This is a genomic window from Arenibacter aquaticus (assembly GCF_003957295.1).
GTDB lineage: Bacteria > Bacteroidota > Bacteroidia > Flavobacteriales > Flavobacteriaceae > Arenibacter > Arenibacter aquaticus.
Genome location: NZ_RQPJ01000008.1, coordinates 57,672 through 115,342, shown reverse-complemented (window position 1 = coordinate 115,342; position 57,671 = coordinate 57,672). Strand labels below are relative to the sequence as shown.

Sequence of the window (57,671 nt, the reverse complement as noted above, 5' to 3'; positions counted from 1 at the left end):
GATTTAAAAACGATACTCAAGAACTGTGGGGTCAACATAGTAGAAATGAAAGTACCTAAAGAGATACATGATCTATTTAATAGCGATTATGATCTTTTAAGAGGAACAAGGATTCAATAAACTAAAAAGCTATCAACAATGAAAACGGCAACACAGACAACAGTAGACCCTTCAAAGATCATGGAGGTTGGCACGGGATTTTTTGCCACAAAAACCTTGCTCACAGCCACCAATATGGAACTTTTCACCATTTTGGCCAAAAGGCAATTATCTGGAAAGGAAATCCAGTCTAGGTTAGGCTTGCACACCCGAAGTCTGTACGATTTTTTGGACGCATTGGTAGCCATGGGTTTTTTAAAACGAAAGGGAATTAAGGAAAAGGCCATATATAGCAATTCTGAGGATACCGATTTCTTCCTGGATAAGAACAAACCTAGTTATATGGGCGGTATGTTGGAAATGTGCAACAACCGATTATACCCATTTTGGAATAATTTGGAGGTTGCCCTGAAGACGGGATTGCCGCAAAACGAAACAAAAAATGGTGGGAAGCCAATTTTTGAGGCCGTTTATGCAGATCCAAATAAACTTAGGGAATTTGTAGGCGCCATGGCCGGGATACAAATGGGCAATTTCATTGCCTTTGCAAAAGAGTTCGATTTTTCCAGTTATACAACCTTATGTGACATTGGTGGAGCGGGCGGATTTTTGGCCGCCCAGGTAGCCTTAAACAATGTAAATATGCATTGTACCTCATTGGATTTACCAGAGGTAGAACCCATTGCCAAAGAAAACATCCGTAATATGGGACTAGGGAACAAAGTGGACATTAAATCCGGAGATTTTTTTACCGATGATTTCCCAAAATCGGATGTAATCACCATGGGCAACATTTTACATGATTGGGGAGCCAAGGATAAAAAATTACTTATCAAAAAAGCCTATAATTCCCTGCCTACAGGAGGTGCTTTGGTCGTCATCGAAAATATTATTGACAACGATCGACGCAAGAATGCATTTGGGCTTCTGATGTCCTTGAATATGCTCATTGAAACCACCGAGGGGTATGATTTCTCTTTTTTGGATTTTGATAATATGGTGAAGGAAATCGGATTTAAATCAACATCCTTGATCCCTTTAAAAGGCTATACCAGTGCAGCAATTGCCTTTAAATAATATATCGGAACATTGGTAATGTTTTGCGAAAGACACCCCATTATAACTATCTTTCAAAAACTTACATAAATATAAATCTATGCAACCTAAAACCAACCGAATAGAATCCATTGACATTTTAAGGGGCCTGGTCATGGTCATCATGGCCCTGGACCATGTTAGGGATTACTTTAACTATGGCTCCTTTTTTATTGACCCAACCGATGTGGCGACCACAACGCCCATATTGTTTTTTACACGCTTTATTACTCACTATTGTGCCCCTGTATTTGTTTTTCTTGCTGGTACTTCTGCCTTCCTTTACGGAAGGAAAAAATCAAAATCACAACTCTCCAAGTTTTTGCTTACAAGAGGTATTTGGTTGATTTTTATGGAAGTTGTGGTCAACAACCTAATATGGACCTTTGACCTAAACTATAGTTTTCCAATACTCCAAGTTATCTGGGCCATAGGATTTAGTATGATTTGTTTGTCGTTTCTAATCTATCTGCCCGATAAATTGATTCTAGCCTTGGGCTTTATTATAATTGCCGGGCACAACCTTCTGGACGGAACGGTAATGCAAGGAAATAGTCCTGAAGCCATTGTCTGGTACCTATTACATCAGAATCAAGTCGTGGTTCTGGGTCCCAATAAAATGATATTGTTCCACTATCCTGTTATCCCTTGGATAGGACTAATGGCCTTGGGTTATTGTTTGGGGCAGCTATATGTAAAAGACATTGACGCAAAATTAAGAAGAACATGGTTGTTGCGTATGGGATTGGGAGCCTTGGTGCTATTCTTGGTAGTCAGGGGGTTAAATGTCTATGGGGATTTGGTGCCCTGGGCTGTTCAGCAAACCAATACCAAAACAATTATTTCCTTCTTTAACGTTACCAAGTACCCTCCTTCCTTGGCTTTTGTTCTTATTACTATTGGGCCGGCCCTACTTTTCCTTTATACCATTGAAAATATAAAAAATGGGATTACCGATTTCTTTTTGATTTTTGGCAGAGTTCCCTTTTTCTATTATTTCCTCCACGTATTGGTAATCCATATAGCTGCAATTATTGGAATCCTAATTTTTGGGGGGAACTGGAAAGATATGATATTGACCGCCGATGTATTTATGAACGAAAAATTGGCCACTTATGGATATCCCCTTTGGATCACCTATATGGTTTGGATAGGGATAGTAGCTGCGCTATACCCTTTGTGCAGGAAGTATATGATCTACAAGCTTAATAATAAAGATAAATGGTGGTTGAGTTATTTATAATAATAATGTATCCACTATTTTATATTAATCAAAGATCTATTTTCTCCTCAAACCTCAACAATTACTTTTTTCTTTTGGGTTGTATAGATCCAAAACATTATGGTGGCCCCTAAAATAATTTGTGCACACTCCGGATAAGAGATCCCTTGCGGCAAGTTAAAGACGTCCAGGGAGAAAAGCATATAAGCACTGCCTACAATAGTAATAAAAATTGCTCGAAATAGATTTACCCAATACCAATGCTGCTATAGATAACAAGAAGGAAATCATTTAATTCATTTAAATTTAATATTATCAGTTTAATAGTGTATAAAGTGCAACCACTTATTCCAAATCTTCTAAAAATTCCTCTACGATATAAGCGTATGTATTGCTCTTTGAATGGGCAAAGCTATCTAGTTCCTTAGCGAGCAAGGAATTTTCTTTAACCAAATCCTCGACCCCCATGAGATAGGTTTTTAATTGATTCTTGGTCATTAGCCCCATATTGGCACTCAATGACAACAATACTTCCTTGGGAGCGGTTTCAAGGTGATTTAGTAACAAACTTCGATTATTGATGTCTATAGCATCAAAACTTTCCCAAAATGGAATTTGTAGGCTGTCGGAACGCCAAAATAGTTCTGGCAGGTTTTGTACTATATACGTCCGTATTAAGGGGATACTTTCCCTGAACATTTCTACAATCCGCTCTTTAAAGGCTATAAAATCGCCTTCCTCAAAAGACTTCAAGGCATACATTTGATAATCCACATCATTACTGTTTAGCATATAATGCTTCATCTCCAAGTTGAACAATCCGGCGGTATTATCCAACAGTTCTCGCTTAACTTCACCATGTGCAATATTCCAAGCCACAAAGCAGGAATAAAGAGCCCCATCTACTACGGACTCCTTAACCTCTGCAATGGTAGCTCCAGATGTGGCATCCACACCATCCGCTTCCGAAGTTGCTGGTCTTTCTACTAGCTCATCAATTTTTTTTCGTTTTAAGATAGAGTTGTCGTCCAACAACAATTGGTGCAATTTTTCGTAATCCGGATCAGTAAATTCCTCGTGATCATGCTTTGTAAGCTCTTGTCCCTCTACCTTGTCAAATCCTACATAGCCCCCTAACAAATTCCAATATAGGGTTAGGTACATTAATCTACATTCGCCATCCGCACAGACCGGTGTAACTATATCAGCGGTATAAAGCCTTGGCCTATTATTTTCATCCGTAAGCAGGCTTATGCTTTGATTTCCCATGGTCTCCACTTCAATAAAGAAAGGCGTTTGCTTTTTGGTCAATAGTGTTCCCTCTTCCCATTCCATCGCAAAATAATCAGGCCTTTTATCCAAGGTTTCGTCCTGGGAATTTACTACCCTTGGCAAGATCCCAATTTCTGACCACCAAAGGCCCAATCCAACAAATAGCATTATGACAATTTTCATTTTTATCATGCTTCAGCTCTAAATTTGAATAATTGGGCCATAAAATAGATGTTGGGTATAGCTTATTATTGTTTGGAATCAGGGATAGGGGTATACTTTTGATTTTCAATAAGTGTCAAATACTCGTCCAAATACCCGGTGTAGATATCCCTAGGATCTACCTCGTACTTCTTACATAGCGAGGCTGCAAAACCTACTGCCGCACCCATTTGTCCAGTGGTTCGCATTACCCTAGGCCCTCCTAGACCTACATGGGAGGTGCTAAAATTTCTACCGGCCATAAACAAATTACTAATATTTTTAGAGTATAGGCTCCTGTAAGGAATGTAGTATTTAGGTGTCTTATAAAAAAGGGCTTCGGAAATAAAATCAGGATTTTTCTCATCCTCTAAAACTGTTTGGTAATGAACATCTACTTCTCTGGTTTCCATCACAACGGCATCGTGAAATTTCTCTCCGGATTTGGCATCGTTCAAGGTAAAAATGTAGTCCCCTACCAATCTGCGGGATTCGCGTTTACCTACCAAATAAGATACCCACTCTAATTTTCGATTGGCGTTTTCAGCTTGTTTTTTGGCATTCGCAAAAGAGCCATAAATGGCCCGGAGCATATGATCGCGAATTTCCTCTGCATCATCTATTTGATTTAGGTCATTTCTACTAAATTCCCATTGCCATTCCCCTTTGACCTTTGCATAATCCCTTGCCACTGGCATGGCCCATGGTACTTCTGGAAAGTTTTCGTTTCCTTCTGCCTCGTAGGACCGCCAAAGTACCGATGATCCCATTACGGCATTATCTGGTTGTTTAGGGCTCCATAACTCCCCGTGTTCCTCCCAATGCTCTCCGTATTTGTCCACACTTTCCCTCCCATAGGTAAATTCGGCACCTGCCCAATATCCTATCCATCCATCTCCCGTTGAATCGATAAACAAGGGGGCTTCAAAGCGTATTCTTTCCCCACTTGCAGTTTGGCGCGCATCTACATAATTTATTCTATTCTCTATGGCTTTTGCATCATACGCCCTCCAATTAAGAAAAAGCGAAATATTTTTATAACTTTTCACATTATTATCCCTTTTCTCTTGATCCTTATATGCCTCAGGCGATCCATTAGGGTAATGTTCCGTGTCCAGTTTCTTTAGAATCCTTTCAAAATGGCCATATATTCCCAAGGTATGCACCCTAATTTCACTACTGGCATTACCTCCCAAAACGGGGCGATCGTGTATCAGGGCTACATTGAGACCTTGTTCGGCCGCGGCAATGGATGCTGCACATCCGGCTATACCACCTCCAACTACTACTAGATCAAATTTCTTGGTAATATTAGGAGCCAAAGGCTCTTGGGTAACTGTTTTCCTCCAAGTAGCCAACTTTTTCATGGATGAAGGCGGCTCTGCATCTGAGGTAGTAAAATAAATTGCATCTATCCGCCCGTTAAAACCTGTTAGATCCACTAGTTCTACGCTATTTTTTTTCTTTCTGATTGAAACCGTTCCTGCCAATTCCCATCCCCATCCAGAGCGCTGACCAAGGATACTCTGCAATACCTTATTATTTATTTTTAATTGAAATTTCCCAGGTGGCTCCCAATTTCCGGGCACCCAATTTTTGGTACGCACCCAAACCTTATATTCTCCATCTTTGTTAAAAATGACCCGGGTTTTTGCGTTTTCTACAGGAACTCCCATTCCATGGGCCAACAAATAGGGAGATCCCATTTGCTCAACAAATTGAGGGTCTACTACCCAACCTCCTTTATCCTCAAAACCTTCCGCTTCAATCAACATGTCTTGGGATACCGCTAAATTGATACAAAGCAAACTAAATGTCAATACTATTAATTTCATATTAATTATTTTTAAAATTCCATTGGAACCTTCATTAAATTAAACACTATTTTAATTACTATTTACTAACCCTTATCTTATTTATACTCCAACCAGGCCGTGGCTTTAGTGTTTTTATTGGCCACCAACCGAATCCATCTCGACTGAAAATTATGGGGGAAATTATATATCAAATCCTCTCCTCCTTTTATTTCAAATTCCTTATAGGTCATCCAAGGACCATGACCAATAGGCTCTACTTCTATTTTATAGGTAACCGTTTCTTTTGAATGATTGGAAATTTTGATACTCTTTTCATCATAAAATCCTATTAAATAAGGGTCTGAAGGTTGATTAGCCTTTACTTGGGTATTTTTCCAAGGACCCCCTACACCTACTGGTTTGCCCAACTTCCATAGGTCATCTATTGTTCCGGCCCAAAGCTTGGCTTTTCCATCAGTAGATTGAATAATGTGCTCTGAATCCCCAGAGTAATCAGATTGTATCCCTGTTAGTACAAACAGTCCTCTATAGGAAGCGTAGTCATGAATTTGCATATTATGGGAGGATACCGGTCTAATTTTGGCAAAGCCATCGGCATTCTCTGCTGGCAATTCATAAAATGTTCCTGAGCAATTGAATAGATCACGTTCTGTGGCTACCTCACGACAAATGCGCATGGCGCTATTTTCTGTTTTTTCCCTGAAATCTTCAACACCCATGGGCAGTCTCCAGCGCCTGCCTTTATCATCTACAACCAGCACTGAGGCCGCATCTACCGTCACCACATTTTTAGGTATAGACACCTTATCCCTCATAAAACTTATAGTTTTTTCATCCTCTTTTTTAACGAGGTTCAATAAGGAGTCCAGCTCATAGTACCCTGTCTCATTAAATTTAGTTCCCGAAATATTACCGGCCAACACCCCTAGGGTACGTCTATTATCCCCAAGAGCCCATAACAAGCCCCCATTACTCCCATTTTCCGAAATATTAGCTATACCTTTAAATATGGAACTGGGCGCATTGTTTCTAATTTCAGTATCCCCGTAAAAAAAATGTACCGTTGTTTTTGTTGCCCTATTGGGCTTAACGCGTACCCATTCCCCTATTTCATTATCTGTAAACATAATATGATTGGACTCGCCGGGACCCACATCTACCGATTTAATGGGGCCACATTCTCCCCTTCTTCAAGAACCAACACCACCTCATCTGCTTCCATCTTATTACTATGTGTGGAGCTCTTAGCAAAATCAGAAATAGATTGGGTAGCATTTCCCTCAAAAAATAGCCACAACCCCACGATAAGGGCTATTGACGCAGCCATGGAAATACCTATGGAATATTTCGTCCTCCGTCTTCTTGCCTTCAAGGAACGGACGGAACCCAGGAGCCTGGATTTTAAATGCTCCTTTTCCCTATTCGTTAATTTTACATTTCCCTCTGATTGTCCGTTATCCTCTCTCAAACTATACGATTTTATATGGAGCAACCACAATTAATGTGGCCCCTCTATTTACTAAAAGCAAAATTTTTCCATTATATAGACAATCAGAACAAGAAAAATAAAAAATCGCGATTTAAACAATCTCTATGCAGGCCTTATTATTTTAAACCCGATTCTGATTTCCTTGACTTTCTCGAATCCAATTAGTCTTCTATAAAAGGAATGGAAAGCACGTGTACCACTAGGCGGCATAACATACTTCAATGTGCTCCAATCATAAATCACCATGTCCATATTCGACCATTAACTTCCACAAAGCACAGGGACAAGAATTATATTTTTGGTAATTCCCATCCGTTGTGGTAGTGGGCATTTATCAAAGCGTTAGAGGCCTCATCCGAAAATTGTCCTGAATAATTATCCCAGTTTATCCTATTGCCCGTTTTAAAGGCTATATTCCCCATATGGCAAACCATGGCAGCATCATACCCTACCTTCAATGGCGCTTTTAATCTAGAGGCATCCCTGGATTTCACAGCTTCAATAAAATTCGCCGTGTGTTTATCAAGTCCGCTACCTTGGTTTTTTTGTAAAGGCATTCCTTGCATTTTATTTTTTTCGGCGATTACCTCCCAACCCTTCCTATCCAAAACAAGTGTTCCGTTGTTACCTATAAAGGCTATACCATGATTACGTCCGTAATTACCATTATCTATACCTGTAGCGTGTTCCCACAAAATTGAAAAACCATCATACTCATAAACGGTCTGCAAGGTATCCGGTGTCTCTGAAGCATCATCGGGATACGCAAACTTTCCTCCTAGGGCCATAACCGATTTTGGGGTGTTCGCCTTCATCCCAAACAGGGCATAATCCATTAGATGTACCCCCCAATCTGTCATTAGTCCACCAGCATAATCCCAATACCATCTAAAATTAAAATGAAACCTATTGGCGTTAAATGGTCTTTTGGGTGCAGGCCCCAACCACATATCATAATCCACACCAGCAGGAGCAGCCGTATCTGGTAAAACAGGGATAGAACCCATCCAGCCTTGATAGGCCCATGCTTTCGCCAACCGTATTTCTCCCAATTTTCCAGAATGTACAAAATTGATGGCGTCTACAAAATGGGGTTGACTCCTTTGCCATTGCCCAATTTGAACCATCCGATCACTGTTCTGAACCAAACTAAACATAAGATTACATTCCTCTATGGAATTGGCCAATGGTTTTTCGCAATACACATCCTTTCCAGCTTGCACCGCATGGGCAAGCTGTAAACAGTGCCAATGATCCGGAGTCCCTATTATTACGACGTCTATATCCTTATCGTCCAATAATTTTCTATAGTCCTTGTACCATCTAGGCTTTTTTATCCCTGCTTTTTGCAAGTCGGCAGTTCTATCATTTAAGACCCTATCATCCACATCGCAAAGGGCCACAACCTCCATCTCACTTATTTTTAACATAGACGTTAAATCATTAAATCCCATCCCCTTACACCCTATTAACCCCACACCAATTCTATCATTCGGACTAATATGCTTCCTAATAGAAGCCAATAGGTCCATAGGAAACAATAGGGATGCCCCGGTACCCATGGCCAAAAGGGAACTCTTTTTTAGAAATTTTCTTCGATTATTGATCATGACGTTTTAATTTTAATTGCATGAATATACAATTTATTCCAACGAAAAAAGCACCAACTTTCGGTTGGTGCTTTTAATAATGTGGTAGAAAAAAAATTACTTTTTTTCCGGCTCGCTCAGCTTTTTGCTCATTTCCATTGAAATGGCAGAACGATCAAATTTTATCTTACCGGCCATGGTCTCTATCACACATGAAAAATCCTTGTCGTTTAAGTCGGCAATTTTTCCGTGCATACCACTTTTGGTAACTACTTTATCTCCCCTTTTTAATTCTTCTGCAAATTTCTTCTCCTGTTTTTGACGTTTTCTCTGGGGTGCGATCATAAAGAAATACACCACCACAAACATTAAAATAAGCGGAAGATATGGATATTGTTCTAACATAATTTATTTTACTTATTTAACAGGACCAACCGGACCTGCTCCTTTAGGAGTTACAAATGCTTTTATTCTAAGGGTTTCGGTTCCTTTGCTCGTATTGGCGGTAACAGTTATAGTTTTGGTTACCTGGTTTTGCCCAGAACCATTAAACTTAACCACCATTTCTCCTTTCTCACCAGGAGCTATAGGAGTATTCTTTGGATATTCGGGAATAGTACAGCCACAGCTACTTTTGGCGTCTGTAATAATCAAAGGGGCTTCACCTGTGTTGGTAAAGGTAAAAACCGTCTCTTGGGCTGCGTTCTGCTCTATAGTCCCAAAATCATGCTCTACTTTATCAAATTCCATTACAGGAAGACTTTTGGCGGCTTCATCCCTTTCTGCTGCAACTTCTACATTGGAAGCATTGATTTTACTGGAAGCGTTCTCCTTACAGGAAAAAAGTGCCAATACAGAAATAACACTTAGGCTTAAGAATATTCTTTTCATCTGTTTATTTTTTTTATTTGGGCAAAATTAACGATTATTTGCTTACATCAAACCCCTACCTACTTTTTTTAGCTTTCCATCCTGTTTGTACTCCTTTACCAACTTATCTAAAATTCCATTGATAAAAATACTGCTTTTGGGAGTTGAATACTCTTTAGCTATCTCCAAAAACTCATTTATGGTCACCCTTTCCGGAATGGAGGGGAAGTTTAAAAGTTCGCAAATGGCCATCTTTAAGAGTATGGCATCAATATCGGCTATCCTATCTTTATCCCAATTGGGGGTTTTCCCTTCAATTTCCTGCTCCAACTTGGCATTGTTCAAAAGCGTTTTTGTCAAAAGCCTTTTGGCATATACCAAGTCTTCCTCGTCCTTGTAAAGTTCTGGCAAGAAATAAGAAGGCAGACTGCTTTCCTTAACTTTCTTGAAATGCTTTAACAAATACGTATTTACAATAGGTATATCATCTACCCATGTTAATTTATCATCCTCAAAATAGTCGTAAATCTTTTCATTGGGTGCAATGATTTCCCGAAATAAATCTATGATAAGCTTTTTGTCCTCTTCATAACTATTCTGGGTACTGGACATATAAGTGGCATAAATATCACTTTCCATTACCTCTTGGTAGATAATCCGAACATACTCCTCATTAAGATACCAATTGTTTAATTTTCTATTGGCCAGTTCCTCTTTTAAGGATTTATTGCCCGAAATTTGAATAAGTAATTTGTTTTTCAAGAATTTTTCCTTGTCCGGATAATTGTCAGAGGTATTCTTTAAATATTTTTTGGAGGATAAGTTTAGCTGTTCCTCTGCCCTCTCGTGCAACTCTATAAAAAGACTCAGCATTAAGAGGTATAAGGAATACATGTTTTCCATGCTTACTTTTAAAAATTTCTCCTGTTTTGCAAGGGAATCATCCTTTGATTGTGTCAATGCGTAAATACATTGCATAACTTTAACCCTAATGTGCCTTCTTGTAAGCATTTTTTAAAGAACTTTAGTAATAAATATAAATCTTTCGGGTACAAAAGTAGGATTATATTTTTTAATCCCTACTACGTTTTCAGGTATTATCTTATGTGTTTTATAACATTTCGTTTAGATCTGATGAACTATATTTGCCACATTGTAATTATAAACTTGCAATTCCTGTTTCCAATCGGATGAAAGAACTAAAACATCTAAATAAATATTTTAAAAAATACCGACTAAAACTCCTCGTTGGCATTGTCATAACCATAATTGCAAGGGTTTTTCAATTAGTAATGCCTTCTTATGTAAAAAAATCCATAGAGGTCGTGGAAGGTTTTGTGGGCAATAATATCATTAAGGCAGAGGCCAAGGAAATGCTTTTGGAATATATCTTGATTATAGTTGGAGCGGCCCTACTTTCTGGTTTCTTTACATTTTTGATGAGGCAGACCATTATCAATGTATCCAGATATATAGAATACGATCTAAAAAATGAAGTTTTTGATCACTATCAGTTATTAAGTCTCAACTTTTACAAAAAGAATAGGACAGGCGATCTAATGAACAGAATTAGTGAAGATATAAATCAGGTGAGATTGTATGGCGGACCGGCCATTATGTACGGTATACAAACCTTAACGCTTTTTGTTTGCCTTGTTCCGCTTATGTTCATTAAGGCACCGGTACTCGCCCTATATGCCCTGTTACCCCTTCCTATATTATCTGTATTGATATACCAGATTAGTAAGATAATCCATAGACGAAGTACAATAGTGCAGGAGTTTCTATCTACCCTCTCTACTTTTACCCAAGAATCATTCTCTGGCATTTCGGTTATAAAAGCCTATGCCTTGGAACCTAAGGTGAATACAGAATTAAAGTCCTTGGCACTGGAAGGCAAGGACAAAAGTATGGACCTGGCCAAGGTTAACGCCTGGTTCTTCCCACTAATGATCCTATTAATAGGTATCAGTAATATTTTTGTCATTTATATTGGTGGAAAACAATATATAGATGGGGAAATAGCTTCAATTGGGATTATTGCCGAATTTATTTTGTACGTAAACATGCTTACTTGGCCGGTTGCCGTGGTAGGATGGGTTACCTCTATCGTCCAAAGGGCGGAGGCCTCTCAAAAAAGAATTAATCAATTTCTACAGGAAAAGCCCAGCATAACCAACACCGTGGACAAAGAAACCCCAATAAGTGGAAAAATAGAGTTTAAAGACGTCACCTTTACCTATGAGGATACCAATATCACGGCTTTAAAGAATATATCCTTTACTATTGAGGAGGGAAAAACTGTAGCCATACTAGGGAAAACGGGGTCCGGAAAATCGACTATATTGGATTTAATTGCCCGATTATACGATATTGATTCTGGCGAAATCCTAATAGACAATACCCCCATAGAACAGTTAAACCTCAATTGCCTGCGTCAATCCATTGGAGCGGTACCTCAGGACGCATTTCTATTCTCGGACTCCATCAAAAACAATATTAAATTTGGAAAAGAAAATTCTACCGATGAGGAAATTATTGCCGTAGCCAAAAAGGCAGTTGTACATGAAAATATCATAGGCTTTAGTAAACAATACGAGACAGTTTTAGGTGAAAGGGGCATCACCTTGAGCGGGGGACAAAAACAAAGGGTGTCCATTGCACGGGCCCTACTAAAAGACCCTAAAATCTATCTTTTTGACGATTGCCTATCTGCCGTAGACACTGAAACTGAGGAGGAAATCCTAAATCAGCTTAAAAAGGAATCCGAAAACAAAACCACCCTAATCGTTAGCCACAGGGTTTCATCGGCTAAGAACGCAGATAAAATATTGGTTTTGGAAGACGGGGAATTGATTCAGGAAGGAACACATGAAGAATTAAATTCCGTAGACGGATATTATAAGGAGCTGTATATGCACCAACTTTCTGAGAAAGAAAAATAGAAAAATGTTGTTATATTAGGTTTTTTTTTCCACTTTTGACAGATAAATACCTATGTAAATTAACTATACACTAAACGAAATGAGCGATAAAGATTTAATGGACCAAGAAGAAATTTATTCAAAAGTTTTACGAGCAGGTAGAAGAACTTATTTTTTCGATGTAAGAAGTACTAAAGCTGGAGATTACTATTTAACGGTCACCGAAAGCAAGAAATTCACCCATGATGATGGTTCTTTTCATTATAAAAAACACAAGATATATCTATATAAAGAAGACTTTGCCGCTTTTAGGGATAATTTGGATGAGATGATGAATTATATTATCGACGAAAAAGGTACAGAGGTAATTTCTGAACGTCACCAAAAAGATTTTAAAAAGGAAGACGTAAGCCAAAATGGATCTAGCAGTGCTACAGATAGCTTCACCGATGTAAGCTTTGATGATATTTAAGCCTACCCGCTTACTGCAAAATGAATAATACGGTCCTTAATTTTAAGGGCCGTATTATTTTTAAGTCTATTTAATTATGGTTTTCTTAATTGGGAACTATAAGATTTATTTTATACAAATTTAGTCCCTTATTAGCAGTTTCTACCTTAGGTAAAACAAGCGAAGCATTAAGCTAACACCTTTTACTTTCCTATTTTCCTATTAAAACATTATTGACCATGCCTAAGATACTTTTAGGCCGTTGTGCACTTTAGCCTCTGGTTGCAACAATATGACGTCCGAACCGTCTACGGCACCAAGGATAAGACATTCACTCATAAAATTGGCAATTTGCTTTTTTGGAAAATTTATTACCGCAATTATTTGCTTCCCCAAAAGATCCTCTTTGGTGTACCTACGGGTTATTTGTGCCGATGATTTCCTTACCCCTACTCCATCACCGAAATCGATAATCAATTTGTAAGAGGGATTCCTAGCTTCAGGAAAACTCTGTACTTCTATAATAGTACCTACCCTCATATCCACTTTGGAAAAATCGGGCCAAGTTATTTGTTCGCTCATTTATCTAGATACGGTTTATTAATTATATCCATTGGAATATTAACAGTTCAAATCTATACTTTTTTTTATTACAATGAATCCCAGTACAACCTATAAACGTTAAATTTTTTCTCCCATTATCACCAAGCATCAACCATTTCGTTTACCAATTACAGCAACAAACTAAACTAGCCAATATTTCTCATAATCCATCAATTTAATAGGACGGAATTAAAGTAATGTTTTATTGGCATACAACTAATTTAGATTTCTTATAACTTTGTATATATACCTGTTTAAAACTATTAAAGTCATGGCCAACACACCCAGTAATATGTTGCCTTTGGGCACAGTAGCTCCCAATTTTTCCTTAATTGACACTACAACTGAAAATCTTAAAAATCTAGAAGAGCTAAAGGGTGCCAAGGGCACGGTAATAATGTTCATATGTAACCATTGCCCTTTTGTGAAGCACCTTAATGCCGCTATTGTCCAAACTGCCATGGACTACCAACCCAAGGGGATTTCCTTTATTGCCATTTCTAGCAATGATGTAGAAAATTACCCCCAAGATGCCCCCCACTTAATGAAATTGGTAAGTGAGGAAGAGAAGTATTCCTTCCCTTATCTATACGATGAAACACAGGAGGTTGCCAAGGCTTATGATGCAGCCTGCACTCCAGATTTCTATTTATTTGATGATTCTTTAAAATTGGTTTATCGAGGTCAATTTGACAGTTCCCGTCCTGGTAATGGAATAGATGTGACGGGAGAGGACTTAAAAGAGGCTATGAATGCCCTACTCACTGGCAACGAAATTGACAAGAACCAAAAACCCAGTATTGGCTGTAATATAAAATGGAAAAAAACGTGATTTCTATTATTAGTAACGGGTAATTCCCTGCTATCTACTCAGGGACCTAACCCTTAATTTAGGGCTAGGCTTTTACAGTACGCACTAATTAATATTTGTTCCATTAAATTACTTGCTTCCAGCCCTCACGCTTAACCAATTGCTCAATATGGGCCAAATGGTGATTGCCATGCCACGCGTATTTTCCAATATTTTCCAAAATGCTTACCTCTGCCTCGCTTTCCGGATGAATATAAACCCTGTCCAATTGTTCCCGGGTCAAGTTTTTTAAAAGATATACCAGTTTTGCATGCAGTGCCTTTAAGTAATCCAATGAAAGCGAAATAGGCGCATTATTGGCATCAAACAATTTACTCCACTCTTTCTCATAATAGGCTTTTATAACAGGCCTTTCTTCTGTTAAGGCCCATTTAAACCTGATGTAACTGTGATGGTGGCTATCGGCAATATGGTGCACTAACTGCCTTACGGTCCAACCTCCAGGTCTATACGGAGTATTTAGTTGCTGCTCGTTTAGCGGGGTCACTAAACTTTCCAAACGGGCAGGGAGTGCCTCCAATTGGGAGATCCAATCTGATAAAACCATATCACTGACTTCCGGACTAAAAACAAAATGTCCGATAGGATACCTTAACTGTTCTAATGTACTGTCTTTCATAGCTTAAATTTAAGCAAGTTTTCTTATACCGCATAAACATAGGGTTATACAATTTTTGTTAAATTTTAATAGATTTTTAACCTTTAAAAAAAGTCGGTTCCATAATAATCTACTAATTTTATAGAGTATAATTTTAATCAAAACTATAAGAAATGGCAATAATACGATTGGGCGACATCGCTCCTGATTTCACAGCTGATAGCTCTATGGGCATGATCAACTTTTATGATTATTTAGGTGACGGATGGGGAATACTATTCTCCCACCCAGCAGATTTCACCCCTGTTTGTACTACAGAATTGGGGACTGCTGCGAAGTTTAAGGATGAATTTGATAAGAGAAACGTAAAAATGATGGCCTTGAGTGTAGACGGTACGGCCTCCCATAACGAATGGATCAAGGACATTAATGAAACACAAGAAACCACGGTAAATTTTCCGATTATTGCGGATGAAGACAAAAAGGTATCTACTCTTTACGATATGATCCACCCAAATGCGGATAATAACTTAACGGTACGATCTGTGTATATTATAGCCCCAGACAAAACCGTTAAGCTAATAATCACTTATCCTGCTTCTACGGGCCGTAATTTTCATGAATTGCTGAGGGTTATTGACTCCCTACAATTAACTGCCTACCATCAAGTTGCTACACCGGCGAACTGGGAACATGGAGAAAAAGTAGTGGTAAGTCCGGCCATCAACACCGAGGATGCCAAAAAGATATTTACAAAAGGAGTGGAGGAAATAAAGCCATATTTAAGGATGACACCACAGCCCAATATTTAGTATAAATAAGTATACAACATTACGAGATGTAATAAAGGTCTTCTCCAAATTGGGGAAGACCTTTTTCTTTCACCCTAAAATTTTCATAAACTTTTCTGCTATACTTCCTGCATAAAAATCTATTTATTCCTATAGCCTTCCAATTATACTATATTCCAAATTCGTTGTTCAAGAACAGGGGTCCAGTCATCCATGCCAAAAGTGCAAACTATAATCCCAATACCAGCGGAAATAAGAAAAAACTGTCTTTCATCGCGAAAAAATAATGCAGCAAGGACATTAGCAGACAATGGTTTAGCTCCACAAAATAGCAAAAAAAGGGAAGCCACATACTAGGAGAACAAAAATATAACTGTCGAAAAATCATATAGTTAAATAATTATACCCTATATTCGCACCTAATATAATTTTTTTAATTTTTTATAATGAATAAAGGAACAGTAAAATTCTTCAATGATTCTAAAGGTTTTGGATTTATCACTGAGGAAGGCTCAAGCGAAGATCACTTTGTACACATTTCTGGTTTAATCGACGAAATTCGCGAAGGTGATGTTGTAGAATTTGAACTACAACAAGGTAAAAAAGGATTGAACGCGGTAAACGTAAAAGTGATTTAATATAATTACGAAACAATTTTTTTTAGAAAATAGAGCCCATCCAATAGGATGGGTTTTTTATTTGCCCCATTCTATCTTAGGAATATCCAATACAATGTCAATTTAATATTCTTGTAATATTTATATTTTCTACGCAACCATTCCATTCTTTTCCCATCTAGCTTACAAACACTGAATATAAACCATTAAATAGCTGTATCATGACCACCTTTTTCACCATACTCTTATCTTTATTGGTAATTAACATTGCACTTTTTGTTCTTAGTTTAAACAGAACCAAGCGATAAACAAGCAATTAAGGGAATTGCCATCTTTAACGGAGCATTGCGCCTACTCAATTGTTGGCACACCTGATACAAAATTTACCGGCCTGCGACAGCACAAAAAAAAGGCTCTAATTTCTTAGAACCTTTCACTATAATTGTGGAGAGTAGGAGGAATTAACCCACCCCCATTAATTCTACATCAAATATTAGGGTAGCATTAGGAGGAATAACTCCTCCCGCACCTGCGCTTCCATAGCCAAGGTGTGATGGAATAACAAACCTGGCCTTGTCCCCAACTTTAAGCAGTCCTATACCTTCATCCCATCCTGGGATTACCTGTCCTACCCCTAACTGAAAACTTATAGGTTCCTTTCTTTTGTAAGAAGAATCAAATACCTGACCATCTAATAAAGCCCCTTCATAGTGTACGGATACGTTCTTTCCACTTTCAGATTTAGGTCCGGTTCCCTCTTGAACAATCTTATATCTAAGCCCGCTTTCTGTTTCATTAAAGCCAGCTGCTACCTTATCCAGTTCGGCGGCCATTCTTGCCTTTTCTTCCGCCAATCTTTTTTCCCTAGACCCTTCAAAAGTTCTGAAAGCCTCAATGGCGTTCCATTTTTGGGCCTCGTCTCCAATTCTCTCTATGGTTAATTGCTCTATTTTATCACCTTGTTTAATAGCATCAACTACCTCCTGCCCTTCTACAACATGTCCAAAAACAGAGTGCTTATTATCCAACCATGGTGTAGCCACGTGGGTAATAAAAAATTGGGTACCATTGGTTCCTGGCCCCGCATTGGCCATTGATAGTACTCCAGGACCGTCATGGGTCAATTCTGGATGAAACTCATCGTCAAATTTATATCCTCCATCTCCAGTACCTGTACCAAGTGGACAACCACCTTGGATCATAAAATCTGGAATAACCCTATGGAATTTCAAACCGTCATAATACGGTTTCCCCTGTGGTCTAACACTATTTTCCAAATTTCCTTCTGCCAAAGCCACAAAATTACCCACTGTTCCAGGGGTTTTATCATGTGTGAGTTTTACTACTATATCTCCTTTCGAAGTATTGAATTTTGCATAAATTCCGTCTTGCATATCGCTAATTTTTATAAGCTGCAAAGGTAACATTTTGTTTTTGGTTTTAAAACTGTTACTCCTTGTATTATAGCTAGCTGCATTCAAAGACACTAAATAAGCATATATGACTTAGGCGGAGATTCTTTCTGCTTCTATTAGGTACTATAGATAATAAGTCCACTACCTCACCTAGCAGCCCTTTGTTTTTTTTAAAAAACCAAGAACCAAAGAATATACGCTTATGTATTGGATTGCCCCCTGAACCTTTCAGCAGCTCTTTTACTTTTCCATTTTTGGAAGTGATGGCTTTATTATGGTATTAGTTGCTCGACGGAACAACGCCATAGGTGTCAAATAAATAGATTAGACTGGTCATTGTGGCCGCTCCCAGTTCCAATTCACGTTTATTTACATGTTCAAAGGTATCGTTTGCAGCATGGTGATGATCAAAATAACGTTGCGAATCCGGTCGCAATCCTGCCAAAACAATATTATCGTTCTTAAGAGGGCCTATGTCCGCTCCACTGCCGCCTTTATTGAACAAGTGAATCAGATAAGGCTCAAACAAACTCTTCCAGCCCAGCACCTGATTAAAATTTGCCTGGTCACAGTCAAAGGAAAAACCTCGCGGAGTAAAACCTCCGGCATCACTTTCAAGGGCAAAGATATGCCTTTCCCCTTTCTTGGCTGCCTGTTCCGCATAGGTAACCCCACCTCTAAGTCCGTTTTCCTCATTCATAAAAAGCACCACTCTAATAGTTCGTTTAGGCTTATAGCCCGTTGCCTTTAACAACCTCAACACTTCCATACTTTGCACGCAACCTGCACCATCGTCATGGGAACCATCTCCCAGGTCCCAAGAATCCAAATGCCCCCCAACCACCATAATCTCGTTGGGGTAGGTACTTCCTTTTATTTCCCCTATAACATTAAATGAATCGGCATCTGGTAGTACTTTACAATTTTGCCTAAAGAAAAAATTAATATTGGGGTTTAGTTTTAAGGTGGTGCTAAGTAGTTCGGCACCATTGGTACTTATGGCCGCCGCAGGGATTCTTTCTTCCACAGGGGTATCACCATAACTCATGGCTCCAGTATGTGGATAATCGTCCAACCTTAGGTTCAAGGACCTCACAATAACGCCTACGGCACCATATTTGGCCGCTTCCGCCGCACCGGAATAGCGCTGATCTGCACAGCCTTTATAAGATTGAAATGTATTAATGTTGGTTGGGTCCATTGGCTTGTTGAAAAATACGATCTTACCTTCAATTTTTTCCCGGCCCAAGGCTTCAAGCCCCTCTATGCCGTTTACCTCGACCACTTTGGCCTTTAACCCTCCAAAAGGAGTTGCTACCGACCCTCCCAAAGCACATATTGGCACATTATTGGTAATACCGGGGTTACTTTCCAGATAAGCAAATTCTGGGGTGCCCCTTACCCATTTTGGTACTTTAACCGGTTGTAACCACACCCGGTCCAATCCCAGAGAGTCCATAACCTCCTTGGTATACTCTACGGCTTGTTGTGCTTGCACGGAACCGGAGAGTCTACCTCCTATTTGATTGGAAAGGTAATTTAACCACCCGTACCCCTTGCCATTGACAAGGGCTTCATTATAAATATTTTTTATTTGGGTCTCATCACTTTGTTGTGCTTTAAGCTGTGTTGCCAAGAGTAGTAATACTAGCAATAAATACCTCATTCTTCTTCTAATTGTTTTTTATATTCCTCTAAATTAGCCTTTATTTTATCATCTAACTCCGGCTCCTTAATATCTTTGTATTTTTTTAACTCTTCCAACAACACAGACGCCACTATTACCCTGGCTGCTTTTTTATTGTCCGATGGAATTACATACCACGGAGCATGGGACTTGGAGGTTTTGTTTATCGCCTCTTCATAACATTTTTGGTACTCATTCCAGAGAAGTCTTTCTTTTAAATCTCCTGGTGAAAACTTCCAATTTTTCTTTTTTAAGGCCAACCTTCTCAGTAATCGCTGTCGCTGTTCCTCTTTTGACAAATGCAGAAAAAATTTAAAAATTACAGTGCCATTCTCGGCAATATGACGTTCAAAGTTATTTATCTGCTCAAAACGTTTATCCCAAAAACCTTGATCTATATCTGATACACTTTTTATTCCCGGGATATTTTCTCCCATAATATATTCTGGATGTACCCGGGTCACCAATACGTTTTCATAATGGGTGCGATTAAAAACCCCAAACTTTCCTTTTTCAGGTAGGGCTATATAATGCCTCCACAAATAATCATGCTTCAGTTCCAACTCCGTTGGGACCTTAAAACTGTGTACCACCACTCCCCTAGCATTAAAATCCTTGAAAACCTCCCTAATTAAGCTATCTTTTCCAGCGGTGTCCATTCCCTGTATACAAATAAGAACACTGTATTTTGAATGGGCATATAAGGTGTCCTGAAACTCTCCCAATTCTACCCTTATATTTTCCAAGGCTTTTCTTAACCTTTTATCCGAAGATTCAAAATCTTCCCTTGTATCCAAATCGGCCAATCTGGTTTTACTCGTCGCCTTATAAGTAGATGCTTCTATATTCTTCATGGAATGTGCTTAGTGCTGCAAATTGCAGCATTTTAAAACTAAAAAATATATGAATTAATTGAATATACCTAACACTTAAACTATAAATTAAGCTTGGGAGGTAATTGCGACATTGCAGAGGGGTTCTACCTAAGTAATAGTACTGAGCTAAGATTCCTACTATTATCAAATAAGGATCAAAGTGCCTCATTGCACCACCCATGATACAGCCTTAACCTTTTTAACACATTGGCAAATATTTTCCTACGACCAGTTAAAACACCCTTCTTGCCCCAAAAAACTGAAAATCAGCGTACTTTATCGAAAAAATCCTACAAAAACGAGTGATAACCTTATCTTTACTGCGTTATATTTCCCAGTATAACCCAATACTAAAACCTACTTTATGAAACTATCCGTAATCACTGCATGCGCTTTGGCGACCGTTATTTTCCCTTCATTTAAAAACAGTAAAGCCTGTGAATATGCCGGGTCCAATATTGGCTATATTCAAACTCAGACCGAAAAGGCTATAGCTACAGAAGACATAAATATGTCCAAATATTTTGCTTACAAAGCCTTGAACGCCATTGTTAAATCAAAGTCCCAATTAGAGGACTGTGGTTGTGAGCATGCTACCGATCTTATTCTGGACAGCTCCCAAAACTTAAAAAATGCAACCAAGGCCTCGACTGTACAAAGTGCCAGGATACTACTAAAAAGAGCTTTGGACAATGCATTGGGAAGCTTGGAAGCTTTGGAGCAACACGACTCTCACAACAGCAGATATGGGAACGATATTCTGGCGATGAATACAAAGTCGTCCATAGCCCAAAAGAATTCTTACAAAATAATGGATAACAAAACCCTGGAAAACAAAATTGACGTTTCCTTGGCCAGGTTCAAGGAATCCCTGGATAAGGTGGTTTCGTCCGTAGAATGTAAGGAAGCTTTGGCATTTACCCAAAACATTTACAATATTAGCGAACAGCAATTGTTAAAACCTAACCTTAGCGAGGGTAAAAAATATTACAATCTAAAGACAAAAGAAATTGCCGCCAAAGCACTGGAGCGTTTACAGGATTGTCAAAAATAACTATAAAGTATAGGTAACTATTGGTTACTACCAAGAGCTATTAACCAACCCTATGTCCTTAGGGACCAGTTAGGTATTATCTATAGGCTACTTAGATGAAGTAAACAGCTCTCTATTTGCTGGCAAATAGTTTTACATCCTCTTCGGTCACCTCTTTACCTCCTAGTATTATTAGTCGCTCCACAACATTGCGCAGTTCCCTTATATTTCCTGTCCAATCAAAGCCCTTAAGAAGCCCTATGGCTTTTTCAGAGAATTTTTTTGGGGCGCTACCCTGTTCGGAAGCTATTTTATTGGCAAAATGCTGAATAAGCAATGGTATATCATCCCTTCTATCGTTTAAGGATGGTACTTTTATAAGAATTACGGCCAACCTATGATATAGATCTTCCCTAAATCTTCCTTCCTCTATTTCCTTTTTTAGATTTTTGTTGGTAGCTGCCACCACCCTAACGTTCACTTTAATATCTTTATCCGATCCTACCCTGGATACCTTGTTCTCCTGAAGGGCCCGTAATACCTTGGCTTGGGCAGATAGGCTCATATCCCCTATTTCATCCAGGAATATAGTGCCTTTATTAGCAGCTTCAAATTTGCCTGCACGGTCTTTCACTGCAGAGGTAAACGCTCCTTTTACATGTCCAAACAACTCGCTCTCTATTAATTCGGAAGGTATGGCCGCACAATTTACTTCTATAAAAGGAAAGCTACTGCGTTCGCTTTTTTCATGGATCCAATGTGCCACTAGTTCTTTACCGGTTCCATTGGATCCTGTAATAAGAACACGGGCATCTGTAGGGGCCACCTTTTCTATCATTTCCTTAATTACGGAGATTTCTTTACTCTCCCCGACCATTTCATAATTCTTACTGACCTTTTTCTTTAATTTTTTGTTCTCTACTACCAACTCCTTTCTGTCCAAGGCATTTCGTACCGTGGTAAGCAAGCGGTTTAAATCTGGTGGCTTAGAGATATAATCAAAGGCACCCAGGCGCATGGTATTGACAGCTGTATCCAAATCCCCATGTCCCGAAATCATTATAAAAGGAATTTCCGGTTTTATCTTCATTACAGATTCCAATACTTCTACCCCATCCATTTTAGGCATCTTAATATCGCATAATACAAGGTCAAAATCGTCCTTTTTTATTGCCTCCAATCCCAATAAACCATCTTCGGCCTCCACCACCGTATAGCTATCATTTTCTTCAGCCAAAATTTTAACCAAGACCCTTCTAATGGCCGATTCGTCTTCTATAACCAGTATTTTTGACATAGTAATATAATTTTAAATTCCTATTCGAAAACCAGCCCTGAAATAAAAACTGGGTTCATCGTTCAATGTAAAAATGTTATTTCTGTCATCGTCGCGTAGCACTCCGGCCTGAAACAGGGTGTGCCCGGCATAACCATAAAAGAAAATATTATTTGCAACTGCATATTGATAACCAAAGGTAAAAAGTGCCACAGAGGTAGAAATGGAGGATGCCACTCCAGAATCCGAACTAATTACGGCGTTCTGAAGATTTACGTAGTATCCATCCAAAATAAACTCCGTTTGAAGCATATGCCTATCATTAATAAAATATTTCATTCCGCTTTTTGGGGCCCCTACCACATAAGCCCAATTAGGATGAAATCGTTTTTCAAAATAAACAACGGGCAAGGGAACCCGTACCGCAACGGTTGAATTATATGCCAAGCCCAAAACCAAGCGTGTTGGCTTTTCCAGGTCTGGCATGTCCCTTATGGCCCCTACAGTTGCATTGAGAGATACATCGCCCTCACCAATATCATTGGTCAAAGTAGAGGATAATCTAGGAGTAAGCACCCCTACAAAGCGCCAATCCTGATTATACTGCAATATATAGGCCATATTCAAATCTGCCACATGGAAGGTTCTTGTAACAACGTCATTGTACGGCTCGTTACGCCTAAGGTCAAACGCCATTCTATTGTACTCCCCTCCAAATATAATATTATCGTTTTTCCCAATCTTAATGGGCACATTGGCCACCAATTTAATTCGGGATAGCTTTGCCTCATCCGAATTTCTCGGCATCAACATATACTCAAACCTAAATACATCAGGGGTTTGGGAATAACTATTATTTACCAACAAACAAAATCCCAATAAGACCCCTATTCCCCTTAAATGAATTCGCTTTTGTACTTTCATCTTATAAGACCTGAATATTTTTAAATAGTGGGAACCAAAAAACATATACCTCTCTTAGCGGATATGGAATACTAATACCAAATTTCCCAAATCTAACCGTTTCCCTCTTCCAGATTCTGAGTCCCAAAATACTCCTGATCACCTTTACTGCTCCTTTTGCTGGCTCCATTCTAATATTTTAGCCATTTAATTAAATCCCTATAGGATGGCTTTTTTCCGTACATCAAAATTCCTACTCTATATATTTTAGCTGCTAGCCATACAATACCCATAAAAGTAATGATCAACAGAAGTATAGACACCGTTAGCTCCCAATAAGGGACTCCTCCCTCGCCTATACCTCCAGGCAAACGCATTAACATTACAATGGGGGAGGTAAGGGGAAATAATGAAAACCCAACAGCAATTGGACCATGAGGGTTATTAAAAACAGAAAAGAACCCTACGTATATAGCCAGCATTAATGGTAATATAATTGGAAATATAAACTGCTGGGTATCCGTTTCATTATCTACCGCTGCACCTATGGCCGCATATATTGAACTATAAATTAGGTACCCCAATACAAAATAGACCATAAAAAAGCAGATGAGCATAATCCAAGGAATCTTAAACAGTTCGTTGGCATACAACTGTATGGCAGAATCCGAAGCCGCCATATATGCTGCGCCACCAACAAGACCAGGGGTATTTTCAGTTCCGGCATTAAATGCAGACGGGTCAATATCAAAAATCATGATAACCAGTCCAAATAGCAGTACGCCAGAAACAATCCAAATTACAAATTGGGTAACACCGGCCAAGGAGGTTCCAATAATTTTGCCTAGCATAAGCTGAAATGGCTTTACGGAAGAGATAATGACCTCTATTATTCTACTGGTTTTTTCCTCTATGACACTCCGCATAACAAATCCCCCATATATAATAATAAACATCATAATAAGGTATCCGAATGCCCCGCCTATAAAGGCCTTTATTTCATTTATCCCCTTTAGGTTGCGCTCTCCGCTAAAAGTAGACGTAGTCATTTCAAAGTGGTGGTCTATCCTTTCAAAATCGGATACCGAAACCCCTAAATCCTGTAAACGCTGTAGTCGCAGACGATCTTCAAAAACATTTTCCAAATTGTCAAGCAGTGTGGAACCTGGGGCGTCTTTGGAATAAAATACAGCCTTGTTGGCCACTATTTCCAAATTGTCCCCTTCCGGTATATAAAGCAATCCATAATATCCCATTCCCATAATAGAATCCTTGGCTGCCTCTACATCAATATCCTTAAATTTCAAAAAAGAAGTACTTTCTGTGGACTGAAAATCCGTGGAAAAATAATCGCTATCATTTAATACACCTATAACCTTTGATTGATTATCATTTATCTTGGTCAAATAAACTATTAGAACAACCATACCTACCATTAAGATAGGGCTCAAAAAGGTCATTACAACAAAGGATTTATTTCGAACTTTTGCTAAATACTCACGTTTAATGATGAGAGATAACTTATTCATAAATGCTATTGGTTTGAACAGTTCTAATAAATATATCGTTTGCCGATGGTATGGTCTCCGTGAAATTATTAACATTTGCCTTGCCAGACAGATGGGACAGAAATGCACCTGTATCGGCCGATGGCAATTGAACGGTGAAATTTAATTGCAATCCATGATCAACATATTCCGAGGACAAAATCTTAAATTTTTCCTTTAGGTCTTCCAATAAGCCATTGGCGCCTTGAACCCCCAATCCTACCTTGTATATATTGTTCTTATATGCCCTTTTTATTTCACTTAGCTTACCATCCAACAATTTTTCCGATTTGTGAATCAAGGCTATATACTCACAAAGTTCCTCAACCGATTCCATTCTATGGGTAGAAAAAATTATAGAAGTCCCTTTTTCCCTTAATTGAAGTATTTCGTCCTTGATAATATTGGCATTTATGGGGTCAAAGCCACTAAAGGGTTCATCAAAGATCAATAGTTTTGGCTCGTGTAGCACCGTAACGATAAACTGAATTTTTTGGGCCATCCCTTTGGATAGTTCCTGTATCTTTTTATTCCACCAATCCCCAATATCCAAACGTTCAAACCAATACTTTAATCTCATTTTGGCATCTGCCTTGGACAAGCCCTTCAACTGGGCAAGATATAATGCCTGCTCCCCCACTTTCATACTTTTATAGAGCCCACGTTCCTCCGGCAAATAGCCTATCATTGCAATGTGCTTTGCTTCCAACGGCTTCCCTTCAAAAAAAATCATCCCTTTATCAGGATAGGTAATTTGATTTATTATCCTGATCAAAGTAGTTTTTCCAGCTCCATTTGGACCAAGCAAACCATATATACTGTTTTTAGGAATTTCCAGTGAAACTTGGTTAAGAGCGATATGGCTCCCAAACTGCTTGGAAACCTTGTCAGCGACCAATATATTGTTCATGTAAGCAATTTCTCCAAAGATATAGAATTGCTGTTGAAGTGACAGACAGGATTATTATAAATTATACTTTTTCACATTATTTAACTAGGAGAATATTAGGAACCGCGGACCGTGTAAAATTCTGAAAATAAGAAACAGCGGAACACCCAATACTATAAATAAAAAATTTTGGCAAAATATGGTTTCAATAACAAAATACACTCATCAAAATGTAAAGATCCCGCCAAGGGGCGGGATTAGTTCAACCGACCCTGTTCATTGCACACCTTCGGTGCTTATAAAAACGGGGTTTCAATAACAAAATACACCCGTATTACGCGAAGATCCCACCAAAGGGCGGGATTAGTTCAACCGACCCTGTTCATTGCTCACCTTCGGTGCTTATAAAAACGGGGTTTCACTAAAAAAATACACCCGTATTACGTGAAGATCCCGCCAAGGGGCGGGATTAGTTCAACCGACCCTGTTTATTGCACACCTTCGGGGTTCATAAAAACGGGGTTTCACTAAAAAAATACACCCGTATTACGTGAAGATCCCGCCAAAGGGCGGGATTAGTTCAACCGACCGTGTTTTTGTACACCTTCGGGGTTCATAAAAACGGGGTTTCACTAAAAAACAAAACCCACCCTTAACGAATCAAGGATGGGAAAAAAATTGCTATGAAAAAGAAAATAATACTGGTTTCCCAATATTATCTCAAATATACGTTTTTTATTTCACACTCAAATCCACCTAATTAGGAGAACATATCCTTTACTTTTTCAAAAAAGGACTTGTCCGATTTCTCTGGTCTGGGAGCAAAATTATCATTGTTCTGCATACGTTCAAAAAAGTCCTTTTGCTCCTTGTTCAACTCCTTAGGGGTCCAAACATTCACATGCACCAACAAATCGCCACTGCCATACCCATTAAGACTACTTATTCCCTTGCCTCTTAACCTAAGGATCTTACCAGACTGTATTCCTGGCTCCAGTTTAATCCTAACCTTTCCGCCAACGGCATCAATTTCTTTGGAGGTACCTAATACCGCTTCGGAAAAACTAATATATAAATCAAAATGAAGGTTATCCCCTTCTCGTTTTAAGGTATCATGTTCTTCGGTCTCTATAGCCACCAACAAATCGCCCGGCACTCCATTGCCCGGAGCATCGTTCCCTTTGTTTGGCACCTTCAACTGCATACCATCCTCTACACCTGCCGGAATATTTATACTTACGGTTTCCTCCGAAACTTTAAGTCCTTGAGCATCTGCATCACTTGGCTTCTTATCTATAACCTGACCACTTCCTCCACAGGAACTACATGTAGCAGCAGTCTGCATTCTACCTAGAATGGTATTGGTTATTTTAGATACCTGACCTCTACCACCACATGTGCCACAGGTTTGATATGTTACACCCTCTGCCTGGATTTTTCGTTTTACCTTAATTTTCTTTTCAACACCGTTGGCAATTTCCTCTAGTGTCAATTTCACCCTAATTCTCAGGTTACTACCTTTGACACGGCGTTGACCGCCACCGCCAAATCCAGAAAAACCACTAAAACCTCCTCCACCGAAAGCACCACCAAAAATATCACCGAACTGACTGAAGATATCATCCATATTCATACCTCCGCCGCCAAATCCACCGCCGCCTTCAAAGGCCGCATGCCCATATTGGTCATATCGGGCCTTCTTATTGGGATCGCTCAAAACCTCATAGGCTTCTGCTGCTTTTTTAAACATCTCTTCTGCCTTGGCATCTCCCGGGTTCTTGTCCGGATGATACTCAATGGCCTTTTTCCGATATGCTTTCTTTATTTCGGCTGTGGAAGCATTTTTTCCAATGCCCAAAATATCATAATAATCCTCCTTCATATACTAATTTTAGTTTCCTACTACTACTTTAGGGTGGCGTATAATTTTGTCTCCTAATTTAAATCCCTTTTCCACTACGTCAATAATCTTGCCCTTTAGTTTCTTTTCCGGAGCAGGGATTTGGGTAATGGCATCATGGATTTCAGCATCAAAACTATCGCCTTGTTTTACCTCAACCTCCTGAAGCCCTTTGTTTTTAAGGGTTTCCTTAAATTTATTATTAATTAGCTCTACCCCTTTGAACATTTCCTGATCTTCAGATTTTGAAAGCTCCTTTAGGGCACGGTCAAAATCGTCCATTACCGGCAATAATGACACAATAACTTCCTGCCCTGCCGTTTTAAACAAGTCCATTCTCTCTTTGGAGGTTCTTCTTTTATAGTTTTCGAATTCGGCAAAAAGTCGTAAAAACTTATCTTTTTCCTTATCTAAATCTGCTTGCAATTGCTCCTCCAAACTAATTTCTTCCTCCATATTCGCATTGTCTTCAGCAGATGATGAATTGTCCTGTTCTGTGGCCTGCTCTTCAATATTGTTCAGAACATCATCTTCCATCTCGTCTGTTTTATTTTCGTTGCTCATTTAAAATACATTTATATACTTCCGATTTGAGACGGCAAAAGTACTGCCAATTCTTTAAAAATGTCATAATGTCATAAAACTTTATAAAAAAAACATCCGCCAAAGGCGAATGTTACTACTTTTAAAAGTAATTTTCCTACTCCTTAAGAGCAGTATTCTTTATGATAAAGGGTATCAGAAGGGTTATAATTTTCCTTGTCCCGAAAAATATTTTCCAAGGCACGACAGATGTTGGGATACATAAAATCAAATCCTGTCTCCACAATTTTTTTACTACTTACTCTCTGACTTGCAAATAAGATATATGACATATCACCCAATACCATTTGCAGTATTGCTCTAGGCACATTTGGCAGCAATAAAGGTCGGCCTAAAACTTTTGCAATTTCCTTGGTCAGTTTTTCATTGGTTACCGGATTTGGTGCCACTGCATTATATACACCGTGAAGTTCCTTTGTGGCAACATGCAAAAATATCCTAGCAAGATCTTGGATATGTATCCAGGATTGCCATTGGTTACCTGCTCCAAGTGAAGCCCCAACATAATACTTTACAGGCTTCGCCATTTGAGGGAGAGCACCGCCCTTATCGGACATAACCAGTCCTATCCTTATTTTGGCAACCTGCATATTTATTTCCCTAAACTTATCTACTTCCTGCTCCCAAATAGACACCACCTTACCCAAAAAACTGTCATCAACACCTGTTTCTGCCTCTCTGTAGTAATTGGATAATGAATTGGGATAAACACCAATTGCGGATGCTGATACAATAGTGTTTATATTATGATTTTTGAGTTTTGAGATACCCAAGCGTAGCGTCTTCAAGGATTTCACCCTACTATCTACTATCTTCTTTTTATTGCTCCTCGTCCATCTTTTTGAAATACTTGCACCTGCAAGATTGACTACGGTGGTAACCCCGTGAAAGCAAGCCATATCTATTTCATTGTGATCAGGATTCCAATAAAAACCCCTGTATCCTTCCTGGGATTGTATTTTACCCTTTCTGGTAGTTAAATAATGGACTGTAATATTGTTCTGCTTACATAAATTAACAATTTCACTTCCCACCAAACCCGTCGCTCCTGTTATTAAAACCTTCATACCCTTTCAATCTACACTTATATATAAATATATGGGTTTTCCATGTCAATCCGGTTGAATTTAGATTAGGTTTAACAATCCCAACCCAAGTATGTTAAGGAACACCAAAAAACACCCTTACAATCAGGACTGCTTTAAGGCCCGCAACATTTCTCTTTTCCCCGGAGGGCCAGGTAATCGCTCCACAATAAACCCCACTTGCTGCATAGCCCTTCTTACACTTCCTTTGGCCGAATAGGTTACTAAAACCCCTCCTTTCTTCATTGCCTTGAACATAATTTCAAAAATCTCCGCTGTCCAAAGCTCTGGTTGTACTCTGGCTCCAAAGGCATCAAAATATACAAGATCAAAAACATTGGTATCGCTTATCTCCCTAAAGTCGGTTTGCTGCTTCTCCAAAATGAAATTTTGGGTTATGTCATGCGATTGCCCCCAGGAGGTTTGATGCATTTTAAGAAAATACTCCTCATTTTCAGGCTGGCCAAGCGCAGTGGAATAATCTAGTTCCCTTAACTCCTTTGGAAGTACCGGATACGCCTCCACCCCCTTGTAAGCCACAGTAAGCCCCTTCTTTTTCGCTTCCATAAGGGTTATAAAGGCATTTAAACCCGTTCCAAAACCAATCTCGAGTATAGACAACTGCCTATCCTGGAACAAAGAAAGTCCGTTCTTAATAAAGACATGATAGGCTTCTTGGACGGCACCATGTACAGAATGATACTGCTCGTTCCAATCTTCTATCTGAATGGTCTTGGAACCATCGGCCGTTGTTATTATTTTTCTCTTCAAACTATTTTTTTATAAGTACCCCATCTGCTTCAAAAGCAAAGACTCTCTTTACCTCTTTTATCTGTGCTATTTCACTTGCCGACTTCCCGGCATCCTTTGCAAAATGTCTTTGATCTTCTACACTCATCTCCTCTACATAGGCCTTACCATTCACAATAACACTCTTCCCAATAGCTTCCTTAGGAACAAAAAAACCATAATCCTTAAATTTCACCATTGTCTCCCTTGTGGCATCCAACTCTAGTTTCATCCAACAGCCTTTTACCTTACATACATCGGAAACCTTGGCAGAGAATTTAACGGCAAGGGTATCATTTTTAGACATATTTTCATACTGCGACAGCACAGACCCACTCTTTAAAGCCTCTGAATCATCAATTTTAAGACCATAATTATCGTATTCGTTTATAACATGGTCCTCCTGCTGCCCTTTTGGGGCCATTTTCTGTTGCGCATTGGCCGAAAACAGCACAAAAAACACAATCAAAATGTTAAATACCCTCATTTTTGATAGATTTTTTATCACTTTACAAAACTGGGCTTTTTTCAACGAAAAAAGAAGTAGTAGTGACGATATTTGCTTAATTTTATTGCTTTAAATTTAATTGCTATGCAAACTGTTTCAAATTCGATTATAGTTGAGAAAGTAAAAACCTCTAAAATTGACAAAGTAGATTTTAAAAACTTATCTTTTGGAAAGTATTTTACAGATCATATGATGGTCTGTGATTATAAGAACGGAGCCTGGGAAATCCCTAAAATAGTTCCTTATCAACCAATAACCCTTGACCCATCGGCCAAAATTTTTCATTATGGCCAATCGGTGTTTGAAGGTATGAAAGCCTATAAAGATGCCGATAAAAACGTATGGCTTTTCCGCCCATTGGAAAATCAGAAGCGCATTAATATTTCATCAAAGCGACTTGCCATGCCGGAATTACCGGAACATTATTTTATGGACGGATTAAAGGCGCTTTTAAAGTTGGATCACAAATGGATACCAGAATCTGAAGGCAGCTCACTTTATATAAGGCCATTTGTCTTTGCTTCCGGAAACGGCTTCCACGCCTCCCCTTCGGACGAGTATAAGTTTATCATAGCTTGCTCTCCGTCCGATTCCTATTTTGCTGGTAAGGTAAGAGTATTGATAGAGGAAAAATATTCCCGATCGGCCGATGGCGGTGTAGGTTTTGCCAAAGCTGGCGGGAACTATGCCGGACAATTTTACCCCACTCAATTAGCCGTGGAAAAAGGTTATAACCAGGTGATTTGGACAGACGATCACCATCACGAATATATAGAAGAGGCCGGAGCCATGAACATTTTTGTGAGAATAAACGACACCTTGATTACGAGTCCTACTAGCGACCGAATATTGGACGGGATAACCCGAAAAAGTATCTTGGATATTGCAAAAGACGAGAATATAGATATTGAAGTTAGAAAAATAACCGTTAAAGAGGTTGTAGAAGCTTCCAATAACGGTAGCTTAAAAGAGATGTTCGGAGCCGGTACAGCTGCGGTGGTTTCTCCAATTGCCACATTTGGGTACCAGAACAAAGATTACGATCTTCCCGAGTTGGACAACAGCTACGCATCACGTCTTAAAAAACGAATTACCGACATTCAGTACAACAGGGCAGAAGATAAATTTGGATGGAGATATGCAGTAGATGTTAATTAAAATAATATAAATGAATTGATTAGGTTTGTACAGACCCGTCTATTTCAGGAGACAGAAGCATCTAGTTTAACCAATTCACAATCAGATTTTAGCTTATATACTTAAAAAGCCCCTAGTCTATATTTACTAGGGGCTTTTATTTTATATAAGCCGCTTGGAACAGCAAAAAGAACTACTACTTTTTGTCCAAGATTTCCACAATATTGGGTTTAAAATAGTTTGGCCCCTTTAGTACCTTCCCATCTTCCCTATAAATTGGCTTTCCATCTTTTCCCAATTTACTCATATTGCTTCGCTGAATCTCATCAAAAACTTCCTCTATCTTATATTGCATTCCATGCTCCAATATGGTACCGCAAAGTATATACAGCATATCACCCAAGGCATCAGCCACTTCTACCAAATCGTTATTATTGGCAGCTTCCAAGTATTCCCTATTCTCCTCATCCATTAAATTGAAACGCAGTAAATTTTTGGCCTCGCCCAAATCTGCCTTAAGTTCTTTAGATACACCCAACCCAAAAGATTTATGGAACAATTCTACAGCACTTAGTTTATTTTTCATTCTTGTAATTATTTACATTAGCTTTGTGTAAAAATAGAAATATGTTCAGCACGGGACAATTAATTTTTGCCGGTCTTTTTTTCGCATTTTTCGTAGGAATAACCATCATTTCCTATAAAAAAGACAAAAAACTTCACGCTAAAAACTATAAAGGCGCAAAGTGGGTAGGAATTTTCTTCTCTTTATTCTTGTTAATCCTATTTATTATTAAATACTTTCTTAAAAATTAACAGATTAAATTACAACATCATAAAAAGAGCCTCAACACACAACATTCCAAACTTTATGAGCGTTTGATATACGAAAAGTCTTAATTTTGCGTTAAGAAACTAAATCACTTAGTTGTATGGTAACTTTTTTCAGTATTTTATTTGTCCTTATTGTTATAAACGCCCTATTATTTATAGTAAGTTTTAGCAGTAATTCCATAAAGAAGGAAAAGTCCGTCAAAAATATTTCAGAATCTACAACAGTAATCTTCCCCCTAGATTTAATTAACTCGAAATATAAAAAGGCAGTTTAATTCTGGTCTAATTGGAAATATGTGCATATTTGCATTACTACTACGCATTGTATAGTGTAGGGCACAATCTATGCATAATTTTAAGACACCCATAATGATGGTAATTTTTTTTTACCCTGATCAAGGAACAGAAATCCAGGACCTATGAAACAGCTTCTATTGGTCTTCTTAGGAGGCGGTGCCGGTAGTGCCCTGCGTTTCTTGATCAGCAAAACGCTAAACAACACTTTTCAGAATTTTTTTCTTGGTACTTTTTTAGCGAACATTATTGGTTGTTTACTAATAGGTATTATTGTGGGGCTTTCCGTAAAAAACAACCTTATTACCACAAACCACTCCTTATTACTAATAACTGGATTCTGTGGTGGCTTCACTACTTTTTCCACATTCACCCTAGAGCAACACTCTCTTTTAAGGACAGGCGACCTTTTAAATTTCACTATTTACACCCTAACCAGTCTTATTATAGGAATAGGTGCTGTAGCAGTGGGCTTCTGGTTCTCCAAATTATAACCCCCTTTTTTTCTCCCAGACCTATATCCTTATAGCAAGATAGCCCATTTCCAATTATCCAAGTCTACTTATACATATATGTAGTGGCTTCACTACTTTTTCCACATTCGCCCTAGAGCAACACTCTCTTTTAAAGCCAGGCGACCTTTTAAATTTCACTAATTACACCCTAACCAGCCTTATTTTAGGAATAGGCACTGTAGCAGTGGGCTTCTGGTTCTCCAAATTATAACCCCCTTTTTTTCCCCATACCTATTTCCTTATAACAAGATATCCCATTTCCAATTATCCAAGTCTACTTTTACATATATTAGGTATAGATTACCACGTCCTTATAGCACTCTTCTCTATGTTCACCCCAATCCTTAGAAAGAAAACTACCAAGGAATTAATTACCACCTCTTCTACACAAACTGACATATCCTCCGATTTTTAGGCATATTCCTGAATAAAATGTTGAAAAAGACAACATTACTGCTGTTTTAAGCATTTATTGGTGTTAAAAATTTTAACATATAAATTTAATATTCATATTAAAAAACAGATACCCCTAAAATAATAGGGTCTTTTTTACCTAAAATGTAATTCTTACATCTAATACCCCTAAAAAATAGGGGGGTATGTATTTAATCTTTATTTTTGTTCACATCAATAATAAATCAATTATGAAAAAAATCGAGGCAATTATTAGAAAGTCAAAGTTTGATGACGTCAAAAAAGCGTTACATCAAATTGAAGTTAACTTTTTTAGTTACTGGGATGTAACTGGAGTAGGCAATGAAAAAGAGGGTCATGTTTATAGAGGCATTTCCTATAGTACCTCCGACATACAGAGGAGGTATCTTTCCATTGTTATATCGGATGAGTTTTTGGACAAAACCATACAAACTCTTTTAGAGACCGCATACACTGGCAATGTAGGTGATGGTAAAATCTTCGTTTCCGAGATTACGGAAGCATACCGGATCCGAACAAAAGAGAGCGGAAAAGCAGGGATCAACTAAAAAAATTAAAAATCAACAAACAATTTAAAATATGGACGTAGGATTATTTACAGCAAATAATGTATGGATGATGATATGTACGGCACTCGTATTCTTCATGCATTTAGGATTTTCACTTTTGGAAATCGGACTAACCAGACAAAAAAACACAATTAATATTCTCTTTAAAAATGTATTTATCATTTGCGTAGGGTTGCTCATTTATTACATTGGCGGGTTTAACCTAATGTATCCTGGCGATTTCAACGGTTATATAGGATTCGCAGGTTTTGGCTTGGAAGCCCCCATACTTCCCGACGGAAGCCTAGACCTTAGCTATAGTGAAGGCTACACCTATTGGACCGACTTCCTTTTCCAAGGGATGTTCGCTGCAACGGCAGCTACCATTGTATCTGGAGCTGTAGCAGAACGTATTAAACTTGGAGGATTTATGATCTTCACCCTTATCTATGTAGGATTGGTATATCCTATTGTAGGATCATGGCAATGGGGAGGTGGTTTCCTATCTACCCTAGGTGGTGATGATGCCGGTTTCCACGATTTTGCAGGTTCTACTTTGGTACACTCAGTAGGTGGATGGGCTGCATTGATAGCCATATACATCTTAGGCCCACGAATTGGTAAATTTAGTGAAGACGGAACCCCTAATGCGATCCCTGGTCACAACATCCCGTTGGCTGCTGCCGGAGTACTTATCCTTTGGTTAGGCTGGTTCGGATTTAACGGTGGATCTGTATTATCTGCAGATCCAGCAGGAACCTCTATCGTTTTGGTTACAACCTGTCTTGCTGCAGCTGCTGGTGGAATTGGCGCTTTTGTTGTCTCCACCATACTTTACAAAAACTATGACCTGACCATGATGCTTAACGGAGTACTTGGTGGCCTAGTAGGGATTACAGCAGGTGCCGATCTAATGTCCCCATTTGAATCCATTGTTATTGGACTTATAGCCGGAGCTATTATTGTATTTGGTGTAGCCTTGATAGACAGACTTAAATTGGATGATCCTGTAGGTGCCGTTGCCGTGCATTTGATCTGCGGTATATGGGGAACACTGGCCGTTGGAATATTTGGAGTTAAGGCCGGTATGTCACAGTTCTTATACCAGTTGTCAGGTGTTGCCGCTACTGGAGTATTCTGCTGCCTAACTGCCTTTATCATCCTATTCGCCATCAAAAAGGTATCAGGAATTAGAGTATCCAAAGAGGAAGAACTGGAAGGTCTTGATCTCCATGAGCATGGAATGGACGCTTACGCCGACTTCCGAATGAACCAACATTAAACATACTCAAAAAAAAGGAAACGGAGCGTTGTGCATAACGCTCCGTTAATAACCTTTTCAAATTACCAACTCAGTCTAATTTTTAACATCCTAAATAAATAGGATAAAAATCATTGAATTATGAAATCGATTATTTCTACAAAATACGTAAAAAATTTATTTTTCCTAGCTGTGGCACTAGCTTCAACCATGACTTATGCCCAGGAAGAGGAAGACAAAAAATTCACAATTAGTGGAAGTGTTGACGCCTACTACAGAACAAACCTCAATGGCAACAACGATTTTGATACCACCTCAGGTATGCCCAATGCCGCGCCAGGTTCTTCTTTTGCCAATTTACCCGGTTTCGCTCTAGGTATGGCCAATGTTATTGCCGGTTATGAAGGAGAAGATGTAGGTTTTGTTGCCGATTTGGTTTTTGGACCTAGGGGGACAGATGCCATCTTTGCCTCTCCTTTATATTCCGCTACTGGAAACATTGTTAATCAATTATACGTATACTGGAATGTAAGCGAATCTGTGAAATTCACCTTTGGTAACTTTAATACCTTTTTAGGGTACGAGGTAATTTCGCCGGTAGCCAATTTCAACTATAGTACATCATACCTATTTTCCTATGGTCCTTTTTCACATACTGGAATAAAGGTAGACTTTGCACTATCCGATGATTTCAGTCTTATGTTGGCCGCTATGAACCCAACGGACCTAACCGAATTGAACCCAACTGGAAAATACGCCTTCGGAGCACAATTGGGCTATAGCGGACAGTACTTAAACTTCCTCACTGATGACGGAGCCTTTGAAGTTGATTTTACAGGAGGATTTGATCTTTCCGATGAATTCTTTTTAGGTATCAATGCCGCGATATATGATAACGATGATTTAGGTTTTGCCGGAGTTGCCCTTTATCCACAATACGCTACCTCTGAAAATTTCACTTTGGGATTAAGGGGTGAGTATTTCACCGAAACTGGAGATTTTGGTGCAATTGGAACAGGAGTTGAAGACTCCAGTGTTTTTGCCGTAACCCTTACAGGAAGCGCCACAATTGGAGACCTAATTATAAAACCGGAATTGCGTTTGGATAGCGCGTCAGACGATTCCTTTAACTTTCTTGACAGTGACCTAGCTCCACAAAAAAGTTTGTCCTCATTTGTTCTTGCAGCGGTATACTCGTTCTAAGAAAAAATTGAACCTTATTATTTATACAAGCCCAGCATTCATTTGCTGGGCTATTTTTTTACTTTTTAAATGTCTTTACCCCTGCTTTAATAGCTATATCCAATCTGTTCTGTTTGGGCACCAAAGGACAGGAATATTTAGGATTGTAGGCACAATAAGGATTGTACGCCTTATTAAAATCTATTAATAGAGAATCTCCTTCTGGTATACTCAAATCCAAATACCGCCCACCACCATAGGTTTCCTCCCCATTGGTGAGATCTGCGAAAGGCAAAAATAAATAATCCCTATATTGATCTTGCTGTTTTAATTCCTGATTCTGGTATACCTCCAACTTATGGGAGCGCCCATTAAGCCTAAACTGCAACACCCCATATACCACCTCTTCACTTTGCCTCCCGGTTGTTGTAGGCATTAAGAACGGTAAGGCTTCCGGGGTCCTTGTAAATTTTGCCATTACCCGGTATGTTGTATCCGGTCCAAAAAAATCCAACCCATTAAAATCCTTTCTGTACCTATCTGGCAATGGTGAGGTTTCAGGATCTTTAAACTCTCCATTCATCTTTTGTTGAAATTTTATTATATCCTCCAAGGCTTCAGTGCTTGCCTGCAGCTGGTTTTGGTCCAGCTCGTCGTGATACCGTTTTTCCTTGCACCCCAATGACATTACCATAACAATCAAAAACCAATATTTCATATTTCCACTTTTTGCGTAAAAATACAACATCCCTTTTCTTATAATAAATTAAAAATAAATTTAGATCAACTCATAAAGCACCCTAAAAACAGAGAAGTATTTATCAAGGTCATACCGTTAAGCAGCAAAAGAAGATTGCTTTCATATTATACATAAATTACAATTGGAAGTGTCTATTCCTCCATAATATCATAACGTGCCTCCTGTAGATATTTGGCGACAATTTCATTAAACTCGGGCGTTATCCGCAATAAAGCAGTATTTTCCAAACTATACAATTCCGTTTTGTCCGTATAGCCATTTTTTAACAACTCCTCCAAATAGAACAAAGCAGTTCCATAATCCCCCGTACTGGCACTATGTGAAATTATTTTTAAATAATATCTATACTCTTTGGGATCAGTTACCGTCTTCAGCATCCATAACAGACTTAAGGCTTCCTGATCCAAGCGGGGAGCCGCCTTCAGCATATCCAAGTTATCCTCTATAAGCGCATTTATATATCCCAGTAATCGCTTGCCCATCTCCCTTTCGGCTACAATTTTACTGGTATCATACTTCTTTAACTCTTCCATCTGGTAAACCCACCACCCTATATTATTATAGTTATAGGTAGCAATGTCCTCTTCCAAATAATACACAAAATCTTCCTTAATAAAAGCTTCCTTCAACAGTGCATTATTTTCAGCACGTGTCATAGCTTTGAACAACTTGTTCTTTTTTAATTCCCTTTTCTCCTTCTTTAGGGAATCCACATCCATAAAAGGTCTATAGACCAACATTAGCCTATCCAAGGTATTGTTGGCCTGCAGAAGCCTAACACCCCCCATAGCACTACGCAAATCCCTTAAATTACCAGCATAAGTTTCCCGAATATATTCTTCATTTCTCTCTATATTGCCTTTGGCCATTGCAGATAGGGTAAATATTTCCATGGCCTTCTCCAGGTATGATGTATTTGGCCATTGGCGCCCACCATTAAAAACCAAAAGATAATTGGGCAATTTTAGTCTATCAAGCAAAGGTTTGGTAGCCCTCATTTCTGGATAAGCATAATCCTCCTTACCCACGATACCTACATATTGAAATTCACTTTTTGTACCCAAAAGCTCCATGTTGGGATAGGCCATAGCGCAAGACAATACTCCACTAACCCCCTTCACAAAAATAGGCAGAATACTGGCAAATCTTGCCCCATTACCAAATCCTGAAGAATAGGTTCTATTTTTTTGAATAGGCAATAAAGCAATAATTTCATTGAACATTCTCCCGGTAATAAGGATGTTCTGAGAGGTAGACAAGGTATCGCTCACATTATTGGAAGAAGCCAGCACATAGCCTTGATTTTCAGCAGCCTCCGTATACATTCTAATGGCCCTTTTCCCTCTACCTTCTAAGTCGAACACAAAAAGGATAGGCCAATTTTTATCCATTTCAAATGTACTGGGAAGAAATAATGAGAAACTTTCGGAAACAGCGTCCTTAACCCTTATAGAGTCGATCACCACACCCTTTTTCAAGGTTAATTGCTGGGCACTACCCCAAAAGACCGCTCCAAAAAACAGTAATAAAATATATTTTTTCATAGACAAATTGTCATCAAATACCTAGCCAAATTACAAATAATTAACTATCCTTTCCTCTTCGGTAAGCCTGCTCACAAATAAAAAACCTTGACAATTAAGGACAGAAACTAAAAAATAGACTTAGCAATACCTTAAATTAATTAATAAATGTTTTAACTCCAAGAGCAGTTCATTGCATTAAACAAAAAACACAAATCAATTGTACTTCTATTAGACATCCCTTTTTTTAATAGGTGCATTAGACACTACATCAGATAGTATTATATGAGTCCTAGTTTCTCCATACTGAATCAATTTATCAATAAATTTTTCCAAATGGAATTGATCTTTTAACACTACCTGCATAATAATATTCTCATTCCCGGTAATCCTATAACAATTCACCACCTCATCATAAGTATTTACGACTTCCAAAAATGGCTTTAATTTGCCCATAAATGCTCTAAGGGTAATAATGGCTTTTAATTGATAACCAGCATGGGAATGGGAAACCACAGCCTTATAGCCGTTGATAACACCGGTATCTTCCATCTTTTTTACCCTTTCGGCCACAGCAGGGGGCGTAAGGCCCACTTTTCTTCCAATATTGGCAAAAGATTCCCGGGCATTTTCCTGAAGTAATTTTAAAATCTTCCAATTAAGGATATCTATCTTTGCATTCAAAACTAAATGAGATTAAAAATTTAATTATACTTAGCTAATTTACATTTTTACTTTTTTATATAAATCTAAAATCAACAAAATCGACGTAATTTTATAAAACCTAAGTTGAATTGAAAATGCCCTACAAAAATCTAAGTAAGATTCCTATTTATCGCAAATCATTGGACCTACTAATGATTAGCAGGGAAATTGCGTCCTACCTATCCTACAACAAGGATCTATTAAAACTATATCAATCCAACAGTCTACGGGATATCATGGTTAATTCACTGTTAACCGACTCCATTCTAATTTCACAACAAATAGCCGAGGCGGAGCGCTCCGAATCCCATGCAGTAAGAATGAGAAGCGCTACCTTTATAAATGTCATCATCAGGAACATTAATTCCTATTGTATTGGTTTGGAAAAAGACGGGGTAAAGGAAAAAGAATACTTAAACCTTCTAAAGAGTGAAGTTAAAACTTTTAGAAGGATGTATAAGGTATGGAGGCGGTCCATGCGCAGCTAACCATATAGCCCGATCATACTTAAAAACTTCTTCTATTTTTGATTAGTAAAACCAAGCAACAAACGGTTTTGCACCGAATAACCTATACATAAGTATTACATATTTCTTCTGTACTGCCCGCCAACCTCAAACAAGGCTTGGGTAATTTGCCCCAAGGTGCAGTATTTGGTAACCTCCATTAAGGTTTCAAAAATATTACGGTTATCAATGGCCGCTTCCTGCAAATCTGCCAATAACTTTTTTGAGATATCCTGTCTCATGGCGTGTAAGTTTTCCAGGCTTTGTATTTGTTGTTGCTTTTCCGCATCGGTAGCCCGTATAACTTCAGTAGGCATTATACTGGGTGACCCCTTGGAACTAAGAAATGTATTCACCCCAATGATTGGAATTGCCCCATTGTGCTTAAGGGTTTCATAATGCAGACTTTCCTCCTGTATCTTGGACCGTTGATACATCGTTTCCATTGCTCCCAACACTCCACCCCTTTCTGTAATACGATCAAACTCCAGCAATACGGCCTCTTCTACCAAATCTGTTAATTCTTCAATAATAAAAGATCCTTGTATGGGATTTTCATTTTTTGTTAGCCCCAATTCCTTGTTAATAATCAGCTGTATTGCCATTGCTCTACGCACAGATTCCTCTGTTGGGGTTGTTATTGCTTCGTCATAGGCATTGGTATGAAGGGAATTACAATTGTCATATACGGCATACAGCGCCTGTAAGGTGGTTCTAATATCATTAAAATCTATTTCTTGGGCATGTAAACTCCGGCCAGAGGTCTGGATATGGTATTTTAATAATTGTGCCCTGGTATCTGCTCCATATCTCCCCTTCAAGGCCTTGGCCCAAACTCTTCGCGCCACCCTTCCTATAACGGCATATTCTGCATCAATACCATTAGAGAAGAAAAAAGAAAGATTCGGACCAAATTCATTGATGTCCATCCCCCTACTTAAATAGTACTCCACATAAGTAAAGCCATTGGCCAAAGTAAAAGCCAATTGTGTAATGGGATTGGCCCCTGCTTCGGCTATATGATAACCCGAAATAGATACCGAATAAAAATTACGGACATTATTACGAATAAAATACTCCTGTACATCCCCCATTAAACGCAGTGCAAATTCCGTAGAAAATATACAGGTGTTCTGGGCTTGATCTTCCTTAAGGATATCTGCCTGTACTGTTCCCCTAACCATATTTAGGGTCTTTTTCCTAATTGCTTCATATTCTGCTCGGCTCAAAACCTCATCCCCGCTAACACCCAGTAGCATTAGGCCGAGTCCGTTGTTGCCTTTGGGCAACTCCCCATTATATTCAGGCCTTGGAATCCCCAATTCCTTATAAAGATGGGCAATTTTTTGTTCTACCTCTTCTTCCAAGCCATTCTCTACGATGTATTTTTCACAATTTTGATCAATTGCCGCATTCATAAAATAACCCAATAACATGGGAGCTGGACCGTTTATGGTCATACTTACCGATGTAGATGGACTTGACAAATCAAATCCGGAATACAATTTCTTTAAATCGTCCAAACAGCAAATAGACACCCCGGCATTTCCAATTTTACCAAAGATATCCGGCCTATGACCGGGATCATGGCCATAAAGGGTTACCGAATCAAAAGCAGTGGACAACCGCTTGGCAGCTGTTCCGATACTAACATAATGAAAACGCCTATTTGTACGCTCTGGACCACCTTCACCGGCAAACATCCTGGTAGGATCTTCCTCTGTTCGCTTAAAAGGATAGAGTCCGGCCGTAAAAGGAAACTCCCCAGGAACATTCTCCTGCCCAACCCACCTTAAGATATCTCCCCAAGCCTTGTATCGTGGCAGTGTTATTTTAGGAATATTCAACTGGGACAAGGACTTAAAATGTGTAGCCATTTCAATCTGCTTCCCTCGTACCTTAAAGTCATACATTGGCTCCCTATACCGCGCAATCTTATCTTCCCAATCCAGAATTATTTCCCAATTATGTGGAGTCAATCCCTTTTTCTGGGCTGCAAACTCCTTGATTAACAAAGACAGTAATTCCTTCTTCTCCTCTCGTTTCGTTGACTCCAACAAAGTGCTTTCCTCCAATCCATCTCGCGAAAAGTAGCGACTAAAATCAGTGGTTTGATCCAGGCCGGCAACGCTTTGGATAGTTTTAAACAGACCATATAACCGCTGTGCTACTTCGGCCTGTTCCACAACCTCCTTATCATAAGCCCGATTATTCTCGGCTATCTCTGATAAATAACGTATACGTGCAGGAGGAATAATATGCACTTTAGCCGTTTCGTTAAACCTTTTCTTAGAAGGCCTCTCTAAAGCTGCTCCCGTTTTGTTCACCAATTCCTGGATTAGCAATCCATACAAACAATTCATGCCCGGGTCGTTAAATTGGGAAGCAATGGTTCCTATTACCGGTAAATCGTCCTGATCTACCTCCCAAAGCCCATTATTTCTAACGAATTGTTTTTTTACATCCCTTAAAGCATCTAACGCTCCCCTTTTATCAAACTTATTAAGGGCCACTACATCCGCAAAATCCAGCATATCAATTTTTTCCAATTGGGAGGCGGCTCCAAATTCAGGTGTCATTACGTACAGTGATAGATCGCTATGCTCTATTATCTCGGTATCGGCCTGCCCAATTCCAGATGTTTCCAAAATGATTAAATCGTACCCCGCTACCTTCAATACCTTTATAGCTTCATCAACGTATTTAGACAATGACAAATTGGATTGTCGTGTTGCCAATGACCTCATATAAACCCTGGCATCATTAATGGCGTTCATACGAATACGATCGCCAAGCAGGGCTCCCCCAGTCTTTCTTTTGGACGGATCTACCGATACAATCCCTAATGTTTTATCGGGAAAATCTACCAAAAACCTTCTCACCAATTCATCTACCAAACTAGATTTTCCCGCCCCCCCAGTACCGGTTACCCCAAGTACTGGCACTAAGTTTTCATTCCAGTTTACTTTGGAAAGAACTGCAGCAAATTCCTCTTCACTATTCTCCGCCATGGTAATCAACCTTGCAATACCTCCTACTTCCTTCATTCTTAAAGACTGCATAAGCTCCTTGTGGCTCTGGTCATTGTACCCCAAAACAGAAAAATCACTTTGGCGCACCAAATCATTTACCATACCCTGCAATCCCAATGTCCTACCATCATCAGGAGAATATATTCTAGTTATACCATAATCCATCAATTCCTGTATCTCATGGGGAAGGATAACCCCTCCACCACCACCAAAGATTTTGACATGTCCAGCTCCACGTTCCAGCAACAGATCGTGCATATATTTAAAATATTCCATATGCCCTCCCTGATAAGAAGTAATGGCAATAGCATTGACATCTTCCTGAATAGCACAATCCACCACCTCCAAAACACTCCTATCATGTCCCAAATGAATGACCTCTACTCCGGTAGACTGAATAATACGTCGCATCATATTAATAGCCACATCATGCCCATCAAAAAGTGCGGCCGCCGTAACTATACGGACCTTATTGTTGGGGATATAAGGTGATTTTGGTTTCATACTTACTTATTTTAACCCGATAGTGCCTATGAGCTGCATCAATTGCCAACATTTCTCCTCCGCCAGTATCATGTAAGAAGACTCAATGAATGCCTACCCTTAAATGTATAGACAAAAAAAGGGCGATTATATGAATGCAATTTAACAAAATCGTAAAAATAACAGGTGCTAAATAAGAATTTTATAAAAATATGATACATACAAGGTGCTTCATTCCTAAAATCCTAATTTTACAGTAAAAAATAACTGCACTTTGAAAACAACCATATTAATCAATTGTCCAGACCAATCAGGGATAATAAGCTCCGTAACTGGTTTTATCCACCGCAAGGGCGGAAATATTATTTATATAGACCAGCATGTAGATAAGGAAGCCGGGGTCTTCTTTATGAGATTGGAAAGCGATTTTGAAAAGAATATACCTGCAGTCCAGAATTTAAAACAGCAATTCCAGGAAGAATTGGCTCAATCCTACCAAATGAAATGGAGCTTACATCTGGGTTCTACCAAGCCTAAAATGGCACTGTTCGTCTCCAAATATAATCATTGCCTATACGACTTATTGAGCAGATTCAACTCTGGTGAGCTGGAAGTAGACATTCCCTTTATCCTAAGCAACCATAGCGACTTGGAATATGTTGCCAAACAGTTTGATATTCCCTATTACCATATACCGGTAACCAAAGACACCAAGGTTGAAGCCGAAAACCGCCAACTGGCCCTGCTTAAAGAATACAACATAGATTTTATAGTTTTGGCACGATACATGCAGATTATTACCAAAAAGATCATTGACCATTTCCCCAACAAAATCATTAATATACACCATTCCTTTCTACCTGCTTTTGCCGGCGCCAAGCCTTACCACGCAGCATTTGAAAGAGGGGTAAAGATTATTGGTGCCACAAGCCACTATGTAACCGAAGAACTCGATGCAGGGCCTATTATTGAACAGGATGTAACCACCGTTACCCACGCCCACAGCATCAAGGATTTTATAACCAAGGGACGGGATTTGGAGAAAATAGTACTCTCGAGAGCAGTAAAACTTCATATCAGAAGAAAAACCATGGTTTACAACAACAAGACCGTAATTTTCTCATAAACAAGGCCTAAAAAGCCGTTATAACTACTTAAAACAAAGCGATGAAAAAAATTTTATTAGGCCTAATTCTATTTCAATTTGCTGGATGTACCCAATTACAGCAGGTTGTAAACCAGTTACCTCAGGGGGGAGCAATTAGCAATACCGAAATTGCGCAAGGATTGCGGGAAGCATTGGAAATGGGAATCCAAAAACAGGTCAGCAAACTTACAGAGCCGGACGGTTATTTAAAGAACGAACTGGTAAAGATCACCCTGCCCGAAGAACTGCAGAAGGTAGACAAAACCCTAAGGGATATTGGGTTATCCAGCTTAGCCGACGAAGGCTTAAAAATATTGAACAGGGCAGCCGAAGACGCCGTGGGCGAAGCAACACCTATTTTTGTTAATGCCGTAAAAGGAATTACATTTGAAGATGCCAAAAATATTCTTTTGGGAGCAGACAATGCTGCAACCCAATACCTTACCCAGGCCACAGAAGAGGAACTCTATCAAAAATTTAACCCTGTAATCAAAAATTCTTTTGATAAAGTAGGTGCAGATCAGATCTGGAGCAACCTCATCACCAAATACAATAACCTTCCTCTAACCAAGAAGGTAAACCCAGACCTAACAGACTATGTTACCCAAGAGGCCCTAAAGGGTGTTTATACCATGATAGCGATAGAGGAAAAAGAAATTAGAACCCAGGTATCATCTCGAACTTCGGACATCTTAAGAAAAGTTTTTGCGCTACAGGATTAAGAATCTATATATCACACCTAATTTTCACAATAAATCCTAAACAAATTCGTTAGCTTTATACAGAGGTCATACAACTATTGACCTATTTCTTTAAAAAAAACAAGATAATAGAATTAGAGTTAGTATTTTTTGAGTTAGTTAGATTATAAAAACCGGTGGGAGCACCGGTTTTTTAATGTCATACCATTAAATTTTTATTGTTGCTTTAATACCCTTTTAGAAAGGGATACCTCTTCACAAAGGCTATTTTGCCAAGAGATAGCTAATTACGGTATCATTAAAAAAATGAGGCCGCTCTACATTTACCACATGTCCGCAATTTTCTACCACTACCAAACGGGAGCTTTTATGATCCTTTACTAATTTTTGCACCGTAGGTAAAAACAGATAATCTTCCTCTCCCATTACGTACAAGGTGGGAATAGCCACATCTACTGCTCTAAAAAAACGGAGCAAGGGATTAATTTCGGAGGTTAGCCTAAACCATCGGATAAACTCTTTTTGGTAGAGTTTCTTGGCCTCACGAACGAAGAGCAGTCGAGACTCCTTATGGTTTTTGTTGGGCATGATAACAAAGGCGAAAAATTTGTACAACCACAAATAGGGGACTACCGACTTTAGAGCAACCCCAAGCTTTATCAATAGCTGAGACCTAAGATTTAGTTTCATTATGGCCCCTCCCATTATCATACTTTCCACTCTATGGGAGTGCTTCTCGGCCAGGTTACGTATTAAAATGGTCCCAAGGGATATTCCCACAAAATGTGATTTATCAATTTTCTCATAATTGATCACTTCAAGAATATCATCGGTAATTCTATCAAAAGTATATCTTTCCTTAAAGGCATCAGTGAGAAGAGGCTTGGAATTGCCATGTCCCCTAAGGTCCAAAAGCAGTACGTTAAAATGTTTTTTAAACTCCCTTAATTGCTTGTACCATATGGTAGAACTACCTCCTGCCCCATGCACAAAAGTCACCCATTTATCCGATGACCGATGACGATGTGTATTATAGCTTATCAATATGCATTTTTTATAAAAGTAGCATTATTTATTTTATCCATTGTTTCTCCCTAAATCCCAAAACATGTCCCCAGCTTTAACTCAAGGTTAAAAAATAGACAAATTACCTGATTATTAGACCAATAGACTACCCAAAACACTCCCTGACCCATCTTTATCGCTATATTTGTTATCAAAAAAAAGTATGAAAAATCAATATTGCAAAGTGGGTACTGTAACAACTATGACCATAGACACCAATGAACTGGGCCTATTAAAACGTCAATATCAAAATTTCATGGACAAGGCTTCCAATTTCAGGTGTTCAGATACTAGACTAGCGGAGTTTTTTGAACTGAAGGCTATGAAAATTGATAAAATTCTAAAAGGCAAAATGCAGTAAAAGGTCTAACTTCTTCTAAGCTCCAAACTCATTTCCTCTTGCAGTTCTTTTGCTTTTTCTGCGGCAGCCTCTGCAAAATGCCTATCGTTCGATGCATAAATAATCCCCCTGGAGGAGTTTACCAATAACCCTACATCCTTATTCATTCCGTATTCACATACTTCCTTTAAGTTACCTCCCTGTGCCCCTACTCCCGGCACCAATAAAAAACTATTTGGAACAATATTGCGAATCTCAGCCAGGAAGGATGCCTTGGTGGCCCCTACGACATACATTAAATTTTCCGCATTCCTATAAGATTTAGAAGTCTCCAATACCTGTTTGTAAAGTTCTTTCCCTTCTACCTTTTTTGTTTGATAGTCAAAGGCCCCCTTATTGGAGGTCAGGGCCAATAATATGGTGTGCTTGTCCTTAAACTCCAAAAAAGGTTCTACAGAATCCCTACCCATATATGGTGCTATAGTAACAGAATCGAAGCCCATTTCCTCAAAAAATGCCTTAGCATACCGGGTAGAGGTATTTCCTATGTCTCCGCGTTTGGCATCGGCAATGGTAAATATCTCTGGGTAATTCGCATTGATATAGTTAATGGTTTTTTCCAAAGCCTGCCAACCTTTTATACCATAGGCCTCATAAAAGGCGGTATTGGGCTTATAGGCAACACATAAATGCTGTGTAGCGTCTATAATAGCCTTATTGAAGGCAAAAATAGGATCTTCTTCTTTTAATAAATGCTTTGGAATCTTTTCCAAATCGGTATCCAATCCAATACACAAAAAAGATTCCTTTTTACGAATCTGTTCTACTAAAAAACGGCTGGTCATAGGTCTTAAAATGTCTCAGAGGCTTCTTTTAATTTCTCCGTATTCTCCACCAGACTAAGTTCGTCTATAATACGTTGAATATCTCCATTAATAATATTTTGAAGATCATAGAGGGTCAATCCAATCCTATGGTCCGTTACCCTACCTTGCGGGTAATTATAAGTCCTAATTTTGGCAGAACGGTCTCCACTGCTCACCTGCGAATTTCGCTTGGCCGCATCTTCTTCCTGTTTTTTTGCCAGTTCCAAATCATACAGACGGGAACGTAACACCCTAAAGGCTTTTTCCTTGTTTTTGTGCTGTGATTTCTGATCTTGACACTGGGCCACCAATCCCGTTGGCACATGCGTTAAACGCACGGCAGAGTAGGTTGTATTCACAGATTGCCCTCCTGGTCCTGAAGAACAGAAAAAATCGATACGAACATCCTTTGGATCTATCTGCACATCAAAATCCTCGGCTTCGGGAAGTACCATTACAGTAGCAGCACTGGTATGCACCCTACCCTGGGTTTCGGTCTGTGGTACACGCTGTACCCTGTGCACTCCTGCCTCAAACTTTAGCGTCCCGTAAACATCTTCTCCGGTAACCTCAAACTGGATTTCCTTATATCCGCCACTTGTTCCTTCGCTTAGATCTATCACATTGGTTTTCCACCCTTTGGATTCACAATACTTGGTATACATCCTAAACAGGTCTCCTGCAAAAATACTGGCCTCGTCACCACCGGTACCGGCCCGAACCTCAACCACCACGTTTTTTGCATCCTCAGGATCCTTGGGAATCAACATAAATTTGATCTCTTCCTCCAATTTTGGAAGTTTTTCCTTGGCCTCTTCCAGCTGCATCTTGGCCATTTCTACCATTTCGGCATCACTTCCATCTGCCAATATCTCCTCTGCCTCGGCAATATTATTGGTCAACTCCAAATAAAGCGCCCTTTTATCCACAAGCTGCTTCAAATCCTTGTATTCCTTATTTAAGGCCACATACCTCTTCTGATCGGCAATTATACCTGGTTGGATAATAAGATCGGAAACCTCATCAAAACGCTGCTTAACTATATTTAATTTATCTATCATATACAATCTACACTTGGACTGCGAATTTACGATAAATTTGTACATTTAAGCATATCCTTTTCAATAGATGAATTCAATTTTCTATTTTATAACCTATCAATTGAACACACTCTTTGCCTAGGACTATATATCAACAACCTTACTTTTTTACCATTACCCTTCTCTTTTAAAAGAAGGTTCAATCAATAACAAACATGACATAAACCAGGGTTCTTAACCCCTAATTCCATTGCTTATAACAATAACCATCTCTCATTTCCAGGTAAAAAAGCGATTTACCTTCTAGCTAAACTCTTGCCCACCCAGAGCTGTACTTTTCGTTTGCAGCATTGATGTTTAGATGAAAACAATTAGTGAATGTTTTGCATAATTACAACTTATAAAACAGGCAGTTTTCCGCTCAAAGCAAATTAAAAAAGGGTCCTATAGGGTATTTTCGAGTATTTAATCAGGTTTTTTAGCAGAATCCCTGGAAGAAGTAACTGCAATGCAGTTTTAAAAAAGAACGCCAACACCTGTTGCCTAATTGAATAATATACCACTGCTTTTGTGCATTGTATTGCTGCTATCAACAATGATGGCCTCAGTTCCCTGTAATTGATTAATGAGCGCCATACCAGAATCTACGCCGAGCACAAAAATGGCAGTAGCCAAGGCATCCGACAATTCGGCCGTTTTAGAAAAAACAGATACACTATTTATCCCCGCGGTAGGGTTTCCGGTACGGGGATCTAGTATATGGGAATATTTTTTTCCCTCAAAGGAGATATATTTATCGTAACTATCAGAAGTAGCCACGGAGGATTCCAAAACCGGCAGCCACGAAAATATCTTATCCTTGCCATGGGGGTTGGCTATACCTATCAACCATTTCTCTCCTGTAGCCTTGGTCCCCCAAGTGGTTAGATCTCCCCCTGCATTGATTACCCCACCTCGCACCTGCTTTTCTACCATTAGGGCTTTTGCCTTGTCGGCCGCATATCCTTTACCAATTGCACCCAAACCAATCTTCATTCCTTTGAGCTTCAAGAATACGGTGTGCTGTTCCTCATTGAGAACAATCTTCCTATAACCCACCTTGGCTACGGATTTTATCAACTGCTCTTGGGTGGGCCGGTATTTCATACTCCCGTCAAATTTCCAAATATTGTCCATCCCAGCAAAGGTAATATCAAAGGCCCCACTGGTTATCTCTGATATCTGATTGGCTCGATCTATAAGTTTAAAAAGCTCCACACTTACTTTTACGGGTTTAATCCCTGCATACTTGTTTACCTGGGAAACTTCTGACTCTTCATCCCATGAAGATATTATCTTTTCAATTCTTTTTATTTCAGAAACTGCCTCCTCAATATTTATATAACCAATTTCTTCATTGTCAGCTACTACGCTAATATCAAAACTGTCGCCCATTAAATGTACGGTACGCTGAACGGTAACAAACTTCTTTTCTTGGGCAGACCCAACAAGAGCTGTAAAAAACCACAATAGTATCACTAACAGCCTCAACTTATTACCGATTTAAATATTAATTTAGTAGTACTTTTATTAGAAACAGTCACTTTGGAAGACCTTAATTTTTCTTCGCAAAACGCATTGCACATCATGGCAACGCTGTAAGACAAAACCAATGACAACCAAAACAACAAACCAAAGCTGTAGCCTACCATTGAACAGAACATACACAATAAGACAGCGAAGATCATAATGGATAAAGGAATTGGAGGATAATTCATTTTACGCAACAACTTTAATAGATAGGATTATTCAAATACTCGAAGAATCTGTCCGTTCAACTCCGTTTTAAATATTTTTAAGGGTTTGGCAGGAGTACTGCCCACCTGATTTAACGGAGTACCATCTTGGGCGAAGCGTGAATTATGCACAGAACATTCAAATATACCCCCATCTTCTTGCTGAAACCGAACTTGATCATAGCCCTCATGACTACAAATCTGGCTCGCCGCTACAAAATTACCTTCGAGGTTTTTGACCACCACCACGTCGTTTTTTAAGATAAAATCCCCGTTGTTCTTTAGCTTGGCCCCTTCTTCCGAATCCAGATCAATGGTAAAGTCCACTCCCGATGGCTCCTCTTTAATATCTCCATCCGCTTTATCTTTTGAACAACCACCTACACAGGGAAACACCAACGCAAATGCCGCTCCGCTTCCTAGTGTTCTTAAAAACTGCTTTCTTTCCATTACGAAGACTTTTAATAGAACAACGCAGAAATAAGAGTATTCGTATACCTTAATATACAAAGGTCCCGAACTCACTATCAATTGTGAGTTTTTTAACATCGCTCTCCTCTACTCTACCAACAATTTGGGCAGGCACGCCAAAACTTTCGGAAATAGCAATGAGATCCTTGGCAATTGATGGCTTTACGTAGAGCTCCAGTCTATGTCCACAGTTGAACACTTGGTACATTTCTTTCCAATCGGTCCCAGATTGCTCCTGAATTAACTTAAACAATGGCGGAACAGGGAATAGTTTATCCTTAACCACATGGAGATTATCTATAAAGTGAAGTATTTTGGTTTGGGCACCCCCGCTACAGTGGACCATTCCATGAATGTCCTTACTATTGTACTTACTCAATATTTTCTTTACGATAGGTGCATAGGTCCTTGTGGGCGACAATACCAATTTACCGGCATCCAAGGGTGCATTGGGCACCTCATCGGTCAACTTAACATTGCCGGAATATACAAGATCTTCAGGAACGGCGGCATCATAACTTTCCGGGTATTTTCCTGCCAAATATTTGGAGAACACATCGTGCCGGGCAGAGGTGAGTCCGTTACTGCCCATGCCACCGTTGTATTCCTTCTCATAACTTGCCTGCCCAGAGGAAGCCAGGCCTACAATGACATCACCGGCCTCTATATTCGCATTGTCTATAACATCACTTCTCTTTAGCCTTGCTGTTACCGTGGAATCTACAATAATAGTACGTACCAAATCCCCCACATCTGCCGTTTCCCCTCCAGTGGACCTAATGGTAATCCCGTGTTTTTCCAAATCGGAAATTAATTCCTCTGTGCCATTTATTATGGCTGAAATCACCTCCCCGGGTATTAAATTTTTATTCCTACCAATAGTAGAGGACAGCATAATATTATTGGTGGCACCAACACATATCAAATCGTCCACGTTCATGATTAAGGCATCCTGTGCAATCCCCTTCCAAACCGAAACATCCCCGGTCTCCTTCCAATACATATAGGCCAATGAGGATTTTGTCCCGGCCCCATCCGCGTGCATCACTAAACAGTACTTCTCGTCATTGGTCAAATAATCGGGCACTATTTTGCAAAATGCCTTTGGAAACAAGCCCTTATCAATATTTTTAATGGCATTGTGTACGTCTTCCTTGGACGCGGAAACCCCTCTTTGGTCGTATCTTTTACTATTGGATGAGCTCATGATTATAAATTTGGGACAAAAATAGAAGAATCCACAAAAAAAAGCCCACATTTTATGGGCTTTTAATTAAGAATTTATGAGCGTACATTTATTTAATGAACAATAATTCCCTGTATTTTGACAATGGCCAATACTCATTCCCTATTAATTGCTCCAATTTATCGCAATGGTAACGGATCTGATCAAAATATGGCCGCACATGATCACAATAGGCCAGTGCCTTTTTGTTGATGTCTACCATATTGTTCGCCTTCTTTCTTTCTTCCACCATGGCATCGGTCTTTATCTTTATATCGCGAATGTGCTCGGAGATACGCTCTACTATATCCAATTGACTTTCGGACATTTTTTTATGGGCTGCACCATATACCTCCTTTAAGCCCATAACATTTTTTATCAATTTATTCTGATAGGCCACTGCCGCAGGAATAACATATCCATAGGCGAGCTCGGTAAAGACCCTGCCTTCTATTTGAATATGGGAAACATATTCTTCCAATTCTACCTCCTGACGCACCCTTACCTCAATCTCGCTCATCACGTTCATGGATTTAAAAAGTGCCAGACTCTCCTTGGATGTAAGTACTCTCAATGCCTGTGGGGTATTTTTATTATTGCTCAGCCCTCTGGACTTTGCTTCGTTCTCCCATGCCTCACTATACCCATCTCCCTCAAACCTTATTCTCTTACAGGTCTTAATATACTCTCTAAGGACATTAAAAATAGCCTCATCCTTTTTCAGCCCCTTTTTATCTACCAACTGATCTACCTCTTTCTTAAAAGACAACAATTGTTTGGCCATTATGGTATTTAGAACAGTCATGGGCTTGGCACAATTGGCCTTGGATCCCACTCCCCTCATTTCAAACTTATTGCCGGTAAACGCAAAGGGGGAGGTACGATTACGATCGGTATTGTCCAATAAAATTTCCGGGATCTTACCTACCACATTCAACTTTAATTCTGTTTTTTCCTCAGGAGATAATTTACCTTTGGACACCCCCTCCAGTTCGTTAAGCACCTCGTTCAGTTGCTCTCCAATAAAAATTGATAGAATGGCAGGTGGAGCCTCATTGGCCCCCAACCTATGGTCATTGCTGGCCGAGGCTATAGAGGAGCGCAACAACTCCTCATAATTATCCACTGCCTTGATGGTGTTTACAAAAAAGGTTAAAAACTGCAAGTTCTTCATAGGGGTAGAACCGGGACTTAAAAGATTTACCCCGGTATCAGTGGACAGCGACCAGTTATTATGTTTCCCGGAACCGTTGATTCCGGCAAAGGGTTTTTCATGAAACAACACCTTAAAATGGTGTTTGTCCGCTATCTTCTCCATAACATCCATAAGCAATAGATTGTGATCTACCGCCAAGTTGGTCTCTTCAAATATAGGGGCCAGTTCAAACTGATTTGGAGCCACTTCATTATGTCTTGTTTTCACCGGTATACCCAGTTTGGTACATTCATTTTCCAAATCCTTCATAAAATTCAGTACCCGCCCCGGTATCACTCCAAAGTAATGATCATCCAATTGTTGACCCTTTGCTGCAGAGTGACCTATCAATGTCCTGCCGGTCAAACTTATGTCGGGCCTCGATAAAGCCAGGGATTTATCTATTAAAAAGTACTCCTGCTCCCACCCCAAAGTGGCGTAGACCTTGGATACGTTTTTATCAAAGTATTTTGCCACAGCGGTGGCCGCATCGTCTACCGCACCCAATGCTCTCAACAAAGGAGCCTTATTATCCAATGCCTCACCCGTATAAGCCACAAATACTGTTGGGATACACAGCGTGGTGCCGTATAAAAAAGCGGGCGATGTTGGATCCCAGGCCGTATAACCTCTAGCCTCAAAGGTATTCCTGATACCCCCATTGGGAAAACTGGAAGCATCTGACTCCTGTTGTACCAACTGTCCACCTCCAAATTTCTCCATTAGGCGTCCTTCAGGAGAAAAATCAAAGAACGCATCGTGTTTTTCCGCGGTAGATCCCGTAAGTGGCTGAAACCAATGTGTATAGTGGGTAGCCCCCATAGAAATGGCCCAAGTCTTCATCCCCTCCGCTACCTGGTCTGCCACTTTCCTATCTATTTTAGCCCCTGAGACCACAGCGGCCTTTACCCGATCATAAGCCTCCTTAGTTAGATATTGCAGCATACGCTCTTCATTAAAAACGTTCACTCCAAAATATTCGGAACGCCTTCCTGCTTCCTCAACCTCAACACTACTTCTTATATGGCTGTTTTCTATGGCCTTAAATCTTTGATTAGACATAAACTCTAGTTTTTTTTCACAAAAATAACAATTCGTCAAAATAATCAGCATAAAATAACTTTTTAATAAAGAACCCCAAAAAAAACAGGGGGGTCAAAAAAAATAATGTCATTTTAAGCGATTTACCCGTCAAAAAATAGACTATGTGCGGAAAATTATTATTTTTGTCCTCGTTAATAATAAAATCAACAATACATATTATGAGCAAGTCTAAATTAGAATACATTTGGCTAGATGGGTATGAGCCCACACAGAACATGAGAAGTAAAACAAAGGTCGAGGAAGATTTCAGTGGTAAACTGGAAGATTGTCCAATTTGGTCTTTTGATGGAAGTTCAACTCGTCAAGCTGAAGGTGGAGACTCTGATTGTGTCCTAAAACCTGTAGCCATATATCCAGATCCACACCGTGTAAATGGTTATTTGGTAATGACCGAGGTTATGAATGCCGATGGTACTCCACACGTATCCAACGCAAGGGCCACAATTGAAGATGAGGATAATGATTTCTGGTTTGGATTTGAACAAGAATATTTCATTATGGACACTAGAACGGGATTACCTTTGGGCTTCCCAAGAGGTGGTTACCCTAAGCCGCAGGGAATGTACTATTGCTCTGTTGGAGGTCTTAACACCCACGGACGTGACTTGGTAGAGGAGCACGCTGATGCTTGTATCGCTGCCGGACTTAACTTTGAAGGTATTAACCAGGAAGTAGCATGTGGACAGTGGGAATTCCAATTGTTCGCCAAGGGAGCCAAAAAAGCTGGTGATGAGATTTGGGTAGCTAGATATTTATTGGACAGATTGACCGAAAAACACGGTTATTACATAGAATACCACCCAAAACCATTAGGTGATACTGATTGGAATGGTTCTGGTATGCACGCTAACTTCTCCAACACTACATTAAGAACTTGTGGGTCTAGAGAAGTTTACGAAAAAATATGTGAGGCTTTCCGCCCTGTAGTTAAAGAACATATTGCCGTTTACGGAGAGTTTAACGACCAACGTTTAACCGGTAACCATGAAACAGCTTCTATAGACGACTTTAGTTATGGTATTTCCGACAGGGGTGCCTCTATTAGAATTCCGATCATTACAGTTCAAAAAGGCTGGAAAGGTTGGTTGGAAGACAGAAGACCAGCTTCTAACGGTGACCCGTACAAAATTGCAGGAAGAATTGTTAAAACCGTTAAATCGGTAGAAGTATAAAAAGTAGATAAAAATAATTGTTGATTATTTTTACTGACCGTTCCTTTTTTAATTAAAAGGGGCGGTTTTTTTTTAGGCGCCACCTATTTATGATTGTAATAGGTTTTATAAGATGGGTATTAATTTAGAATTCACAAATGTCTAATTTAGATACCCAATTTACCTACGGATATAATGGTGGACAGCTTAAGCCCCCTCCAAAATAAGCAGGAGACCCATTATCGGAACTATGTAGGTTGACGCAACAAAGAAACGGCCTATTTTTTATCCAAATCGCACTCAACTTTTGGGTTTGATCCCTTTTTTATTACCCAATTCAGGAAGACACCTTTCCAGTCCGTAATTGCATTTATCTCAATATACAGTCGGTTCCAACATAAAATCTACCAGAAAACACCTATTATCTCTATCATTCCCTTTACCACTAAGATTTGGCTTATCTAAATTCTTTAGACACTAAGTGATCGTTAAATACACAAAGGAAACATAGATCCCTAAGAGAACGACCCCGTCCCTCCAACCAAGACGAAGTCCCTTGGGCAAAAACACCAATGGCAAAATCAAAAAAGATACGCCCAGCATCCAAAAAATATCATTTGTCAATAGACCTTGATCCAATACTTTTATAGGGGTCACCATAGCGGTAATACCCAAAACAGCCAAGAGGTTAAAGATATTGGAGCCAATTAGGTTCCCAAGGGATATAGCTTTCTCTTTTTTTAGAACAGCAATAATGGAAGCTGCCAATTCTGGTATACTGGTCCCAATAGACACTACGGTAACGGCAATTACCCTATCGCTCACACCATAGAAAGTCGCCAATCCTACCGCTCCTTTTATCAATAATTCCGAACCGCCCCACAAGGACAATCCCCCTATTCCCAGATAAAGAACAGTTTTGTACAATGGCAGGGGCACATCGTCTTCGGGCATTTCATCAACCACGGCAGATTTTTGAAAGCGCAAGAGATATACCAAGAAAAAGAATAGCACCAGGACCATAATAAATCCTTCATATCGCTGAATTTCCCCATCAAAATAAATAAATCCAAAAAACAACAGGGAAGCCAACATCATAACTGGCCAGTCCGTTGTATAAAACCCGGACCTAACATTTATACTGCCTAAAATAATGGTAATGGCCAACACCAGCCCCAAGTTGGCTATGTTGGACCCAACTACATTGCCAAGTGCCAAATCAGGAAAACCCTCCAAGGCCGCGTTAACACTCACAATCAACTCCGGAGCCGACGTAGCAAAGGATACTACCGTCATCCCTATAACAATTTTGGGAATGCTCAGCTTCATCGACAAGGCAACAGCTGCCTTTAAAAGC

55 protein-coding genes (2 of these 55 cut by a window edge) are annotated in these 57,671 nt (G+C 39.3%); 20 read left to right on the top strand and 35 right to left on the bottom strand.

Going from position 1 to position 57,671, the window contains the following annotated elements; all coding sequences use genetic code 11:
- The 3 genes from EHW67_RS12955 to EHW67_RS12945 all read left to right on the top strand — a co-directional run.
- Positions 1–120: the 3' portion of an acyl-CoA thioesterase gene (locus EHW67_RS12955; protein WP_126162815.1), read on the top strand. Its footprint begins 420 nt before the window's first position; the window shows 120 of its 540 coding nt (coding positions 421–540); the start codon falls outside the window, past its left edge; its stop codon occupies positions 118–120.
- 18 nt (positions 121–138) lie between these two features.
- Positions 139–1,176, top strand: coding sequence for a methyltransferase (locus tag EHW67_RS12950; RefSeq protein WP_126162814.1), 1,038 nt, complete (start codon positions 139–141; stop codon positions 1,174–1,176).
- 79 nt (positions 1,177–1,255) lie between these two features.
- A complete protein-coding gene (locus EHW67_RS12945) occupies positions 1,256–2,437 on the top strand; it encodes a DUF1624 domain-containing protein (protein ID WP_126162813.1) in 1,182 nt (393 codons plus the stop codon).
- Positions 2,438–2,761: 324 nt separating this feature from the next.
- On the opposite strand, the gene EHW67_RS12940 is transcribed toward EHW67_RS12945, so the two are convergent.
- The 8 genes from EHW67_RS12940 to nusB form a co-directional block, all read right to left on the bottom strand.
- On the bottom strand, positions 2,762–3,871 hold the full coding sequence (locus EHW67_RS12940; protein WP_126162812.1) for a hypothetical protein: 1,110 nt from the start codon (positions 3,869–3,871) through the stop codon (positions 2,762–2,764).
- A gap of 65 nt (positions 3,872–3,936) precedes the next feature.
- Positions 3,937–5,724 (bottom strand): FAD-dependent oxidoreductase, encoded by a 1,788-nt coding sequence (locus tag EHW67_RS12935; protein WP_126162811.1) that lies wholly within the window; start codon positions 5,722–5,724, stop codon positions 3,937–3,939.
- A gap of 77 nt (positions 5,725–5,801) precedes the next feature.
- Complete coding sequence (locus EHW67_RS12930) at positions 5,802–6,833, bottom strand: hypothetical protein (RefSeq protein WP_126162810.1); 1,032 nt, start codon at positions 6,831–6,833, stop codon at positions 5,802–5,804.
- A gap of 29 nt (positions 6,834–6,862) precedes the next feature.
- On the bottom strand, positions 6,863–7,174 hold the full coding sequence (locus EHW67_RS12925; RefSeq protein ID WP_126162809.1) for a hypothetical protein: 312 nt from the start codon (positions 7,172–7,174) through the stop codon (positions 6,863–6,865).
- A gap of 311 nt (positions 7,175–7,485) precedes the next feature.
- Entirely contained in the window at positions 7,486–8,805 is a 1,320-nt protein-coding gene (locus tag EHW67_RS12920) for a Gfo/Idh/MocA family protein (protein WP_126162808.1), read from the bottom strand.
- 96 nt (positions 8,806–8,901) lie between these two features.
- Positions 8,902–9,189, bottom strand: a complete 288-nt coding sequence (gene yajC, locus EHW67_RS12915) for a preprotein translocase subunit YajC (RefSeq protein ID WP_126162807.1) — start codon at positions 9,187–9,189, stop codon at positions 8,902–8,904.
- 12 nt (positions 9,190–9,201) lie between these two features.
- Positions 9,202–9,675: a DUF1573 domain-containing protein gene (locus EHW67_RS12910; RefSeq protein WP_126162806.1), complete on the bottom strand. Its 474-nt coding sequence runs from the start codon at positions 9,673–9,675 to the stop codon at positions 9,202–9,204.
- A gap of 42 nt (positions 9,676–9,717) precedes the next feature.
- Entirely contained in the window at positions 9,718–10,665 is a 948-nt protein-coding gene (nusB, locus tag EHW67_RS12905; RefSeq protein ID WP_126162805.1) for a transcription antitermination factor NusB, read from the bottom strand.
- A 179-nt stretch (positions 10,666–10,844) separates the two neighbouring features.
- On the opposite strand from nusB, the gene EHW67_RS12900 reads away from it, so the two are divergent.
- Together EHW67_RS12900 and EHW67_RS12895 are read left to right on the top strand one after the other, a co-directional pair.
- Positions 10,845–12,599, top strand: coding sequence for an ABC transporter ATP-binding protein (locus tag EHW67_RS12900; RefSeq protein WP_126162804.1), 1,755 nt, complete (start codon positions 10,845–10,847; stop codon positions 12,597–12,599).
- 79 nt (positions 12,600–12,678) lie between these two features.
- Entirely contained in the window at positions 12,679–13,050 is a 372-nt protein-coding gene (locus tag EHW67_RS12895; RefSeq protein ID WP_126162803.1) for a PUR family DNA/RNA-binding protein, read from the top strand.
- Between the two features lie 222 nt (positions 13,051–13,272).
- Here the strand turns inward: EHW67_RS12895 and EHW67_RS12890 are convergent, their stop codons facing one another.
- Positions 13,273–13,611 carry a tRNA-binding protein gene (locus tag EHW67_RS12890; RefSeq protein ID WP_126162802.1) on the bottom strand — a complete coding sequence of 113 codons (339 nt, stop codon included), beginning with the start codon at positions 13,609–13,611 and terminating at the stop codon, positions 13,273–13,275.
- Positions 13,612–13,903: 292 nt separating this feature from the next.
- On the opposite strand from EHW67_RS12890, the gene EHW67_RS12885 reads away from it, so the two are divergent.
- On the top strand, positions 13,904–14,464 hold the full coding sequence (locus tag EHW67_RS12885) for a thioredoxin family protein (RefSeq protein WP_126162801.1): 561 nt from the start codon (positions 13,904–13,906) through the stop codon (positions 14,462–14,464).
- Between the two features lie 103 nt (positions 14,465–14,567).
- Here EHW67_RS12885 and EHW67_RS12880 read toward each other — a convergent pair whose 3' ends face one another.
- Entirely contained in the window at positions 14,568–15,122 is a 555-nt protein-coding gene (locus tag EHW67_RS12880) for a YfiT family bacillithiol transferase (protein WP_126162800.1), read from the bottom strand.
- A 152-nt stretch (positions 15,123–15,274) separates the two neighbouring features.
- On the opposite strand from EHW67_RS12880, the gene EHW67_RS12875 reads away from it, so the two are divergent.
- Positions 15,275–15,913 carry a peroxiredoxin gene (locus EHW67_RS12875; RefSeq protein ID WP_126162799.1) on the top strand — a complete coding sequence of 213 codons (639 nt, stop codon included), beginning with the start codon at positions 15,275–15,277 and terminating at the stop codon, positions 15,911–15,913.
- A gap of 425 nt (positions 15,914–16,338) precedes the next feature.
- Positions 16,339–16,530 (top strand): cold-shock protein, encoded by a 192-nt coding sequence (locus EHW67_RS12870; protein ID WP_026812084.1) that lies wholly within the window; start codon positions 16,339–16,341, stop codon positions 16,528–16,530.
- 440 nt (positions 16,531–16,970) lie between these two features.
- Here the strand turns inward: EHW67_RS12870 and EHW67_RS12865 are convergent, their stop codons facing one another.
- From EHW67_RS12865 to EHW67_RS12855, 3 genes are all read right to left on the bottom strand, one after another.
- Positions 16,971–17,903, bottom strand: coding sequence for a peptidylprolyl isomerase (locus EHW67_RS12865; RefSeq protein ID WP_126162798.1), 933 nt, complete (start codon positions 17,901–17,903; stop codon positions 16,971–16,973).
- Positions 17,904–18,204: 301 nt separating this feature from the next.
- Positions 18,205–19,590 carry a M20/M25/M40 family metallo-hydrolase gene (locus EHW67_RS12860; protein WP_126162797.1) on the bottom strand — a complete coding sequence of 462 codons (1,386 nt, stop codon included), beginning with the start codon at positions 19,588–19,590 and terminating at the stop codon, positions 18,205–18,207.
- Positions 19,587–20,465: a PPK2 family polyphosphate kinase gene (locus EHW67_RS12855; RefSeq protein WP_126162796.1), complete on the bottom strand. Its 879-nt coding sequence runs from the start codon at positions 20,463–20,465 to the stop codon at positions 19,587–19,589. Before EHW67_RS12855 ends, EHW67_RS12860 begins: the two co-directional genes overlap by 4 nt.
- Positions 20,466–20,850: 385 nt before the next feature.
- On the opposite strand from EHW67_RS12855, the gene EHW67_RS12850 reads away from it, so the two are divergent.
- Complete coding sequence (locus tag EHW67_RS12850) at positions 20,851–21,540, top strand: hypothetical protein (RefSeq protein ID WP_126162795.1); 690 nt, start codon at positions 20,851–20,853, stop codon at positions 21,538–21,540.
- Between the two features lie 112 nt (positions 21,541–21,652).
- Here EHW67_RS12850 and EHW67_RS12845 read toward each other — a convergent pair whose 3' ends face one another.
- From EHW67_RS12845 to EHW67_RS12805, 9 genes are all read right to left on the bottom strand, one after another.
- A complete protein-coding gene (locus EHW67_RS12845; protein ID WP_126162794.1) occupies positions 21,653–22,816 on the bottom strand; it encodes a sigma-54-dependent transcriptional regulator in 1,164 nt (387 codons plus the stop codon).
- 12 nt (positions 22,817–22,828) lie between these two features.
- Positions 22,829–23,719, bottom strand: coding sequence for a DUF6268 family outer membrane beta-barrel protein (locus EHW67_RS12840; protein ID WP_126162793.1), 891 nt, complete (start codon positions 23,717–23,719; stop codon positions 22,829–22,831).
- A 170-nt stretch (positions 23,720–23,889) separates the two neighbouring features.
- Complete coding sequence (locus tag EHW67_RS12835) at positions 23,890–25,227, bottom strand: ABC transporter permease (protein WP_126162792.1); 1,338 nt, start codon at positions 25,225–25,227, stop codon at positions 23,890–23,892.
- Positions 25,220–26,155, bottom strand: coding sequence for an ABC transporter ATP-binding protein (locus EHW67_RS12830; protein ID WP_126162791.1), 936 nt, complete (start codon positions 26,153–26,155; stop codon positions 25,220–25,222). The genes EHW67_RS12835 and EHW67_RS12830 overlap by 8 nt, the downstream gene beginning before the upstream one ends.
- Before the next feature lie 739 nt (positions 26,156–26,894).
- On the bottom strand, positions 26,895–28,016 hold the full coding sequence (gene dnaJ, locus EHW67_RS12825) for a molecular chaperone DnaJ (RefSeq protein ID WP_126162790.1): 1,122 nt from the start codon (positions 28,014–28,016) through the stop codon (positions 26,895–26,897).
- A 9-nt stretch (positions 28,017–28,025) separates the two neighbouring features.
- Entirely contained in the window at positions 28,026–28,598 is a 573-nt protein-coding gene (locus EHW67_RS12820; RefSeq protein ID WP_126162789.1) for a nucleotide exchange factor GrpE, read from the bottom strand.
- 143 nt (positions 28,599–28,741) lie between these two features.
- Positions 28,742–29,704 (bottom strand): TIGR01777 family oxidoreductase, encoded by a 963-nt coding sequence (locus EHW67_RS12815; RefSeq protein WP_126162788.1) that lies wholly within the window; start codon positions 29,702–29,704, stop codon positions 28,742–28,744.
- Positions 29,705–29,827: 123 nt separating this feature from the next.
- A complete protein-coding gene (gene mnmD / locus EHW67_RS12810) occupies positions 29,828–30,493 on the bottom strand; it encodes a tRNA (5-methylaminomethyl-2-thiouridine)(34)-methyltransferase MnmD (protein ID WP_126162787.1) in 666 nt (221 codons plus the stop codon).
- Between the two features lies 1 nt (position 30,494).
- Positions 30,495–30,998 carry a DUF4920 domain-containing protein gene (locus EHW67_RS12805; RefSeq protein WP_126162786.1) on the bottom strand — a complete coding sequence of 168 codons (504 nt, stop codon included), beginning with the start codon at positions 30,996–30,998 and terminating at the stop codon, positions 30,495–30,497.
- 105 nt (positions 30,999–31,103) lie between these two features.
- Between EHW67_RS12805 and EHW67_RS12800 the strand changes: the two genes are divergently transcribed.
- Positions 31,104–32,177, top strand: a complete 1,074-nt coding sequence (locus EHW67_RS12800; protein ID WP_126162785.1) for a branched-chain amino acid aminotransferase — start codon at positions 31,104–31,106, stop codon at positions 32,175–32,177.
- Between the two features lie 175 nt (positions 32,178–32,352).
- Here EHW67_RS12800 and EHW67_RS12795 read toward each other — a convergent pair whose 3' ends face one another.
- Positions 32,353–32,742 (bottom strand): pyrophosphohydrolase domain-containing protein, encoded by a 390-nt coding sequence (locus tag EHW67_RS12795; protein ID WP_126162784.1) that lies wholly within the window; start codon positions 32,740–32,742, stop codon positions 32,353–32,355.
- Between the two features lie 667 nt (positions 32,743–33,409).
- On the opposite strand from EHW67_RS12795, the gene crcB reads away from it, so the two are divergent.
- The 5 genes from crcB to EHW67_RS12765 all read left to right on the top strand — a co-directional run bounded on the left by crcB (position 33,410) and on the right by EHW67_RS12765 (position 37,246).
- The gene (gene crcB / locus EHW67_RS12785; RefSeq protein ID WP_126162782.1) at positions 33,410–33,778 is read left to right on the top strand and encodes a fluoride efflux transporter CrcB; all 369 of its coding nucleotides are present in this window, start codon (positions 33,410–33,412) and stop codon (positions 33,776–33,778) included.
- A 46-nt stretch (positions 33,779–33,824) separates the two neighbouring features.
- Positions 33,825–34,010 (top strand): fluoride efflux transporter FluC, encoded by a 186-nt coding sequence (locus EHW67_RS12780; protein WP_126162900.1) that lies wholly within the window; start codon positions 33,825–33,827, stop codon positions 34,008–34,010.
- Between the two features lie 433 nt (positions 34,011–34,443).
- A complete protein-coding gene (locus EHW67_RS12775; RefSeq protein WP_126162899.1) occupies positions 34,444–34,782 on the top strand; it encodes a P-II family nitrogen regulator in 339 nt (112 codons plus the stop codon).
- A 31-nt stretch (positions 34,783–34,813) separates the two neighbouring features.
- Complete coding sequence (locus EHW67_RS12770) at positions 34,814–36,064, top strand: ammonium transporter (protein WP_126162781.1); 1,251 nt, start codon at positions 34,814–34,816, stop codon at positions 36,062–36,064.
- A gap of 120 nt (positions 36,065–36,184) precedes the next feature.
- Positions 36,185–37,246, top strand: coding sequence for an outer membrane beta-barrel protein (locus EHW67_RS12765; RefSeq protein ID WP_126162780.1), 1,062 nt, complete (start codon positions 36,185–36,187; stop codon positions 37,244–37,246).
- A 58-nt stretch (positions 37,247–37,304) separates the two neighbouring features.
- Here the strand turns inward: EHW67_RS12765 and EHW67_RS12760 are convergent, their stop codons facing one another.
- The 3 genes from EHW67_RS12760 to EHW67_RS12750 all read right to left on the bottom strand — a co-directional run bounded on the left by EHW67_RS12760 (position 37,305) and on the right by EHW67_RS12750 (position 40,192).
- On the bottom strand, positions 37,305–37,943 hold the full coding sequence (locus EHW67_RS12760) for a DUF1684 domain-containing protein (protein ID WP_126162779.1): 639 nt from the start codon (positions 37,941–37,943) through the stop codon (positions 37,305–37,307).
- A gap of 173 nt (positions 37,944–38,116) precedes the next feature.
- Complete coding sequence (locus tag EHW67_RS12755; RefSeq protein ID WP_126162778.1) at positions 38,117–39,529, bottom strand: alpha/beta hydrolase; 1,413 nt, start codon at positions 39,527–39,529, stop codon at positions 38,117–38,119.
- Positions 39,530–39,739: 210 nt separating this feature from the next.
- Entirely contained in the window at positions 39,740–40,192 is a 453-nt protein-coding gene (locus EHW67_RS12750; RefSeq protein ID WP_126162777.1) for an Lrp/AsnC family transcriptional regulator, read from the bottom strand.
- 116 nt (positions 40,193–40,308) lie between these two features.
- On the opposite strand from EHW67_RS12750, the gene EHW67_RS12745 reads away from it, so the two are divergent.
- Positions 40,309–40,701: a hypothetical protein gene (locus EHW67_RS12745; protein WP_126162776.1), complete on the top strand. Its 393-nt coding sequence runs from the start codon at positions 40,309–40,311 to the stop codon at positions 40,699–40,701.
- A 95-nt stretch (positions 40,702–40,796) separates the two neighbouring features.
- Here EHW67_RS12745 and EHW67_RS12740 read toward each other — a convergent pair whose 3' ends face one another.
- Positions 40,797–44,255: a methylmalonyl-CoA mutase family protein gene (locus tag EHW67_RS12740; protein ID WP_126162775.1), complete on the bottom strand. Its 3,459-nt coding sequence runs from the start codon at positions 44,253–44,255 to the stop codon at positions 40,797–40,799.
- A gap of 253 nt (positions 44,256–44,508) precedes the next feature.
- Between EHW67_RS12740 and purU the strand changes: the two genes are divergently transcribed.
- Both purU and EHW67_RS12730 read left to right on the top strand, forming a co-directional pair.
- A complete protein-coding gene (gene purU / locus EHW67_RS12735) occupies positions 44,509–45,360 on the top strand; it encodes a formyltetrahydrofolate deformylase (RefSeq protein WP_126162774.1) in 852 nt (283 codons plus the stop codon).
- Positions 45,361–45,401: 41 nt separating this feature from the next.
- The gene (locus EHW67_RS12730; RefSeq protein WP_126162773.1) at positions 45,402–46,103 is read left to right on the top strand and encodes a DUF4197 domain-containing protein; all 702 of its coding nucleotides are present in this window, start codon (positions 45,402–45,404) and stop codon (positions 46,101–46,103) included.
- A 243-nt stretch (positions 46,104–46,346) separates the two neighbouring features.
- Here the strand turns inward: EHW67_RS12730 and EHW67_RS12725 are convergent, their stop codons facing one another.
- Complete coding sequence (locus EHW67_RS12725; RefSeq protein ID WP_126162772.1) at positions 46,347–47,126, bottom strand: alpha/beta fold hydrolase; 780 nt, start codon at positions 47,124–47,126, stop codon at positions 46,347–46,349.
- A gap of 184 nt (positions 47,127–47,310) precedes the next feature.
- Here EHW67_RS12725 and EHW67_RS12720 point away from each other — a divergent pair, with 184 nt between their 5' ends.
- Positions 47,311–47,508, top strand: coding sequence for a hypothetical protein (locus tag EHW67_RS12720; protein ID WP_126162771.1), 198 nt, complete (start codon positions 47,311–47,313; stop codon positions 47,506–47,508).
- A gap of 5 nt (positions 47,509–47,513) precedes the next feature.
- Here the strand turns inward: EHW67_RS12720 and pyrF are convergent, their stop codons facing one another.
- From pyrF to EHW67_RS12690, 6 genes are all read right to left on the bottom strand, one after another.
- Positions 47,514–48,332, bottom strand: coding sequence for an orotidine-5'-phosphate decarboxylase (gene pyrF / locus EHW67_RS12715; RefSeq protein ID WP_126162770.1), 819 nt, complete (start codon positions 48,330–48,332; stop codon positions 47,514–47,516).
- Between the two features lie 5 nt (positions 48,333–48,337).
- Positions 48,338–49,414 carry a peptide chain release factor 1 gene (gene prfA, locus EHW67_RS12710; RefSeq protein WP_126162769.1) on the bottom strand — a complete coding sequence of 359 codons (1,077 nt, stop codon included), beginning with the start codon at positions 49,412–49,414 and terminating at the stop codon, positions 48,338–48,340.
- 522 nt (positions 49,415–49,936) lie between these two features.
- Positions 49,937–50,923, bottom strand: coding sequence for an FAD:protein FMN transferase (locus EHW67_RS12705; RefSeq protein WP_238389921.1), 987 nt, complete (start codon positions 50,921–50,923; stop codon positions 49,937–49,939).
- A 254-nt stretch (positions 50,924–51,177) separates the two neighbouring features.
- Positions 51,178–51,618, bottom strand: a complete 441-nt coding sequence (locus tag EHW67_RS12700) for a QcrA and Rieske domain-containing protein (protein ID WP_126162768.1) — start codon at positions 51,616–51,618, stop codon at positions 51,178–51,180.
- 49 nt (positions 51,619–51,667) lie between these two features.
- Positions 51,668–52,846: an AIR synthase related protein gene (locus EHW67_RS12695; RefSeq protein WP_126162767.1), complete on the bottom strand. Its 1,179-nt coding sequence runs from the start codon at positions 52,844–52,846 to the stop codon at positions 51,668–51,670.
- A gap of 88 nt (positions 52,847–52,934) precedes the next feature.
- Positions 52,935–55,121 carry a glutamine synthetase III family protein gene (locus EHW67_RS12690; protein ID WP_126162766.1) on the bottom strand — a complete coding sequence of 729 codons (2,187 nt, stop codon included), beginning with the start codon at positions 55,119–55,121 and terminating at the stop codon, positions 52,935–52,937.
- A 200-nt stretch (positions 55,122–55,321) separates the two neighbouring features.
- On the opposite strand from EHW67_RS12690, the gene EHW67_RS12685 reads away from it, so the two are divergent.
- Positions 55,322–56,335 carry a glutamine synthetase beta-grasp domain-containing protein gene (locus tag EHW67_RS12685; protein WP_126162765.1) on the top strand — a complete coding sequence of 338 codons (1,014 nt, stop codon included), beginning with the start codon at positions 55,322–55,324 and terminating at the stop codon, positions 56,333–56,335.
- A 456-nt stretch (positions 56,336–56,791) separates the two neighbouring features.
- On the opposite strand, the gene EHW67_RS12680 is transcribed toward EHW67_RS12685, so the two are convergent.
- Positions 56,792–57,671, bottom strand: partial view of a calcium/sodium antiporter gene (locus EHW67_RS12680; protein WP_126162764.1) — the 3' portion only. 59 nt of this gene lie beyond the right edge of the window; 880 of the gene's 939 nt are visible here — the last part of the coding sequence; its start codon lies beyond the right edge, outside the window; the stop codon is at positions 56,792–56,794.

Excerpts from the sequence above, each read along its gene's own strand:
- EHW67_RS12900 (WP_126162804.1), top strand. The coding sequence starts at position 10,845 with ATGAAAGAACTAAAACATCTAAATAAATATTTTAAAAAATACCGACTA.
- EHW67_RS12935 (WP_126162811.1), bottom strand. The coding sequence starts at position 5,724 with ATGAAATTAATAGTATTGACATTTAGTTTGCTTTGTATCAATTTAGCG.
- EHW67_RS12840 (WP_126162793.1), bottom strand. The coding sequence starts at position 23,719 with ATGAAAGTACAAAAGCGAATTCATTTAAGGGGAATAGGGGTCTTATTG.
- EHW67_RS12945 (WP_126162813.1), top strand. The coding sequence starts at position 1,256 with ATGCAACCTAAAACCAACCGAATAGAATCCATTGACATTTTAAGGGGC.
- pyrF (WP_126162770.1), bottom strand. The coding sequence starts at position 48,332 with ATGACCAGCCGTTTTTTAGTAGAACAGATTCGTAAAAAGGAATCTTTT.
- EHW67_RS12685 (WP_126162765.1), top strand. The coding sequence starts at position 55,322 with ATGAGCAAGTCTAAATTAGAATACATTTGGCTAGATGGGTATGAGCCC.
- nusB (WP_126162805.1), bottom strand. The coding sequence starts at position 10,665 with ATGCTTACAAGAAGGCACATTAGGGTTAAAGTTATGCAATGTATTTAC.
- EHW67_RS12740 (WP_126162775.1), bottom strand. The coding sequence starts at position 44,255 with ATGAAACCAAAATCACCTTATATCCCCAACAATAAGGTCCGTATAGTT.
- EHW67_RS12765 (WP_126162780.1), top strand. The coding sequence starts at position 36,185 with ATGAAATCGATTATTTCTACAAAATACGTAAAAAATTTATTTTTCCTA.
- EHW67_RS12700 (WP_126162768.1), bottom strand. The coding sequence starts at position 51,618 with ATGGAAAGAAAGCAGTTTTTAAGAACACTAGGAAGCGGAGCGGCATTT.
- EHW67_RS12815 (WP_126162788.1), bottom strand. The coding sequence starts at position 29,704 with ATGAAGGTTTTAATAACAGGAGCGACGGGTTTGGTGGGAAGTGAAATT.
- crcB (WP_126162782.1), top strand. The coding sequence starts at position 33,410 with ATGAAACAGCTTCTATTGGTCTTCTTAGGAGGCGGTGCCGGTAGTGCC.
- EHW67_RS12745 (WP_126162776.1), top strand. The coding sequence starts at position 40,309 with ATGCCCTACAAAAATCTAAGTAAGATTCCTATTTATCGCAAATCATTG.
- EHW67_RS12920 (WP_126162808.1), bottom strand. The coding sequence starts at position 8,805 with ATGATCAATAATCGAAGAAAATTTCTAAAAAAGAGTTCCCTTTTGGCC.
- EHW67_RS12760 (WP_126162779.1), bottom strand. The coding sequence starts at position 37,943 with ATGAAATATTGGTTTTTGATTGTTATGGTAATGTCATTGGGGTGCAAG.
- EHW67_RS12820 (WP_126162789.1), bottom strand. The coding sequence starts at position 28,598 with ATGAGCAACGAAAATAAAACAGACGAGATGGAAGATGATGTTCTGAAC.
- EHW67_RS12845 (WP_126162794.1), bottom strand. The coding sequence starts at position 22,816 with ATGTCAAAAATACTGGTTATAGAAGACGAATCGGCCATTAGAAGGGTC.
- EHW67_RS12940 (WP_126162812.1), bottom strand. The coding sequence starts at position 3,871 with ATGAAAATTGTCATAATGCTATTTGTTGGATTGGGCCTTTGGTGGTCA.
- EHW67_RS12885 (WP_126162801.1), top strand. The coding sequence starts at position 13,904 with ATGGCCAACACACCCAGTAATATGTTGCCTTTGGGCACAGTAGCTCCC.
- EHW67_RS12870 (WP_026812084.1), top strand. The coding sequence starts at position 16,339 with ATGAATAAAGGAACAGTAAAATTCTTCAATGATTCTAAAGGTTTTGGA.
- EHW67_RS12835 (WP_126162792.1), bottom strand. The coding sequence starts at position 25,227 with ATGAATAAGTTATCTCTCATCATTAAACGTGAGTATTTAGCAAAAGTT.
- EHW67_RS12720 (WP_126162771.1), top strand. The coding sequence starts at position 47,311 with ATGAAAAATCAATATTGCAAAGTGGGTACTGTAACAACTATGACCATA.
- EHW67_RS12950 (WP_126162814.1), top strand. The coding sequence starts at position 139 with ATGAAAACGGCAACACAGACAACAGTAGACCCTTCAAAGATCATGGAG.
- EHW67_RS12730 (WP_126162773.1), top strand. The coding sequence starts at position 45,402 with ATGAAAAAAATTTTATTAGGCCTAATTCTATTTCAATTTGCTGGATGT.
- dnaJ (WP_126162790.1), bottom strand. The coding sequence starts at position 28,016 with ATGAAGGAGGATTATTATGATATTTTGGGCATTGGAAAAAATGCTTCC.
- prfA (WP_126162769.1), bottom strand. The coding sequence starts at position 49,414 with ATGATAGATAAATTAAATATAGTTAAGCAGCGTTTTGATGAGGTTTCC.
- EHW67_RS12930 (WP_126162810.1), bottom strand. The coding sequence starts at position 6,833 with ATGTTTACAGATAATGAAATAGGGGAATGGGTACGCGTTAAGCCCAAT.
- EHW67_RS12770 (WP_126162781.1), top strand. The coding sequence starts at position 34,814 with ATGGACGTAGGATTATTTACAGCAAATAATGTATGGATGATGATATGT.
- EHW67_RS12775 (WP_126162899.1), top strand. The coding sequence starts at position 34,444 with ATGAAAAAAATCGAGGCAATTATTAGAAAGTCAAAGTTTGATGACGTC.
- EHW67_RS12695 (WP_126162767.1), bottom strand. The coding sequence starts at position 52,846 with ATGAGCTCATCCAATAGTAAAAGATACGACCAAAGAGGGGTTTCCGCG.
- EHW67_RS12830 (WP_126162791.1), bottom strand. The coding sequence starts at position 26,155 with ATGAACAATATATTGGTCGCTGACAAGGTTTCCAAGCAGTTTGGGAGC.
- EHW67_RS12875 (WP_126162799.1), top strand. The coding sequence starts at position 15,275 with ATGGCAATAATACGATTGGGCGACATCGCTCCTGATTTCACAGCTGAT.
- EHW67_RS12795 (WP_126162784.1), bottom strand. The coding sequence starts at position 32,742 with ATGAAAAATAAACTAAGTGCTGTAGAATTGTTCCATAAATCTTTTGGG.
- EHW67_RS12850 (WP_126162795.1), top strand. The coding sequence starts at position 20,851 with ATGAAACTATCCGTAATCACTGCATGCGCTTTGGCGACCGTTATTTTC.
- EHW67_RS12860 (WP_126162797.1), bottom strand. The coding sequence starts at position 19,590 with ATGAGGTATTTATTGCTAGTATTACTACTCTTGGCAACACAGCTTAAA.
- EHW67_RS12690 (WP_126162766.1), bottom strand. The coding sequence starts at position 55,121 with ATGTCTAATCAAAGATTTAAGGCCATAGAAAACAGCCATATAAGAAGT.
- EHW67_RS12865 (WP_126162798.1), bottom strand. The coding sequence starts at position 17,903 with ATGCAAGACGGAATTTATGCAAAATTCAATACTTCGAAAGGAGATATA.
- EHW67_RS12890 (WP_126162802.1), bottom strand. The coding sequence starts at position 13,611 with ATGAGCGAACAAATAACTTGGCCCGATTTTTCCAAAGTGGATATGAGG.
- EHW67_RS12755 (WP_126162778.1), bottom strand. The coding sequence starts at position 39,529 with ATGAAAAAATATATTTTATTACTGTTTTTTGGAGCGGTCTTTTGGGGT.
- EHW67_RS12880 (WP_126162800.1), bottom strand. The coding sequence starts at position 15,122 with ATGAAAGACAGTACATTAGAACAGTTAAGGTATCCTATCGGACATTTT.
- EHW67_RS12895 (WP_126162803.1), top strand. The coding sequence starts at position 12,679 with ATGAGCGATAAAGATTTAATGGACCAAGAAGAAATTTATTCAAAAGTT.
- EHW67_RS12800 (WP_126162785.1), top strand. The coding sequence starts at position 31,104 with ATGCAAACTGTTTCAAATTCGATTATAGTTGAGAAAGTAAAAACCTCT.
- EHW67_RS12805 (WP_126162786.1), bottom strand. The coding sequence starts at position 30,998 with ATGAGGGTATTTAACATTTTGATTGTGTTTTTTGTGCTGTTTTCGGCC.
- EHW67_RS12910 (WP_126162806.1), bottom strand. The coding sequence starts at position 9,675 with ATGAAAAGAATATTCTTAAGCCTAAGTGTTATTTCTGTATTGGCACTT.
- EHW67_RS12855 (WP_126162796.1), bottom strand. The coding sequence starts at position 20,465 with ATGAAGAATATAGAAGCATCTACTTATAAGGCGACGAGTAAAACCAGA.
- yajC (WP_126162807.1), bottom strand. The coding sequence starts at position 9,189 with ATGTTAGAACAATATCCATATCTTCCGCTTATTTTAATGTTTGTGGTG.